The sequence below is a fragment of the Mesobacillus selenatarsenatis SF-1 genome (assembly GCF_000813125.1).
Taxonomy (GTDB): domain Bacteria; phylum Bacillota; class Bacilli; order Bacillales; family Cytobacillaceae; genus Mesobacillus; species Mesobacillus selenatarsenatis.
Map to the genome: position 1 here is coordinate 1 of NZ_BASE01000088.1, position 57,671 is coordinate 57,671.

The 57,671-nt window shown below is 42.3% G+C and carries 58 protein-coding genes; all 58 read right to left on the reverse strand.

All coding sequences use genetic code 11. The features are described from left to right. Positions 1-221: 221 nt before the first annotated feature. Entirely contained in the window at positions 222-1,454 is a 1,233-nt protein-coding gene (locus TY49_RS17510) for a M16 family metallopeptidase (protein ID WP_041967205.1), read from the reverse strand. A gap of 84 nt (positions 1,455-1,538) precedes the next feature. Further along, positions 1,539-2,504 carry a polysaccharide deacetylase family protein gene (locus TY49_RS17515; RefSeq protein WP_041967206.1) on the reverse strand — a complete coding sequence of 322 codons (966 nt, stop codon included), beginning with the start codon at positions 2,502-2,504 and terminating at the stop codon, positions 1,539-1,541. A 256-nt stretch (positions 2,505-2,760) separates the two neighbouring features. Next, positions 2,761-4,878, reverse strand: coding sequence for a polyribonucleotide nucleotidyltransferase (pnp, locus tag TY49_RS17520; RefSeq protein ID WP_041967207.1), 2,118 nt, complete (start codon positions 4,876-4,878; stop codon positions 2,761-2,763). Positions 4,879-5,170: 292 nt separating this feature from the next. Then, on the reverse strand, positions 5,171-5,440 hold the full coding sequence (rpsO, locus tag TY49_RS17525; RefSeq protein WP_023614845.1) for a 30S ribosomal protein S15: 270 nt from the start codon (positions 5,438-5,440) through the stop codon (positions 5,171-5,173). 122 nt (positions 5,441-5,562) lie between these two features. Further along, positions 5,563-6,516 carry a bifunctional riboflavin kinase/FAD synthetase gene (ribF, locus tag TY49_RS17530; protein WP_041967208.1) on the reverse strand — a complete coding sequence of 318 codons (954 nt, stop codon included), beginning with the start codon at positions 6,514-6,516 and terminating at the stop codon, positions 5,563-5,565. A gap of 87 nt (positions 6,517-6,603) precedes the next feature. Next, positions 6,604-7,521 (reverse strand): tRNA pseudouridine(55) synthase TruB, encoded by a 918-nt coding sequence (truB, locus tag TY49_RS17535; RefSeq protein WP_041967209.1) that lies wholly within the window; start codon positions 7,519-7,521, stop codon positions 6,604-6,606. Between the two features lie 319 nt (positions 7,522-7,840). Next, on the reverse strand, positions 7,841-8,221 hold the full coding sequence (rbfA, locus tag TY49_RS17540) for a 30S ribosome-binding factor RbfA (protein ID WP_041967210.1): 381 nt from the start codon (positions 8,219-8,221) through the stop codon (positions 7,841-7,843). Between the two features lie 19 nt (positions 8,222-8,240). Next, the gene (locus tag TY49_RS17545) at positions 8,241-8,522 is read right to left on the reverse strand and encodes a DUF503 domain-containing protein (RefSeq protein WP_041967211.1); all 282 of its coding nucleotides are present in this window, start codon (positions 8,520-8,522) and stop codon (positions 8,241-8,243) included. Next, complete coding sequence (gene infB, locus TY49_RS17550) at positions 8,522-10,819, reverse strand: translation initiation factor IF-2 (RefSeq protein WP_041967212.1); 2,298 nt, start codon at positions 10,817-10,819, stop codon at positions 8,522-8,524. The genes TY49_RS17545 and infB overlap by 1 nt, the downstream gene beginning before the upstream one ends. Positions 10,820-10,838: 19 nt before the next feature. Then, on the reverse strand, positions 10,839-11,141 hold the full coding sequence (locus TY49_RS17555) for a YlxQ family RNA-binding protein (RefSeq protein WP_041967213.1): 303 nt from the start codon (positions 11,139-11,141) through the stop codon (positions 10,839-10,841). After that, a complete protein-coding gene (gene rnpM, locus TY49_RS17560) occupies positions 11,141-11,422 on the reverse strand; it encodes an RNase P modulator RnpM (protein ID WP_041967254.1) in 282 nt (93 codons plus the stop codon). The genes TY49_RS17555 and rnpM overlap by 1 nt, the downstream gene beginning before the upstream one ends. A 16-nt stretch (positions 11,423-11,438) precedes the next feature. Then, positions 11,439-12,548: a transcription termination factor NusA gene (gene nusA, locus TY49_RS17565; protein WP_041967214.1), complete on the reverse strand. Its 1,110-nt coding sequence runs from the start codon at positions 12,546-12,548 to the stop codon at positions 11,439-11,441. A gap of 202 nt (positions 12,549-12,750) precedes the next feature. Continuing rightward, positions 12,751-13,221, reverse strand: a complete 471-nt coding sequence (gene rimP, locus TY49_RS17570) for a ribosome maturation factor RimP (RefSeq protein ID WP_041967215.1) — start codon at positions 13,219-13,221, stop codon at positions 12,751-12,753. A 203-nt stretch (positions 13,222-13,424) separates the two neighbouring features. After that, the gene (locus tag TY49_RS17575) at positions 13,425-17,750 is read right to left on the reverse strand and encodes a PolC-type DNA polymerase III (RefSeq protein WP_041967216.1); all 4,326 of its coding nucleotides are present in this window, start codon (positions 17,748-17,750) and stop codon (positions 13,425-13,427) included. A gap of 348 nt (positions 17,751-18,098) precedes the next feature. After that, complete coding sequence (locus tag TY49_RS17580) at positions 18,099-19,802, reverse strand: proline--tRNA ligase (protein ID WP_041967217.1); 1,704 nt, start codon at positions 19,800-19,802, stop codon at positions 18,099-18,101. A 98-nt stretch (positions 19,803-19,900) separates the two neighbouring features. After that, positions 19,901-21,163, reverse strand: coding sequence for an RIP metalloprotease RseP (rseP, locus tag TY49_RS17585; RefSeq protein ID WP_041967218.1), 1,263 nt, complete (start codon positions 21,161-21,163; stop codon positions 19,901-19,903). 51 nt (positions 21,164-21,214) lie between these two features. Beyond that, positions 21,215-22,357, reverse strand: coding sequence for a 1-deoxy-D-xylulose-5-phosphate reductoisomerase (gene dxr, locus TY49_RS17590; protein ID WP_041967219.1), 1,143 nt, complete (start codon positions 22,355-22,357; stop codon positions 21,215-21,217). Between the two features lie 108 nt (positions 22,358-22,465). After that, complete coding sequence (locus TY49_RS17595) at positions 22,466-23,254, reverse strand: phosphatidate cytidylyltransferase (RefSeq protein ID WP_041967220.1); 789 nt, start codon at positions 23,252-23,254, stop codon at positions 22,466-22,468. Positions 23,255-23,273: 19 nt separating this feature from the next. Further along, a complete protein-coding gene (gene uppS, locus TY49_RS17600) occupies positions 23,274-24,050 on the reverse strand; it encodes an undecaprenyl pyrophosphate synthase (RefSeq protein WP_041967221.1) in 777 nt (258 codons plus the stop codon). 421 nt (positions 24,051-24,471) lie between these two features. Beyond that, entirely contained in the window at positions 24,472-25,029 is a 558-nt protein-coding gene (gene frr, locus TY49_RS17605; protein ID WP_041967222.1) for a ribosome recycling factor, read from the reverse strand. Continuing rightward, positions 25,029-25,754: a UMP kinase gene (gene pyrH, locus TY49_RS17610; protein ID WP_041967223.1), complete on the reverse strand. Its 726-nt coding sequence runs from the start codon at positions 25,752-25,754 to the stop codon at positions 25,029-25,031. The genes frr and pyrH overlap by 1 nt, the downstream gene beginning before the upstream one ends. Before the next feature lie 129 nt (positions 25,755-25,883). Continuing rightward, positions 25,884-26,768, reverse strand: coding sequence for a translation elongation factor Ts (gene tsf, locus TY49_RS17615; RefSeq protein WP_041967224.1), 885 nt, complete (start codon positions 26,766-26,768; stop codon positions 25,884-25,886). Positions 26,769-26,917: 149 nt separating this feature from the next. Continuing rightward, entirely contained in the window at positions 26,918-27,628 is a 711-nt protein-coding gene (gene rpsB / locus TY49_RS17620) for a 30S ribosomal protein S2 (protein WP_041967225.1), read from the reverse strand. Between the two features lie 144 nt (positions 27,629-27,772). After that, positions 27,773-28,357: a hypothetical protein gene (locus TY49_RS17625; RefSeq protein ID WP_041967226.1), complete on the reverse strand. Its 585-nt coding sequence runs from the start codon at positions 28,355-28,357 to the stop codon at positions 27,773-27,775. A 9-nt stretch (positions 28,358-28,366) separates the two neighbouring features. Beyond that, positions 28,367-28,681 (reverse strand): hypothetical protein, encoded by a 315-nt coding sequence (locus TY49_RS17630; protein ID WP_232310479.1) that lies wholly within the window; start codon positions 28,679-28,681, stop codon positions 28,367-28,369. Between the two features lies 1 nt (position 28,682). Beyond that, a complete protein-coding gene (locus TY49_RS17635; RefSeq protein ID WP_041967228.1) occupies positions 28,683-30,065 on the reverse strand; it encodes a flagellar assembly protein A in 1,383 nt (460 codons plus the stop codon). Between the two features lie 19 nt (positions 30,066-30,084). Next, positions 30,085-30,846, reverse strand: a complete 762-nt coding sequence (locus TY49_RS17640) for a FliA/WhiG family RNA polymerase sigma factor (RefSeq protein WP_041967229.1) — start codon at positions 30,844-30,846, stop codon at positions 30,085-30,087. A gap of 61 nt (positions 30,847-30,907) precedes the next feature. After that, positions 30,908-31,405: a chemotaxis protein CheD gene (locus TY49_RS17645; protein WP_041967230.1), complete on the reverse strand. Its 498-nt coding sequence runs from the start codon at positions 31,403-31,405 to the stop codon at positions 30,908-30,910. Continuing rightward, positions 31,398-32,039: a chemotaxis protein CheC gene (locus tag TY49_RS17650; RefSeq protein WP_041967231.1), complete on the reverse strand. Its 642-nt coding sequence runs from the start codon at positions 32,037-32,039 to the stop codon at positions 31,398-31,400. The genes TY49_RS17645 and TY49_RS17650 overlap by 8 nt, the downstream gene beginning before the upstream one ends. Positions 32,040-32,056: 17 nt before the next feature. After that, positions 32,057-32,512, reverse strand: a complete 456-nt coding sequence (locus tag TY49_RS17655) for a chemotaxis protein CheW (protein ID WP_439646183.1) — start codon at positions 32,510-32,512, stop codon at positions 32,057-32,059. Between the two features lie 45 nt (positions 32,513-32,557). Then, the gene (locus tag TY49_RS17660; RefSeq protein ID WP_041967233.1) at positions 32,558-34,615 is read right to left on the reverse strand and encodes a chemotaxis protein CheA; all 2,058 of its coding nucleotides are present in this window, start codon (positions 34,613-34,615) and stop codon (positions 32,558-32,560) included. A gap of 19 nt (positions 34,616-34,634) precedes the next feature. After that, complete coding sequence (locus tag TY49_RS17665) at positions 34,635-35,723, reverse strand: protein-glutamate methylesterase/protein-glutamine glutaminase (RefSeq protein ID WP_084135534.1); 1,089 nt, start codon at positions 35,721-35,723, stop codon at positions 34,635-34,637. A 7-nt stretch (positions 35,724-35,730) separates the two neighbouring features. Further along, positions 35,731-36,597 (reverse strand): MinD/ParA family protein, encoded by an 867-nt coding sequence (locus TY49_RS17670; RefSeq protein WP_041967234.1) that lies wholly within the window; start codon positions 36,595-36,597, stop codon positions 35,731-35,733. Next, positions 36,590-37,765, reverse strand: a complete 1,176-nt coding sequence (gene flhF / locus TY49_RS17675) for a flagellar biosynthesis GTPase FlhF (RefSeq protein ID WP_041967235.1) — start codon at positions 37,763-37,765, stop codon at positions 36,590-36,592. Before flhF ends, TY49_RS17670 begins: the two co-directional genes overlap by 8 nt. Next, positions 37,762-39,798 (reverse strand): flagellar biosynthesis protein FlhA, encoded by a 2,037-nt coding sequence (flhA, locus tag TY49_RS17680; protein ID WP_041967236.1) that lies wholly within the window; start codon positions 39,796-39,798, stop codon positions 37,762-37,764. Before flhA ends, flhF begins: the two co-directional genes overlap by 4 nt. A 34-nt stretch (positions 39,799-39,832) precedes the next feature. After that, positions 39,833-40,918, reverse strand: coding sequence for a flagellar biosynthesis protein FlhB (flhB, locus tag TY49_RS17685; protein WP_041967237.1), 1,086 nt, complete (start codon positions 40,916-40,918; stop codon positions 39,833-39,835). Beyond that, entirely contained in the window at positions 40,919-41,695 is a 777-nt protein-coding gene (fliR, locus tag TY49_RS17690) for a flagellar biosynthetic protein FliR (RefSeq protein WP_041967238.1), read from the reverse strand. It abuts the gene before it with no gap. 4 nt (positions 41,696-41,699) lie between these two features. Then, a complete protein-coding gene (gene fliQ, locus TY49_RS17695; protein ID WP_023614879.1) occupies positions 41,700-41,969 on the reverse strand; it encodes a flagellar biosynthesis protein FliQ in 270 nt (89 codons plus the stop codon). Between the two features lie 14 nt (positions 41,970-41,983). Continuing rightward, a complete protein-coding gene (gene fliP / locus TY49_RS17700) occupies positions 41,984-42,649 on the reverse strand; it encodes a flagellar type III secretion system pore protein FliP (RefSeq protein WP_041967239.1) in 666 nt (221 codons plus the stop codon). Continuing rightward, positions 42,642-43,304: a flagellar biosynthetic protein FliO gene (locus TY49_RS17705; protein ID WP_052442226.1), complete on the reverse strand. Its 663-nt coding sequence runs from the start codon at positions 43,302-43,304 to the stop codon at positions 42,642-42,644. Before TY49_RS17705 ends, fliP begins: the two co-directional genes overlap by 8 nt. Before the next feature lie 21 nt (positions 43,305-43,325). Next, on the reverse strand, positions 43,326-43,688 hold the full coding sequence (locus tag TY49_RS17710; RefSeq protein ID WP_041967240.1) for a response regulator: 363 nt from the start codon (positions 43,686-43,688) through the stop codon (positions 43,326-43,328). A gap of 18 nt (positions 43,689-43,706) precedes the next feature. Continuing rightward, complete coding sequence (gene fliY, locus TY49_RS17715) at positions 43,707-44,969, reverse strand: flagellar motor switch phosphatase FliY (protein ID WP_041967257.1); 1,263 nt, start codon at positions 44,967-44,969, stop codon at positions 43,707-43,709. Continuing rightward, entirely contained in the window at positions 44,956-45,957 is a 1,002-nt protein-coding gene (fliM, locus tag TY49_RS17720; RefSeq protein ID WP_041967241.1) for a flagellar motor switch protein FliM, read from the reverse strand. Before fliM ends, fliY begins: the two co-directional genes overlap by 14 nt. 42 nt (positions 45,958-45,999) lie before the next feature. Next, positions 46,000-46,428: a flagellar basal body-associated protein FliL gene (fliL, locus tag TY49_RS17725; protein WP_041967242.1), complete on the reverse strand. Its 429-nt coding sequence runs from the start codon at positions 46,426-46,428 to the stop codon at positions 46,000-46,002. Further along, a complete protein-coding gene (locus TY49_RS17730; RefSeq protein ID WP_041967243.1) occupies positions 46,418-46,639 on the reverse strand; it encodes a flagellar FlbD family protein in 222 nt (73 codons plus the stop codon). Before TY49_RS17730 ends, fliL begins: the two co-directional genes overlap by 11 nt. Positions 46,640-46,693: 54 nt before the next feature. Further along, positions 46,694-47,917, reverse strand: a complete 1,224-nt coding sequence (locus TY49_RS17735; RefSeq protein WP_041967244.1) for a flagellar hook protein FlgE — start codon at positions 47,915-47,917, stop codon at positions 46,694-46,696. Between the two features lie 80 nt (positions 47,918-47,997). Continuing rightward, positions 47,998-48,387: a TIGR02530 family flagellar biosynthesis protein gene (locus tag TY49_RS17740; RefSeq protein ID WP_041967245.1), complete on the reverse strand. Its 390-nt coding sequence runs from the start codon at positions 48,385-48,387 to the stop codon at positions 47,998-48,000. A gap of 17 nt (positions 48,388-48,404) precedes the next feature. Continuing rightward, positions 48,405-49,034 (reverse strand): flagellar hook assembly protein FlgD, encoded by a 630-nt coding sequence (flgD, locus tag TY49_RS17745; RefSeq protein ID WP_041967246.1) that lies wholly within the window; start codon positions 49,032-49,034, stop codon positions 48,405-48,407. A gap of 10 nt (positions 49,035-49,044) precedes the next feature. Next, positions 49,045-50,271, reverse strand: a complete 1,227-nt coding sequence (locus TY49_RS17750; RefSeq protein ID WP_041967247.1) for a flagellar hook-length control protein FliK — start codon at positions 50,269-50,271, stop codon at positions 49,045-49,047. 29 nt (positions 50,272-50,300) lie between these two features. After that, entirely contained in the window at positions 50,301-50,888 is a 588-nt protein-coding gene (locus tag TY49_RS17755; protein WP_232310481.1) for a MotE family protein, read from the reverse strand. A 5-nt stretch (positions 50,889-50,893) separates the two neighbouring features. Then, positions 50,894-51,340, reverse strand: a complete 447-nt coding sequence (gene fliJ, locus TY49_RS17760; RefSeq protein WP_041967248.1) for a flagellar export protein FliJ — start codon at positions 51,338-51,340, stop codon at positions 50,894-50,896. Between the two features lie 7 nt (positions 51,341-51,347). Continuing rightward, positions 51,348-52,661 (reverse strand): flagellar protein export ATPase FliI, encoded by a 1,314-nt coding sequence (fliI, locus tag TY49_RS17765; RefSeq protein ID WP_041967249.1) that lies wholly within the window; start codon positions 52,659-52,661, stop codon positions 51,348-51,350. Next, positions 52,661-53,431: a flagellar assembly protein FliH gene (gene fliH / locus TY49_RS17770; RefSeq protein WP_052442228.1), complete on the reverse strand. Its 771-nt coding sequence runs from the start codon at positions 53,429-53,431 to the stop codon at positions 52,661-52,663. Before fliH ends, fliI begins: the two co-directional genes overlap by 1 nt. After that, on the reverse strand, positions 53,415-54,431 hold the full coding sequence (gene fliG, locus TY49_RS17775; protein ID WP_023614895.1) for a flagellar motor switch protein FliG: 1,017 nt from the start codon (positions 54,429-54,431) through the stop codon (positions 53,415-53,417). The genes fliH and fliG overlap by 17 nt, the downstream gene beginning before the upstream one ends. Positions 54,432-54,442: 11 nt before the next feature. Further along, entirely contained in the window at positions 54,443-56,038 is a 1,596-nt protein-coding gene (fliF, locus tag TY49_RS17780) for a flagellar basal-body MS-ring/collar protein FliF (RefSeq protein WP_041967251.1), read from the reverse strand. A gap of 77 nt (positions 56,039-56,115) precedes the next feature. Beyond that, a complete protein-coding gene (gene fliE / locus TY49_RS17785) occupies positions 56,116-56,394 on the reverse strand; it encodes a flagellar hook-basal body complex protein FliE (protein ID WP_232310482.1) in 279 nt (92 codons plus the stop codon). A gap of 45 nt (positions 56,395-56,439) precedes the next feature. Beyond that, positions 56,440-56,889 (reverse strand): flagellar basal body rod protein FlgC, encoded by a 450-nt coding sequence (gene flgC / locus TY49_RS17790; protein WP_041967252.1) that lies wholly within the window; start codon positions 56,887-56,889, stop codon positions 56,440-56,442. 2 nt (positions 56,890-56,891) lie between these two features. Beyond that, positions 56,892-57,287 (reverse strand): flagellar basal body rod protein FlgB, encoded by a 396-nt coding sequence (gene flgB / locus TY49_RS17795; protein WP_041967253.1) that lies wholly within the window; start codon positions 57,285-57,287, stop codon positions 56,892-56,894. Between the last annotated feature and the right edge of the window lie 384 nt (positions 57,288-57,671).

Genomic DNA, 57,671 nt, shown 5'->3' on the forward strand with positions numbered 1-57,671 from the left:
AGCAGCAGAGCCCAAAGCTGTCACGATTCCTTCGTTTTCTTGACAACTTTTCTGCAGCAGTGACCAAACCTGTCACGATTCTTTCGTTTTCTTGACAGCTTTTCTGAAGAAGATCATAAAGCTGTCAAGAATCACCCGGTTATTCTACTTTCCACTGAGGCCCGTTACTGAATGGATTAAAAACAGCAGCTTCACATGGAAGCTGCTGCAATGGGACAATTTTATAAGTTTGGCAGTTCGCCATTCGGACTGATCAACGAAACAGAGTATTTGTCTGTGAAGATCTTATTTGCCATGCCGTCGACGCTATCCTTGGTCACCTGGTCGATTTGTTCGACGATTTCATCAAGGGAGCGGTGTCTTCTTAGCAGAAGTTCATTTTTTCCGTTTCTGCTCATACGGCTGTTTGTGCTCTCAAGACTTAGCATCAGACTGCCTTTTAGCTGCTCTTTGCTGTTGTTGAGTTCTTTCTCCGTAATTCCGTCTGCGCGCAGCTTTCCGAGTGTGTCCTGGATTGTTTCATATAAAACGCCAAGCTGATTTGCACCGGTGCCGCCATAAATAGTCACCATTCCGCTGTCGCGATAAGCGGAGTGATAGGAAAATACAGAATAAGCAAGGCCGCGTTGTTCACGTACCTCCTGGAACAATCTGCTGCTCATGCTGCCACCCAGTACATTGTTCAAGACAATTAGGCTATAGACGTCTGAATGGCCAATTTGCAATCCTTCAAACCCAAGGCACAGATGTGCTTGTTCAGTTTCTTTTTTCCGGGAAGCCTGTTTTGCATGGAACGCTGGTTTCTCATACTCCATATTCTCTTTGCTCGCTTCATATGACCCAAAGAATTTTTCAGCATTATTAATGAAAGATTCCGGAACATTCCCAGCAATGGAAATGACCACGTTTTCCGGTCTGTAAGTATCATGCATATATTGCTCCAATTTTTCTCCGGTAAAACTTTGGAGCGTTTCTTCCGTACCAAGGATTGGATACCCCAGTGGATGGTCACCATAAACAGCCTGACTAAGCAAATCATGCACGATATCATCAGGTGTATCTTCATACATCTTGATTTCTTCATTTACAACGTTCTTCTCTTTATTTAGCTCCTCTGAATCAAAGGTAGAATTAAAGAACATATCGGCTAAAACTTCAAGTGCATATTGTGCATGATTATCTAACACCTTAGCGTAATAGCAAGTATATTCCTTGGAAGTGAATGCATTCACCTGGCCGCCAATGCTGTCAAAGGACTCTGCGATTTCTCTGGCAGACCTTGTTTTGGTGCCTTTGAAGAACATATGCTCAAGGAAATGGGAAATCCCATTATTCTCTGGGTTTTCATTACGGGAGCCCGTTCCGATCCATACTCCGATTGCGACAGAACGGACAGTTGGGATTTGTTCTAGTACGATTCTTACACCGTTTTGGCATGTATATTTCTTTATCATTATATTCCTCCTCTGGAACGTGCTGCTAAAACTTCTGCATTTACTTAGTATAGTCCATTTAACTTACTTTTTCCAAATACAATGCTATTCTTTCATTTTTTTTGCAGATACTATCCGATTTTCACTCAACATATTTGATACAGTTCCAATTTGTAGATCTTTACCTTTTATTTGTGTGATTAATTGGTCGAGTGAGGCAGCCGTCGACTCTGTTGGATGCATTAAAATCATTGCGCCATTATGAACCTTACCCATCACCCTGTTGATCAGTTTTTCTGGCGATGGCTTCTGCCAGTCGATTGTATCAACACTCCACATGACAGTTCCTAACTTATGGGCTGCGGCAATTTCAACTACCTCGTCCTTGTAATACCCGCTCGGTGGAGCGAACCATTTGGTTTTCACCCCGGTCACTGCTTCAATAACTTCATTTGTCCTCCTAATCTCTTCATTGATTTTAGGAGCAGAAAGCTGCTTCATATTTGGATGCGTAAATGAATGGTTTCCTATCTCATGACCTGCATCAGCAATCATTTTCGCCATACCTGGATTATTCTTTACCCATCTGCCTTCAAGAAAAAAACTAGCGGTCACATTATGCTTCTTCAATGTCGCCAGCATCCCGGACAAATACTCATTTCCCCATGCTACATTGATAATAAAGCTGACCATTGGCTTTTCAGGATGTCCTTTGTAAATTGCCATGGGCGGCAAATCACTTAGATGGATTTCAGGAGGTACCTGTTTAAAGACTAGCTTTTCCGGGTCAAATTCCCCTTCCTTCTCCATCTTGCTAAATGATTTTTTCACATCTACTTTAAGACCGTTGTACCCGGGGATTACCTTCCAGACCGGATCCTTCCTGGCATCCGAAGGTTCAATTTCATATTCTTTTGCTTTCATTTCGATTTCTGACATCAATGAATTCTTATTCCCTGTCACCGCAAGAGTCCCGGTTTTAAGTCCTGTTACATATGTATGAGAGAATGGATTATTCACCATGGTCCAGCCTGCAATCAACATGACAGAAATTAATATGAACTTTCTCATTTAAAGTGCCTCCTCTTCTGTAAGGTCTCTTCATAGAAATGGCTTTGAGTCTCGGATGTACAAACAAGGCCGTATTTTATTTTATGAAGCAGAAGGACAAGGTAGAACGAAAGACAATAGTGAGCGATCAGAAAAGAGAGGCTAAGGCTCTGGCAATCGCGGGAAGCTGCTGAGGATGGAGCTGAGCTTGGGGTTGTAAAGAAAGAGGCTTTGAGAAAACATTAAAAAGGCCGGGATTGGCCCCGGCCTTCACTAATTAAGATTGTTTTTCAGCTTTTTCACGCTGTTCTTTTAACACTGCCTTGCGTGAAAGATTGACTCTTCCTTGCTTGTCGATTTCAGTGACCTTAACGAGAAGTTCATCTCCCAGCTTAAGGACATCTTCAACTTTTCCTACCCGCTCTTCAGCAAGCTCGGAAATGTGTACCAAACCGTCTTTTCCAGGGAAGATTTCCACAAACGCACCAAACTTTTCGATGCGGCGGACTTTGCCAAGATACATCTCTCCGACTTCGACTTCACGGACGATATCTTCGATGATTTTCTTGGCCCTTTGAATCATTTCTTCGTCTACTGAACCAATAAATACCGTACCATCTTGTTCGATATCGATTTTTACGCCAGTTTCTTCAATGATTTTATTGATCTGTTTTCCGCTTGGCCCAATGACGTCACGAATTTTATCCGGCTTGATCCACATCGTAATGATTTTAGGAGCATATTGTGAAAGCTGCTCACGTGGTTCTTTGATAGTGGCAAGCATAGATTCAAGAATATGCATACGACCTTTTTTCGCCTGTTGTAACGCTTCATCAAGAATCTCACGGGATAACCCATCAATCTTGATATCCATCTGCAATGCCGTAACACCTTTTGCCGTTCCGGCTACTTTGAAGTCCATGTCACCAAGGTGGTCTTCCATACCCTGGATATCAGAGAGAATAGAGTAGTGTTCTCCTGATTTGATTAGACCCATAGCAATACCAGCTACCGGTGATTTAATCGGCACACCAGCATCCATCAAAGCTAATGTACTTGCACAAATACTCGCCTGTGAAGTAGAACCATTTGATTCAAGAACCTCGGATACAAGGCGTACTGTATATGGGAAGTCTTTTTCATTAGGGATAACAGGTTCAAGCGCACGTTCACCAAGTGCACCGTGCCCAATTTCACGTCGGCCTGGTCCGCGAATCGGCCCAGTTTCACCTACAGAGAATAATGGGAAGTTATAATGGTGCATAAAACGTTTTTCTTCTTCGATTCCAAGGCCATCAAGGATTTGGACATCCCCCATAGCTCCAAGTGTACAGATGCTCAAAGCCTGTGTTTGTCCCCTTGTGAACAAGCCCGAACCATGAGTTCGCGGAAGCATGCCTACTTCTGAAGAAAGCGGGCGGATTTCGTCGACTCCACGGCCGTCTGGACGTACTTTTTCTTCCGTAATCAAACGGCGCACTTCACCTTTGACGATTTTATCAAGGATCTGTTTCACCATTTTAAGCTGGTCTGCATCCGCTTCCTGCTCTTCATATCGAGCAACAACGGAATTTTTCACTTCTTTGATTGCGTCTTCGCGTGCATGCTTTTCTTGTACCTGGATTGCAGCAAGCATGTCTTGTTCGCAAATCCCGCGCACTTCCGCTTCTAACTCTTTGTCTATTTCAAAAAGAGTAATTTCGCGCTTCACTTTACCAACCTGTGCCACGATTTCCTGTTGGAAAGCAATGAGACGCTTGATTTCGTCATGTCCAAACATGATTGCTTCAAGCATTACTTCTTCAGGAACCTCATCAGCACCTGCTTCAACCATGTTGATCGCATCCATTGTACCCGCAACAACAAGATGCATATCACTCTTTTCTGTTTCTTCAACAGAAGGATTGATAATGAACTTTCCATCGATTCTTCCAACTGTCACACCAGCGATCGGTCCCTCAAATGGAATATCTGATACACATAGTGCCAGTGAAGAACCAAACATCGCTGCCATTTCTGACGAACAGTTTTGATCCACACTCATGACGATGCTGATTACTTGGACATCATTACGGAAACCATCAGCGAATAACGGACGGATTGGACGGTCAATCAAGCGGCTGGCCAGGATAGCCTTCTCACTTGGACGTCCTTCACGCTTAATAAAACCGCCTGGGATTTTACCAACAGCATATAATCTTTCTTCATAATTTACTGTTAGCGGGAAAAAGTCTAAATTCTTCGGTTCTTTTGAAGCAGTTGCAGTACTTAGTACTGCTGTATCGCCGTAACGGACAAGTACAGCTCCATTTGCCTGCTTAGCAAGCTGCCCAATTTCAACTGTCAGTTTACGGCCTGCCCAGTCAAAGGAAAAACTTTGTTTTTCTTGTTCCATACATTTAAGCCCCTCTCTACCATGAAAATCCATCCAGATTTACTATCTGGGAAAATTATTTAAAAACAGTACCATTGCCTGTCTTATAACAAATATACCTTTATAAAAGAGATTAAAACACATAAGACGAGTCTGGTTAATCAGACATCGTTTTAATTGCCTGTCCTGCTTCAGGAGAAGACTTTTTATGTTATAGTATGCGCCAAAACACAGCGCTTAATATCAATATAATGTTATGTACATTCAAAAATTTTACCTAATAAAAAAGCGGGATAAATCCCGCTTTTAAAGACTATCTACGTAGACCAAGCTTGTTGATTAACTCGCGGTAACGAGCAACATCCTTGTTACGAAGGTAAGTCAAAAGATTACGACGCTTACCTACCATTTTTAAAAGACCGCGACGTGAGTGGTGGTCCTTCTTATGAACGCGCAAGTGGTCGTTCAATGTGTTGATTTCTGCAGTAAGGACAGCGATTTGAACTTCTGGAGATCCAGTATCACTTTCGTGAGTCTTGAATTCGTTGATAAGTTCGTTTTTACGTTCTTTTGTGATTGCCATCCGTTTCACCTCCAATTAGTAATCCCCTGTTACCGAGCAAGCGTCGGTGACTCGACTTGCCAAGCAAAGGTTCTTTTTTGATACGTTAATAAGAATACATCTTTTTACGACAAAAAGCAAGTCTAACCCTTGTTTTTTTCAAAGTAGAGCAATGCTTCTTGCTTGTCTTTTTCGATTTGGGCGACAAGCTGCTGTATTCCCTCGAATTTCCGCTCACTTCTTAGGCGCAGATGCCACTCTATCGCTGCTGACTCCCCGTAGATCTCTTTGTTAAAATTGAAGATGTGGACTTCCACTGATGGTTTGTCCTTTTTCTCCTTGTGGAAGGTTGGTTTGTAGCCGACATTGCATACACCTTCATGCCATGCTCCTTCAATCTGGATCTTTACGGCGTAAACACCTGTAGGAGGAAGAATGTACTGGTCTTCCATCTGAACATTCGCCGTCGGAAAACCGATTGTGCGTCCGCGGCGTTCTCCATTTATAACTGTTCCCTTAGTGGTGTGAAATCTCCCTAGCAATGTGGGCATCTCCTCCACCTTTCCGTCCCTTAGAAGGGTACGGATCAAAGTAGAGCTAACCTTTTCTTCTTCTTGATTGGACAGCTTTGATACTACTGTAAAATCGAATTTACCTCTCGAATGGAACTGGATTGTCTCCATATTCCCTTTCCCCATTTTGCCGTAAGAATAGTCAAATCCTGCTACAACATGGTGTACATTCAACCCGATGATATATTGATCGACAAATTCCTGGGGCAAAAGACTTGAGAATTCGATTGAGAAGTTGACAACAAATAAGTAATCCACCCCTATATCCTCGACTATTCGAGTTTTATCATCCAAGGGTGTTATATATTCCATGTGTTGGACGCTCTTGCCAAGAACTACAGAAGGATGAGGATCAAAGGTCATGACCGCACTCTTCAGGCCTTTGGCTTCAGCCTCTTTTTTTGCTTCTTTGATGACCTGCTGATGCCCTAAATGTACTCCATCAAAATAGCCCAGGGCCATAGCCATCGCTGGAAAATCTTCTCTTCTATATTCATGAGGGTGGTTTAGCTTAATCAATTTCACGATATTACTCACCTTTTCTGACCCAGCTGCTCATTTATTAAGACAATTGCAATAATTGCTTATTAATAAGAAAAAGCAAAAGATAGACTACTGCTCATTTCTTAGTACTTTATCAGGCTTCATCATCCCAATTTTGGTTGGGTGTACCCTGTAGATCGCGAGCGCTTTTTCGTCTTCTGTTTCTACTACGATAGGACCGTCAATCCCCTTAAAATCCTCCGGGATTGTAAGCAGTGCCCCATTTTTCACTTTCCCTGCTACTTTATCATTAATGCGATATTTCGGCAAATAAGAAATACCAGCTTCCAATGGGTGCAGAGCAGTCTCCAGCTCGCTTTCTTCTGCCAATTCTTCAAGCTGTTCAAAAGTATAGCAGTCCTCAATAGTGAAGTCAGCGGATTGTATTCTCACAAGGGAAGACATATGTGCAGGATAGCCTAATTTTTCCCCAATCGTCACTGCCAATGTTCGAATGTACGTGCCCTTGCTGCATGATACTCGGAATTTAAAGCTAACCTGCTGACCTTCAAAAGAATCCCTGTCATCAAGAAGTTCTATGCCATAAATAGTGACCTTCCTGGTTGGCCTTTCGACTTCGATCCCTTGTCTTGCATACTCGTATAATTTTTTTCCGTTTACTTTTACAGCTGAATACATTGGTGGTGTCTGTTCAATTTCACCCTCCAGCGACTGGAGGACCCGTAAGATCTCGTCACTTTTTATTACCCTGTCAACTTGTTTTTCCTCGACCTTCTCACCTGAAGCATCTTCGGTAGTGGTCGTGAATCCAAGGGTGACTTCACCCTCATATGCCTTACCTGCATCTGTAATGTATTCGGCAATTTTTGTCGCCTTGCCAATACAAATTGGCAATACTCCAGTCACATCAGGGTCAAGTGTGCCTGTATGCCCGACCTTCTTTGTTCTTAGCAGTTTCCTGAGTTTAAACACACAATCATGCGAAGTCATTCCCGCTGGTTTAAATAGAGGCAGAATCCCTTCCATTTCTTTTACCTCGATTCTTTTATGTATTAGGCTCTTTTCTCAAACTTTGTTGCTATTGGCTACAAAGTAGAATTGAATGACCTATGTTTCTTCACAAAATTAAAGCATATTATGAGAAAAGAGCTTGCAAACTTAATACCGACCTACAAAATGCTTTTTATCACGTTAAAATCGGCTTTAGGATTTTAACAACAACCTTTATGAAAACAGCCATGTATATTTTCGTTTTTACGACTCTTTTCGAAAAAAATGGATAGACAAAAGTGTCTATCCATTTTTCATATCAAGATCAACGGTTCTGACAATTATGTCTATCCGTTTAATCATTGTCCTTTTCTTGCTCTTCTTCTCCAGGCTGCTCATCCCTATGCAGCTCATGGATTAGCGAATTGATACGATTGCCATAAGCCATCGTTTCATCAAATTCAAAGATCAGTTCAGGAGTCTTTCTCAGGCGGATTCGCTGGCCAATTTCTGTCCTGATGAAGCCCTTGGCCTTCGCTAATCCTTTAAGAGTGTCTTCCCTCTGTTGTTCGTCGCCTAAAACAGAAATATACACCTTTGCCTGCTGAAGATCCCCTGTAACCTCGACATCCGTTACTGTTACGAAACCTACTCGCGGATCCTTGATTTTACGGCTGATGATATCGCCTATTTCTTTCTTCATTTGTTCGCCAACACGATTTACTCTATGACCCATTTTCAATCACCTCGTTCTATCAAAGCCATTCTATTTCGGTGATGGTACGTTCGATCTCCGGAAAAGAATCAATCATTTTCAAGGCATTCTGAAGCTCTCTTTCAGTAGACACCTTCGATGCCGATACGGCGGCAACTGCAATTGTTGTCCGCTGCCAAACATCATGATGATCTACTTCAGAAACCGAAATATTGTACTTCTGCTTCAGCCTTGTAATAATCCGCTGCAAGACAGCTCTCTTTTCTTTTAGAGAATGAGCATCATAGATGATGCACTCACAGGCTGCTAAGCCTACTACCATTAACGTTCCACTTCTTCCATGATATATGCTTCAATGACGTCGCCTTCCTTGACATCTTTGAAGTTTTTAATGGTAATACCACATTCATAGCCCTGAGCTACTTCTTTGGCATCATCCTTGAAACGTTTTAATGCATCGACTTCCCCTTCAAAGATGACGACTCCGTCACGGATCAAACGAACACCGCTGTCACGGGTGATTTTACCGTCAGTAACATATGAACCGGCAATTGTTCCGATTTTCGATACCTTGAACGTCTGGCGGACTTCAGCCTGGCCGATGATCTTTTCGGCATAAACCGGATCAAGCATACCCTTCATCGCTGATTCGATTTCTTCGATCACTTTGTAAATAATGCGGTGAAGTCGGATATCAACGCTCTCTGACTCTGCAGCGCGCTTAGCATTATTGTCCGGACGGACGTTGAAACCGATGACGATACCGTTAGAAGCTGCTGCAAGTGTGATGTCAGACTCATTGATCGCACCAACACCAGTGTGAATGATTCTTACATTTACACCTTCCACATCCAGTTTTTGCAATGCTGCTGCAAGTGCTTCAACTGAACCTTGGACGTCGGCTTTGATAATTAGATTTAGGTCTTTCATTTCCCCTTGTTTCATATGTTCAAACAAAGTATCGAGGCTGACGCGAGCTTTTTCGCTTCTTTGTGCCTGTACAGCCTGCTGTGAACGGATTTCTCCAACCTGGCGGGCAGTCTTTTCATCATCGAATACTACAAAGCGATCGCCTGCTTGCGGAACATCGTTCAAGCCTGTGATTTCTACAGGGGCTGAAGGGCCTGCTTCTTTAACACGGCGGCCTACATCACTTACCATTGCACGAACACGTCCAAAGGTATTACCCACTACTATTGGATCACCAATCTTCAATGTACCGTTTTGGACAAGCAAAGTAGCAACAGATCCGCGGCCTTTATCAAGCTGCGCTTCGATTACAGTACCGATAGCATTTCGATTAGGATTTGCTTTATATTCTTCAACTTCACCAACAAGCAAAATCATTTCCAGCAGGTTATCGAGACCTTCTCCTGTTAAGGCAGAAATCGGAACAAAAACTGTTTCGCCGCCCCATGCCTCTGGAACAAGTCCGTATTCAGTTAGCTCCTGCATAACACGATCCGGATTTGCTGTTGGTTTGTCCATTTTATTAACTGCTACGATAATAGGTACATTGGCAGCTTTAGCATGGTTCAATGCTTCCACAGTCTGTGGCTTTACACCGTCATCTGCAGCTACAACAAGGATTGTGATATCGGTAATCTTTGCACCTCGAGCACGCATTGTTGTAAACGCTGCGTGACCAGGTGTATCAAGGAATGTGATTTTTTTGCCGTTTTCTTCTACCTGGTATGCACCGATGTGCTGAGTGATGCCGCCTGCTTCTCCTGCAGTCACTTTCGTGTTGCGGATTGAATCAAGCAAGGTTGTTTTACCATGGTCAACGTGACCCATAATCGTTACAACTGATGGTCTTTCAATCATAGATGCTTCATCATCTTCTGTGAAATAAACCTCAAGGTCAGTTGTGTCAATCTTGATTTCTTCTTCAACTTCTACTCCATAATCAGTTGCAATCAATTCAATTGCATCCTTATCAAGATCCTGGTTGATCGTAGCCATTACACCAAGCATAAAGAGCTTCTTGATGATCTCAGACGGCTCACGGTTCAGCTTCTTGGCTAATTCAGCTACTGTCAAAGAGTCACTGAAAGTAATCTTTGAAGGAAGCTCTTTAACCTTCTTAGGCTGTTGTGGAGCCTGCTGCTGATTCTGTCTGCCCTTATTCTGGTTTTGCTGGTTTCTATTCTTATTTTGTTTGTTCTTATTGTTTTTATTAAAAGGCTGGGAGTTCCCAGGCTTCTTAGCAACTGCTGAAGTTTTCACTTTCTCAGGAGTTGTTGCACGACGCTCGTCGTCTGAAAAAGCGCTAGCTGTTGTCTTAAGCTGAGCTTTTGGCTGTGCCTGGCTGGTTTTTTGCTGATTTTGGGACTGATTGCGATTCTGTCCCTGGTTAGGCTTTTGGCCTTGATTGCGGTGCTGAGCTTGATTCTGTCCCTGTGAAGCTTTTTGCTGGCTTTGCTGCTGAGGCTTTGCCTGTGCTTGCGGCTTATCTTCTTTTTTATTATAGACAGCATCGAGTTTCTTTATGGTTTCATCTTCCATAGTCGTCATATGATTAGAAACCTCAATGTTCATTTCTTTTAATTTTATAATCACGTCTTTACTCGATAAATTATGCTTCTTTGCATATTCATAAACGCGTGTTTTACTCATATCTTCACCCCCGCTAGAATTAATCGAGCAACGTCAACAGTTTTTTTGCAAAACCCTCGTCCAACAGGGCTACTACAACACGTGCTTCCTTGCCAATCGCCTGGCCAAGCTGGTACCGGTCCGGGACCACTTTGTAAGGCACATTATAAGATTTGCACTTGTCGGTAATCTTTTTTGTAGTATTTGCGGATGCATCCGCAGAAAGCAAAATGAGCTTCGCCTTCCCGCTTCTGATTTCTTTGACGGAAAGCTCTTCCCCTGAAATAATTTTCCGTGCTCGATTGGCTAAGCCAAGCAATGACATCCATTGATTTGAGTTCATCAGGATAGTCTGCTCTCCTTTTCGATGAGGTCATTCAACTCATCATATATTGCATCGTCCACTTGTGTTTCAAGCTGTTTGGACAATATATTTCGTTTCTTTGCTAATTGCACTGCTTCTTTTTCTTTAGAAAGGTAAGCGCCTCGGCCTGATTTTTTGCCTGTCAGGTCGATGGAGACTTCCCCTTCCTTGGAGCGAACGATGCGAACTAGTTCTTTTTTCGGTCTCATTTCACCGGTAGCGACACATTTTCGCATAGGAACCTTTTTACGGCTGTTCACGATCATTCACCTCACCTTAATCGATGTCTTCATCTTCAAAATCGTCACCTGCAGTTAAAAGCGGCTCATTGTCACGAGGATAAATCCCGGACTCCCTTGCCTCAGTTTCTGCTTTGATGTCAATCTTCCAACCAGTCAACTTAGCGGCAAGACGCGCATTTTGCCCGCGCTTTCCGATTGCAAGCGATAGCTGGTAATCAGGAACAATAACCGTAGTCGCTTTTTCTTCTTCGTTGACAATGACATCAAGAACCTTTGATGGGCTCAACGCGTTGGCAACAAATACGACTGGGTCTTCAGACCATTTCACGATATCGATTTTTTCACCCTTAAGCTCATTGACGACAGCCTGGACACGATTTCCACGAGGGCCGACACATGAACCAACTGGATCCACTTCTTGATTGTCTGAGTGAACAGAGATCTTAGAGCGGTCCCCTGCTTCACGCGCAACTGATTTAATTTCAACAGTTCCATCATAAATCTCAGGAACTTCAATCTCGAAAAGTCTCTTTAACAGTCCCGGATGGGTTCTGGAAACGAAGATTTGTGGACCTTTAGTGGTTTTTTCAACCTTGGTGATAAATACTTTGATGCGGTCGTGAGGCTTATAATGTTCGTTCGGCATTTGTTCATTCGCTGGCAGGATCGCCTCGATTTTCCCCAGGCTTACATAGATGAACTTAGGATCCTGACGCTGAACGATACCTGTCATGATATCTTCTTCACGATCGATGAACTCAGAATAGATAATTCCTCTTTCTGCTTCACGGACACGCTGAGTAACTACCTGCTTGGCAGTCTGCGCAGCTATCCTTCCGAAATCCTTAGGCGTGACTTCAAGTTCAACGACATCTTCTACCACGTAATTCGGATTAATTTTCTGTGCCTCTTCTAGAGAGATTTCCAAACGCGGATCGAAAACTTCATCGACTACTTCTTTCCTCGCAAAAACGCGCATGGAACCATTGCCAAGGTTTAAATCAATACGGACGTTTTGCGCCTGATTAAAGTTACGTCGATACGCTGAAATAAGCGCCGCCTCGATTGCATCAATTAAGACGTCCCTGGAAATTCCTTTTTCTTTTTCAAGAATCGTAAGAGCATCCATCAATTCGCTGCTCATGAGATATAAATCCCCCTTTTTTACTACCCTACTTTGTAAGGCTCTTTTCGAAACTCTGCCCTCTGTCCACCAGCTCAAACCTTAAACGTTTTCATCTGCCACCAAGGGGAGGTTAGCGTTTATGCATGCTTGAGCTTTGCCTAAAAACAACAGGTTCGAAACGATCCTTTAATTAATTAACTGAAGATATATTCTGGACAGATTATGAAAAAGTGACAGCGAGTCTCGCGCTGGCAATTTTATCAAATGGGATAACGACTGTTTTCTTGCGAGTTTTAATCTTCACATCAACAGTGACAGTTTCTCCATTATAATCAGTTAAGACCCCCTCAAAAGCCTTTTCCCCATCGATTGGTTCATAGGTCTTAATGAAGACATTCTTGCCAATTGCTTTTTGATAATCTTTCTCCTTTTTCAGCGGACGTTCTGCACCTGGTGAGGAGACTTCCAAAAAGTAGTTATGCGGGATTGGATCCATGGCATCGAGCTTTTCGCTAAGGCGCTCACTGACGATGCCGCATTCTTCGATATCAATTCCGTTGTCCTTATCAATGTATACGCGCAGGAACCAGTTCTTTCCTTCTTTGACATATTCGATGTCTACCAATTCTAGTTCGTTTTCATTTAAGATGGGAGTTACTAGCTCTTCCACAACTTCGGTAACCTTGCTCATAAAATCCCTCCTTTGACACAACCTCATTACTTAATCACTATTTGGTTTTTATCCCCGTAAAAGTGCCTAACAAACAAGAAAGAGCGGGTTGCCCCACTCTCATCTGCCAGAGATATCCTTAGTATTTCCAATAAAAATATAACATAACCAGATATTTATTGCAAACAAACGGCAGTTATAGCTTGCTTTTCCAATAAGCTAAATTAGAACAATGATAACTGGTTCTGGTCTGGCATGCCCTCAAGGCAGCCATGGTTGTCCAGGTATTCAAGAATAGTTTTGGAGATCTTTCCTCGCTGCTGCAGGTCTTCCTTAGACAGGAATTCTCCTTCTCCACGGGCTTTAACGATATTAATCGCCGCGTTTGTTCCGAGTCCAGGTATCGCATTGAACGGCGGGATCAGCTTATCGCCATCGATGATGAATTCTGACGCGCTTGATTTGTATAAATCGACTTTAGCGAATCCAAATCCACGCTCACACATCTCAAGCGCGAGTTCCATAACGGTCATCAAGTTCTTTTCTTTTGTCGAAGCTTCAAGCCCCTTAGCGTTGATTTCCTCAATCACCGCCCGGATGCTCTCTGAACCACGGACCATTGCATCAACATCGAAGTCATCTGCCCTGACTGTGAAGTATGCTGCATAATACATAAGCGGATGGTGCACTTTGAAATACGCAATCCTCACCGCCATTAAAACATAAGCAGCCGCGTGGGCTTTAGGGAACATGTACTTGATCTTTTTACAAGAATCGATATACCATTCCGGAACTTTATTCTTGCGCATTTCTTCTTCCATTTCATCTGTCAGGCCTTTACCCTTACGGACCGATTCCATGATTTTAAAAGCAAATGCCGGCTCAAGTCCCTGGTAAATAAGGTATACCATGATATCATCACGGCAGCCGATTACTTCGCTGAGGTTACAGATATTGTTATGGATCAATTCCTGCGCATTTCCGAGCCAAACATCCGTACCGTGGGAAAGACCCGATATCTGTACGAGTTCCGAGAATGTCGTTGGCTTCGTATCCTCAAGCATCTGGCGAACAAAGCGCGTACCGAATTCCGGAATACCCAATGAGCCAGTCTTCGACATAATTTGTTCTTCAGTCACACCGATAGATTCTGTCCCGCTGAAAATCTTCATGACTTCAGGGTCGTCAGTAGGAATTGTCTTTGGGTCAATCCCGCTTAAATCTTGAAGCATCCTGATCACGGTTGGGTCATCGTGCCCAAGAATATCCAACTTCAACAAATTATCGTGAATTGAATGGAAATCAAAATGGGTTGTTTTCCATTCTGATGTGCTGCTGTCTGCCGGGAACTGGATGGGTGAAAAATCAAAAATATCCATGTAATCCGGAACAACGATGATTCCGCCGGGGTGCTGGCCAGTCGTCCGTTTCACACCGGTGCAGCCGGATGCCAGACGGTCAATTTCCGCACCGCGAAGCTGCAGGTTATTGTCACCCTGGTAGCCTTTTACATAACCATAGGCCGTCTTATCCGCAACGGTACCAATCGTTCCCGCGCGGTAAACATAGTCCTCTCCAAACAATACTTTTGTATAGTTATGGGCACGTGGCTGATATTCGCCCGAGAAGTTCAAATCGATATCGGGAACCTTGTCCCCTTTGAAACCAAGGAAGGTCTCAAAGGGAATATCATGGCCGTCTTTTTTATATTTAATGCCGCAATCCGGACAGTCCTTGTCGGGAAGGTCAAATCCAGAACCTACTGATCCATCATTAAAGAACTCTGATTTTTTGCACTTAGGACATACATAGTGCGGCGGAAGTGGATTGACCTCGGTGATTTCCGTCATGGTAGCTACGAAAGAGGATCCTACCGAACCACGTGAACCTACGAGATAACCATCATCCAGCGACTTTTTAACAAGTTTATGAGAAATCAAATAGATAACAGCAAATCCGTTGTCAATGATACTCTTCAATTCTTTTTCAAGACGGGCCTCAACGATTTCAGGAAGTTCGTCACCATAGATGCTGCGGGCCATTCCGTAGCTCATGCTGCGCATTTCTTCGTCCGCGCCTTCAATTTTCGGCGTGTAAAGATCGTCTTTAATCGGCTTGATGACATCGATCATGTCAGCGATCTTGTTTGTGTTTTCCACAACAATCTCTTTTGCCTTTTCTTCTCCCAAAAACTTAAAGGCATCGAGCATTTCATTCGTTGTCCTGAAATGCACATCTGGAAGCTCGTGGCGGTTGAGCGGGTTGGCGCCGCCCTGGGAATTGACCAGGATTTTGCGGTATATTTTATCAATTTCATTCAAGTAGTGAACATTGCCTGTAGCAACTACTGGTAGGTCCAGCTTCTCCCCAAGCTTGACGATATTGTTAATTATATCCTCAAGTGCCTTCTGGTCCCGGACTAGTTCCAGCTCGAGCAAGTGTGCATAAACAGCCTTGGGATGGACTTCGAGGTAGTCATAAAACTGTGCTGCTTCTTCGACCTCTTCAGGCCCCTTCTGCATCATGCCCTCAAAAACTTCACCTTTATCACAGCCCGACCCTATCAGGATCCCTTCACGGTGTTTATTTAAAACAGACCTCGGGATTCGTGGCACACGGTAAAAATAATCAATATGTGCTATTGATACTAATTTAAAGATATTTTTCATGCCAACTTCATTCTGCGCCAGCAATGTCGCATGGTAAGGACGTGCACGCTGGTAGGCTTTACCCTGGCCCATATTGTCATTCAGTTGGTCATGGTATTCAAGCCCTTTTTCAGCAGCATCCTTCAGCATACGGAGCAATAGATAACCCGTAGCCTCGGCATCATATATCGCACGGTGATGCTGTGTCAATTCAATATCGAATTTCTTGGCTAATGTATTCAATCTATGGTTCTTCATGTCAGGATACAGGAAGCGGCCAAGCTCCAATGTATCGATAACTGGATTTGGCGCTTTGCCCAGACCAATTTTTTTATAGCCGACATTCAGGAAGCCCATATCGAATGAAGCATTGTGGGCAACCAGGACACAGTCTCCTGTCCATTCTTGGAACTTTTGCAGGACTTCACTCACTTCTGGCGCATTGCGGACCATATCATCTGTAATCCCGGTAAGGTTGATCGTCGTTGCAGACAACCGGTGATGTGGATTTGCGAATGACTCGAAACGATCAATGATTTCACCGCCTCGGATTTTAACAGCAGCAAGTTCAATGATTGTATCGTAAACCGCAGACAAACCTGTTGTTTCAACGTCAAATACGACATACGTATCATCTGCAAGCAATCTGTGCGAGCTATTATAGGCAATCGGCACACCATCATCAACCAGGTTAATTTCCACACCGTAGAGAATCTTGATATCATTTTTCTTTCCTGCCCCGAATGCTTCTGGAAAGGATTGTACAACTGCGTGGTCCGTAATTGCCACAGCTTTGTGACCCCACTTTGCTGCCTGGGCAACCAGTGCGCTGACAGATGTCACTGCGTCCATCTGGCTCATTGGTGAGTGGAGGTGAAGTTCGACTCTTTTTTCGCCTTCTGGCGCTGAATCAATTCTTCCCTTAGGCTTGATTTCGTTAACGTCATTTCCAATCATGACAAGATCGCGGACAAATGTGTCGTTCTGGATACTGCCTCGTACCTTGAGCCACATTCCTTTTGAAACACGCTGGTAAAGAGCGGCGTCTTCTTTATCGCGCGAGAACATTTTTACTATGATGGAGCTTGTGTAATCAGTGATCTTAAATGTCAAAAGTGTTCTGCCGCTGCGAAGTTCTTTCGTTTCGGCAAAGAATACAAATCCTTCAACGGCTACCCGGCGCTCTTCATCAACGATGTCTTCAAGTTTGCGGAAGTCAGCATCGTCCTTAATCGTAAGCCCAATATTAACAGGCCCATCCTGCGGCGATCCATCTCCCTTGGCTTGTTCAGCTTCCTTCTTCTGCATCTCGATCATTGCCATCAGACCGCGTTCCTGGTCTTCCTTCTCTTTTGCCTTCATGAATTTTTCATATTCATCTGAAGAACTTTCTTCACTTACGACCGTATCTATCGTCAGTAAAGGAAATCCGAAGCTCTGGTAGATTTCAGCAATAATGCCACCATATTTACGTTTAAGCGCTAGCCCTTCGGCTTCATTTCTTGCTGTTAAAATGAGTTTAGTTCCCTGGATTTGTGGTACTTGTTCATTCAGGAGTTTTAACAACGGCGGAGCGATGCCATCTATTTCTTTAATGCACGACTTCCAGTAATCAAGGATTTTCTCGTCACTGATTGCCTGTTCAAGTACTCTTACCGAGTATGTTATTTTCGCAATATGTGAGAAAGTTTGTTCCAGCTTGCCTATGAATGTGTTATACAGCTGACAAGGAATGATTCTTTCAAACTGGAAAAAGAAATGCCATTTCCTTGCCTGTTTTTCAATCACTACCCTGTCAATTTCAGCATTTTGAAAATGAGTGACAATTGCATCTTCTGTTAGCTGCAGCTGTTGCAGCAGGAGCTGAAACCTTTCTTTTTTCCCTGAAGAAAGATCACCCATGGTTATTTCTCTCCCATCTGAAAAGCTTAAATTCTATCTATCGGGCCAAATTGCCCGTTTGTGTAATTGTATCAAAACGTGTTTAATAGCAAAGGTTATTATAACATAAAATGAATGTCCCGTTACCTGTGTTTGATATTACCATTTCAGTGTTCTATTAGGAATATAATTCTTGTGGTGTCAGACACTTTCAGCTCAGTTTTATCGAGGACCAACTAACCTCCAGGATACACAGGCGACCGCAACATTTTTTCTAGACGACTGCGTGATGATTTTTAATGTGACGATAAATCAGGAGGACTTCTACATCGATAAAAAGCGGACCCTATTAAAGGATCCGCCGATTGTTTATAGTTCTTTCAAAATGTTTTTCAAGGTAACTGCTAATTCATCTTTTTGTACTTCTTTCATTTCGCCGTTTTTACGGATTTTGACTTCGACGATTCCTTCTCCGGCTTTCTTACCTACTGTAACTCTTACAGGCAAACCAATCAGGTCTGAATCCGCGAATTTCACTCCAGGTCTTTCCTGGCGATCATCCATAAGTACTTCCATTCCTGCCGACTGCAGGCTTAAGTATAGGTCATGAGCCAATTCTGCCTGTGCGCTGTCTTTCATGTTCACCGCGATGAGATGGACATCGAATGGTGCAATGTTGGTAGGCCACACAAGGCCATTTTCATCATTGAATTGTTCTGCTACAGCGGCCATTGTCCGGGATACACCAATTCCATAGCAGCCCATGATCATCGGCTTTGTTCTTCCATTCTCGTCAAGGATCTCGGCATTCATTGCTTCACTGTATCTCGTCCCTAGCTTGAAAACATGTCCGACTTCTATGCCTTTAGCGAAGAGTATTGTTCCATGGCCATCTGGAGAAGGATCTCCTTCTTTGATGAAGCGCAGGTCTGTATAAGAATCCACCTTGAAATCACGCTCTGGATTTACATTCTTAAAGTGGTAATCTTCTTCATTCGCTCCGCAAACTCCATTGACCATTGCCTGCACCGCATTGTCTGCGATTACCTCAACGTTTTCGACTCCGACCGGCCCTAGTGAACCAACTGAGCAGCCCAGAACCTCTTTCGTCGTCTTTGTATCTGCAAGTTCAACAACTGAAGCCTCCAAGTGATTCTTCAATTTAATATCGTTCACTTCATGGTCCCCACGCACTAATACAAGTACATAGCGATCATCCACTTTGAAGAACAAGGATTTGATGCAATCTTTTGACTCTATATTAAGGAAGGATGATACTTCTTCAATGGTCTCCTTGTTTTCTGTGTGTACTTTTTCAAGTTCCTTTGCAGGTTCACTGCTCTTCTCATATACAGCAGTTACTGGTGCCATCTCAATATTTGCTGCATATTGAGACGTATCAGAATAGGCAATCGTATCTTCACCGATATCTGAAAGGACCATGAATTCATGAGTATCCTTCCCTCCCATTGCACCCGAGTCAGCGATAACGGCACGGAAGTTCAAGCCACAACGTCTGAACACATTGGAGTAAGCCTGGAACAGACGTTCATAAACCTCATGCAGGCTCTCTTGTGTCGCATGGAAAGAGTATGCGTCCTTCATGATGAACTCACGGCCGCGGAGGAGACCAAATCTTGGACGTTTTTCATCACGGAATTTGGTCTGAATCTGGTAAAGTGTCAACGGAAGACGTTTATAAGATTTTACCTCATCGCGGACAAGGCTAGTGATGACCTCTTCATGGGTCGCACCAAGGGCGAACTCGCGGTCATGTCTGTCTTTTAATCTCATAAGCTCCGGACCATAAGAATACCAGCGCCCCGATTCCTGCCATAGTTCAGCTTGCTGAAGTGCTGGCATGAATAACTCAGCAGCTCCAGCATTGTTCATTTCTTCTCTAATGATTGCCTCGACTTTTTGCAGTACCTTGCGCCCTAAAGGCATATATGTATAAACACCGCTTGCGTTTTGGCGAATGAATCCAGCCCTAAGCAACATCTGATGACTCTTGACTTCTGCATCAGAAGGTACTTCTCTTAATGTAGGAATAAGCGACATACTCTGTTTCATTGATTTGCACCTCATAAGATTATTTCATGTTTATTAAAAAATTTTCCTGCCCGGTGCGGTCCGGGCAGGAAGTTAAATGTGTCAGTGGATATGATAACTTACAGGAAGAATCTTTGAATATCGTTCCAAGTTACCACAAGCATCAGCAGCATTAATAATGCGAAGCCAACAAAGTGGACCATTCCTTCCTTTTGCTTGTCGATTGGTTTTCCTCTTAGCGCTTCAACCGCAAAGAAGGTCAACCTGCCGCCATCAAGTGCCGGGAATGGAAGGAGATTCATGATTCCCAGGTTGATACTTAGGATCGCGGCCCATTTCATAAGATAGAAGATTCCGGATTTAGCAACCGTGTCAGTAGAAACATAAATGCCTACCGGTCCTGATAATGCATCTATCGAAAATTGGCCGGTCAACAATTTCCCTAGCATAGAGAATATTTCTATTGTCCAAAAATATGTTTCCTTCACACCGTAAGAAATCGATTTTAATGGCGACTTCTCAACAGGACTGTATACGCCAATCAATCCGATCTTTTCGCCTTCAACGTCCTTAACTTCAGGTGTAACTGGCAGATCCATACTCTGACCTTCACGTACTATTGAGAAATCAAGCTCATTCCCTGGGTTCTTGCGGATAATTTCAACAACATCCTGCCAACTTGAGACTTCTGATCCCTCAATGCTGTTTACAACGTCACCTTCTTGCAACCCCGCCTTAAGCGCACTTCCATCTGGAGTCAGTTTTCCTAGAACAGGTTCATTGGAAGGAATCCCCTGGAAGATGGCTAGAATAATGAAAATAACCAACGCCAGGATAAAGTTCATCATCGGCCCAGCGAAGATTGCCAATGTTCTTTGCCCAAGCGTCTTGGAACCGAATTGCCTGTCAAATGGAGCAATCTGCGTCTCTACCCCGTTCTCGACAAGAACCGCTGTTTTACTAATTTGGAAGGTTGTCAGCTTGCTGTCGTCCTCCCCTTCTTCATAACCTTTTATAAAAAGATCGTGTTCAATATCGGCTCTTTCCACTTCTACTATTCGTGCATCAGGATACTTTTCCTTATTATTCAGAATGATTTTTTGAACTTCTTCACTCTTGTTAAAAAGCAAACCTATTCTATGCCCTGGCTTGATCTCAATCATTTCAGGATCTTCGCCAGCCATTCTGACAAACCCTCCGATTGGAAGGAGGCGGATGGTATAAGTCGTTTCATTTTTCTTAAAAGAAAAGACCTTTGGACCGAACCCAATTGCAAATTCACGGCAGAGGATACCTGCTCGTTTGGCGAAAATCAAGTGCCCAAGTTCATGAAAGAATACCAGGGCGCCAAAAATGACGATAAAGGCAATAACTGTATTCAAATTTTCTAACCACCTTTTAATAGGATAAGACTCTACTCTTGAGACTAAAATTTATAATAGTGACTTTACATACCTTCTTGTCTCTTTGTCTACCTCTTGAATCGTTTCAAGGTCAGGGTTTTCTATGGTGCTATGGCTTTCCATTGCTCTCTCTATCAAGTCTTCAATTTGGAGGAAAGTGATTCTGTCGTCCAAAAAGGATGCTACCGCTGCTTCATTTGCAGCATTCATGACTGCCGGCATTGTGCCTCCTGCCCGACCAGCTTCATAAGCAAATTTCAGGCAGCGGAACCGGTTGAAATCCATTTCTGTAAAGTGAAGCCGGCCAATTTCCGCCAGATTCAGCCTTTTCCCCGAAACTAGCGGGAGCCTGTCTGGGTATGTAAGAGCGTATTGAATTGGCACTTTCATATCTGGTGTTCCCAACTGGGCCATAATACTCGTGTCATGGAATTCTACCATCGAATGAATGATGCTTTCGCGATGGAGGATGACAGAAATATCGTCATAAGGGAGAGAGAATAGCCAATGCGCCTCAATGACCTCTAACCCTTTATTCATCATTGTTGCGGAATCAATCGTAATTTTTGCCCCCATCGACCAGTTAGGGTGGTTCAATGCATCTGCTTTTGTAACGCCCTGCAGTTCTTCCCTGGTCCGATCTCTGAAGCTTCCTCCCGATGCCGTGAGGATCAGTCTCTCAATATTTTTTTCTTTTTCGCCCTGCAAGGCCTGGAAGATCGCAGAATGCTCACTATCAACTGGAAGGATGGGCACGTTATACCGCTTCGCCTCTTCCATCACGATATGGCCTGCAGTGACCAGTGTTTCCTTATTCGCGATCGCAATCGCCTTACCGGATCTTATCGCTCCCAGTGTCGGTCCGAGTCCAACACTTCCGAGTACTGCATTTACAAGTATATCTGCCTTATGAAAAACTGCAGCCTCCTCGAGACCTTCTAGTCCATACACAATCTTCACCTGTGGAAAATCTGCCTTTAATCGTTCAGCATCGTCTTTCTCTTGCACAGAAACCAGTTCTGGCAAAAATTCAGTTATAATTTTCCTGGTAAGTTCCATGTTCCTGCCAGCAGACATCGATACAAGCTCAAATTCTTCAGGATGCTCCCTGATTACATCAAGCGTTTGGATTCCTATCGATCCTGTCGCTCCCAACAAACTGATTCTTTTCACAAATTTCACTCCTAATATCTCCAACGGGAAACAATACGTACCCGGTATATTCAAAATTCAGTGGTTTTGTCAGATTTCTCCAGACGAATAATAACCTTGGCGGCTCCATTATAATAAATGGAATAAATGAATTAACGGCCAGACAAACAACAGGCTGTCAAAGCGGTCAAGCATGCCTCCATGGCCAGGAAGAATGTTCCCGGAATCCTTAACATTGTAATGACGTTTTAGTGCTGACTCGACAAGATCCCCTACTTGGCCAAACACAGACAAAAATGCAGTCGCTATAAGAAGGATCATAGTCGGTACTTTCATATCTCCAAACACACTGAACAGGACGGCAACTATAAGTGCAGAAACTATTCCGCCAAAAAAGCCTTCTGTTGTCTTGTTCGGACTGATTTCAGGCCAAAGCTTATGTTTGCCAATTGCCCGGCCGATAAAATAGGCTCCTGAATCGGTAGCCCATATAATGAACAGTGAATAAAACACATATGTCAGGTTTGCTTCTCTAGTTTCAATGAAGAAATAAAAACCAAGTCCAACATAAAGTGTAGACATGATGGAAAAAGCAACTTCCTCAAAAGTGAAGCGATTTTTAGTTATGACCGTATACGTCAGAAATAACAGCACTCCAAGAAAGAAAAGCTCCAGTTTTGTATAATCAATTTGATTAAGAAATCCACTATATTGGTCGGGAATCAAGAAAATCCATAATAATAACAAAGAAAGAATCCCTGGAACGGAAAAAAGCTTTATTTGCTTCATCTTGAGTGCTTCATATAAAGCTACGGAAGCTATTAGGTAAACCATTGCAATAAATGGCCAGCCTCCAAAAATAACGATTGGAAGAAAAATAGCCGCTGCTATGACTGCTGTAATGATTCTCTGCTTCATCTATTTATTCACACCTTTTTTATACTCCTCCAAAACGCCGCTGGCGGCCCTGGAATGCTTCAATTGCTTCGACAAAATGTTCTTCATCAAAATCTGGCCACAGTACATCAGTAAACCAGAACTCTGTGTATGCCAGCTGCCAAAGCATAAAATTACTTAAGCGGATTTCACCACTTGTCCTGATTAACAGATCAGGATCATTCAAATCTTTTGTCATGAGATAAGAAGAGAAGACTTCTTCGTTCAGCTCATTTTCGGTAATAATACCATTTTTAACATCATCCATTACCCTTTTAACACCATCAATGATTTCTGCCCGACTGCCATAGTTAAGGGCAAAGTTCAGGACAAGGCCGGTATTATTCTTTGTATCTTCCATCGCTTTTCCGACTGCCCTTTTCGTATGCTCTGGAAGCTTATCCATATATCCAATCATTTCGACACGGACATTTTCTTCTATTAATTCAGGAAGGAAGGTGCCGAGGAATTCTTCGGGCAGTTTCATCAGGAAATCAACTTCCATTTTGGGCCTTTTCCAGTTCTCTGTAGAAAAAGCATAAACAGTAAGTGTCTTAACACCGAGCTCATTGGCCAGCTTGGTTATTTTGCGGACAACCTTCATGCCTTCATGATGGCCAGCAACCCGGGGCAAAGCGCGTTTTTTAGCCCAACGCCCATTACCATCCATGATAATGGCAACATAGGAAGGGACTTCATGATTTTTAATTTGAAGTACGCGATCACGGAAACTGGAAGGATTTTGATCCTTCTTCCACGGATTCATTTTATTTAACATTCGGACAGCTCCCCCAAAAGATTATCTTTAGCTCCAATAATTCATACACCCAGGCACTTACTATGCCTGGAATTCGTTTGGCGCTGAAGCCGGACTGCTCATTAAAAGCGATCCTTTTCTTCTTTCTTTCATTTCCATATGCCACTATCATACCAAAAAAGAAAAAAGATATCTCTATAAACCGTTGGACTACTTCTTAATATTCTACAAATCCAGCCTGCTCCTAAACAAAAGGAGCCTTATATACAGAATATGTTGTTTGGTAGTAAAACAGAATGTAACAGCCAATATTATTATATTCTATCATTCAGGCCGTTTTCATAAACTCTTTGTTTTTCAAAACTTTGATCACCCGGTATATGTATAGAGAAAAAACCCTCTGGAAAACAGAGGGTTTTCGATGTTGACTACAATAGAAGCTTTACACTTCCATGATTTCTTTTTCTTTGTCTTTTGTAATCTGATCGATTTTTGCGATATGTTCATCCGTTAGCTTCTGAATATCGTCAGAGTATCCACGAAGGTCATCTTCTGTGATTTCTCCATTTTTCTCTAGCTTCTTCAAATCTTCGTTGCCATCGCGACGAATATTGCGGATAGCGATCTTTGCTTCTTCAGCTTCCTTTTTAACTTGCTTTGCAAGCTCCTTGCGTCGTTCCTCAGTCAGCTGAGGAATCGCGATCCTGATGATTGACCCATCGTTTGAAGGATTCAATCCAAGATCTGACTTTAAGATTGCTTTTTCTATTTCACCAAGGATTGTCTTATCATATGGCTGGATAACCAAAAGACGCGCTTCAGGTACAGAAATACCAGCAAGTTGATTGACTGGAGTTGGTGCTCCATAGTAATCCACCTGTACTCTGTCTAAAAGAGAGGCGCTTGCTCTCCCTGCACGGATGCTTGCAAGTTCGCGGGTATAAGCTTGGATCGCTTTTGACATTCTTTCTTTCGCATTAGCAATTGCTTGTTTTGGCATTAGTTTTTCCCCCTCACGATTGTTCCGATTGTTTCACCCATTACTGCTCGTTTAATATTACCTTTCTCCATAATAGAGAATACAATTAACGGGATATCATTGTCCATACACAGGGATGAAGCTGTTGAATCCATGACTGCTAGACCTTCCTTCAGCACATCCAGGTATGATAATTCTTCATATTTTGTTGCGTTTTTGTCAACTCGCGGGTCTGCCGAATAAACGCCATCAACGTTATTCTTTGCCATAAGGATAACATCTGCTTCAATCTCAGCAGCACGCAATGCAGCTGTTGTATCCGTTGAGAAGTACGGATTTCCTGTTCCTGCAGCAAAAATGACGACGCGCGTCTTCTCCAGATGCCTGATTGCTCTTCTTCTGATGTAAGGCTCTGCCACCTGGCGCATTTCGATGGAAGTTTGAACCCTTGTCTCGATTCCCGCTTGTTCCAGGCTGTCCTGTAATGACAGTGAATTCATGACGGTAGCAAGCATGCCCATATAGTCTGCCGTCGCTCTGTCCATTCCCATTTCTTCACCGATTTTGCCTCTCCAGATATTTCCTCCGCCTACAACAACAGCGACCTCAACACCCAGTTCTGCAATCTCTTTCACCTGGTCTGCAACATTTTTGATTACCGACGGATTGATGCCAAATCCTTGTTCTCCGGCTAATGCTTCTCCACTTAACTTTAAAACAACTCTTTTGTATTTAGGGCTCGTCATAGGGTACCTCCATATGTAATTTAAGGCCTCTCAAAAGCAAGTGTACGCTTAACTGAAAGCCTAATTAAAGCTATGTCCAAAAACAGGGAACACTCGAGTGTTCCCTGCAATTACATAGGCTAGTTAAAATTATTTCTTGTTTACTTGGTTCATTACTTCTTCAGCAAAGTTATCTTCACGCTTTTCGATGCCTTCGCCTACTTCGTAACGAGTAAACCCGCGAAGTGTACCGCCTTTTGATTCAACAAACTGGCGAACTTTTTGGTCAGGGTTCTTTACGAATGCCTGGTCAAGAACACAAACATCTTCAAAATATTTGCTTAGGCGGCCTTCAACCATTTTAGCAACGATATTTTCTGGCTTGCCTTCGTTAAGAGCTTGTTGAGTAAGGATTTGACGCTCATGCTCAACTTCTTCTTGAGAAACTTCGTCACGTGATACATATTTAGGGTTCAATGCAGCGATGTGCATGGAAACATCTTTAGCAGCTGCCTCATCAGTTGTACCTTCAAGGACAGAAAGTACGCCAATGCGTCCGCCCATGTGAAGGTAAGCACCGAATGCATCGTTATCAGTCTTAGTCTTGATTTCAAAGCGGCGAAGTGAAAGCTTCTCGCCGATTTTAGCGATTGCATTGTTGATGCGAGTTTCAACTGTATCGCCATTTTCCATAGTTTGTGCATTAGCTTCTTCAGCAGATGCAGGCTTGTTCTTAAGAAGGTGCTCAGCGATTTCCTTAACAAGAACCTGGAAGCCTTCGTTCTTTGCTACGAAATCTGTTTCAGAGTTCACTTCAAGGATTACAGCTTCATTGCCTTCTGTAAGGATGTAAGTTGTACCTTCTGCAGCGATGCGATCAGCTTTCTTGGCAGCTTTAGCGATACCTTTTTCACGAAGGAAATCAATCGCTTGTTCCATATCACCATTAGTTTCCTGAAGAGCTTTTTTGCAGTCCATCATACCTGCGCCTGTTTTTTCGCGCAATTCTTTTACCATTTGTGCAGTAATTGCCATAATGAAATTCCTCCTAAAATCTCGGTTATATGTAACTATACTTTATTTTAACTTGATTTCGCCAATATAAACCCCAATGGAATTTATCTGGAATATAAGTCTTAAAAAAAGGTGATAAAGGGTGCTTCCCTATATCACCTTATTTTAAATTAAGCTTCTACAGCTTCTGTAGTTTCTTCGCCTTGCTTAGCTTCGATAATAGCATCAGCCATTTTAGAAGTTAGCAATTTAACAGCACGGATCGCGTCATCGTTCGCAGGGATAACTACGTCGATTTCGTCTGGATCACAGTTTGTATCAACAATTCCTACGATAGGAATGTTCAATTTGCGTGCTTCAGCAACAGCGATGCGCTCTTTGCGTGGGTCAATGATGAAAAGAGCATCTGGAAGGCCCTTCATGTCCTTGATTCCGCCCAAGAACTTTTCTAAACGCTCTTGCTCTTTCTTCAATTGAACTACTTCTTTCTTAGGAAGTACTTCAAAAGTTCCGTCTTCAGACATTCTTTCGATGTTCTTAAGACGAGAGATACGCTTTTGGATTGTTTCGAAGTTAGTTAGAGTACCACCCAACCAGCGTTGGTTAACATAGTACATACCAGAACGAGCTGCTTCTTCTTTAACAGAATCTTGAGCTTGTTTTTTAGTACCTACGAAAAGAACAGTACCGCCGTTACCAGCTAGCTCTTTCACGTAGTTGTATGCTTCTTCAACCTTCTTAACAGTCTTTTGAAGGTCGATGATGTAGATGCCGTTACGCTCAGTGAAGATATATTTCTTCATCTTAGGGTTCCAACGGCGAGTCTGGTGACCGAAGTGTACACCAGCTTCAAGCAGTTGCTTCATAGAAATTACTGACATTGTGTTTCCTCCTAATGGTTTTGATTTCCTCCGTCCAAATCATCTTCAGCCAGGAACTGACATAACAGCACCATCTGGCCGAATCAATGAACGTGTGTATTAACACCATGAGATAATATAGCATAAATAAAAGTGACATTCAAGTTATTCTTGCGTTTTTTGCCGAAATTTAAGCAAAAGTTCTATTTCTGTTTTCCCTTTATCCAGATCTCTGGCAATTTCTTCAATCGTCAAACCCTGTTTTTTCATGTATAGAACCTGGTCAATAAAACTTAATTGTTTTATTTCAACGTTATTTTCCTGTGATTCCACTGCCATTATATCTTCCTCAGGCAAATCCAAGTCGGGCGATACTTGTTCACGGTTTTGCTGGTACGCCTTCCTAGCGGCATGGTAGGCGATGCCTTTGCCAAGTTGACTCGGCTGTTTTTCCTGTGCTATATGGTCGGAGCCTTTTTCCGGCTCCTTATCTGATGCCTCTGGGGCAGCCGTTTCTTTATCACCAGGTTGATTTTGAACTTTTGTTGTTGTCATTAATTCGAGGAATTTATCATTTTCCTCTTTTAATTCAAAGAGGTAAGCTGAAAATACCTCTTCAATCTCATTGATGATTCTTTCCTGCTTTTTCTCTGCTTCTACAAGCCGATTTTGACGTAAATATAATAGGATAATTGCGAAGATTGCTGCACCGTTTAATATGAGGCTTAAAAGTAGTAGAAAAGTGGTCATAACATCCCTCTATCCGCTGTAATCAATCACCTTCCCTTTATAAGGGTGGTGGTGCTGTGCAGGTTGGTCATTCTTGTTCCTTTTATCATCCCTGCCAGTTTGCTCCTGGTGGCCTGATTGGCCGCCCTCCTGATTTAGGCGAGCTTCTTGCTTTTGGTTATTTTTAACCACCGTCTTGCGCTTTAAATCATCTTCCTTTGTCACACTTTGTGCGGCATGCTCCTGAAGATGCTGTCCCCGCTGCTGAAGTTGTTCCTGTATCTTGCCGGCATCATGTGTCCTCGGAAGCGCAATCTGCATTTCGATTGCTTTGAGGCTCATCATGTCACTTCCTAACTAGTGGACTTTCTGTATCAACAATCGGATGAATTGAAATCTCGCTATTTTCCAGATGAAAGCTAACTTTCTTGTAAAACTGATTTGTCAGGATCGCATACTTTCCGAAAAACACCTTTGTATTTGGGAATACTCTATCGTATACATTTAAGGACGAGAATAATCTATCTTGTTTCTCAATTTGTAAAAACTCGAGTTCGGACAGCAATTCAGCTAAACCAGCTTCAACATTCAGCCTTGTATTTCGCTGTTTCGCAATCATCTGTTTTTGTTCAGCAGTAAGTGCACCTGACCGGTTGCCAATTTCAGCAAGCTTCACTTCTATTTCAGTAAGTTTTCTAATATTGGCTTTTGCTGTTTCAATGGATTGGAGAGTTTCGAGCTCAGCTTTTTCCAGCAATGGATCCCAGCCAACGGCTAATTCGGTTTTGGTAAAAAGTTCATTGCCTAATTCCTTGACGGAAATATTTCGGCCAGCAGATATTGTCCCCCCGATGATTGTTCCAGTACGGCATTCTACATTACCGGCAGCAGTAAGTTTACTGTGCAGTATGGAGGACTTCACGATAATATCCTGTCCTGCTTTTACATTGGCCTGGTTCAGGTAATTCGCCAGGACATTTCCCCCCGCTGCAACCTTACCCTTCATCGCTCCGGCTACACCACCCTTGATGATGATATTGCCTTCTGCATGGAGATTGGCTGCCTCAACAAGTCCATCAACTACGATGTCTCCCCCGGCTTTCAATTCATACCCGCTTGGCACATTCCCTCTAATGGCGATATTTCCCACAAAGTCAATATTGCCTGTCCTTAAATCAAGATCACCTTTGACTTCGAATACAGGGTTGACTGAGATTGATTTTTGAGTAATGCTGACCTGCCCATCACATGCTGCAAAGAACTGTTCGGATTCCAAAACCACATTATTCCCCGGCTTGATCCTGAGGGGACGCCCAGGCTTGGCGTGAATGGTCTTCCCGGTGACATCTGTCCCATGTCGTCCATTCATTGGCGGGACTACAGATGCCAACAACTGACCCTTTCTAACTGAGGGAATATGGATGATAGAACGAAAATTAAAGACTTTATGGTCCTCAAGACTATTTTGTTGGAGTTCGTTGCGCAGGTATGAATCTGCACCATCCACTTTGGATTCTCCTACAGCAATAGTGATTGGATACTTGATAGAATTAGGATCTTCTGAGATTTTTGTTACAGCATCCTTCTGAACACCGAACACGATCTTTTCTTCTTTTAAAATATTCATTAATTGGTCTACAGAATAAGCTTTTTCTTCACTTCCGATATCTAGAATCAATTCAGCTGTAAGCCTGTCTTGTGATAACATCACCTTATATTCCGTCGCCAAGTTGATCTCCCGCCTTCTGTTAAGCTGTCTCTAACCATTTTCTCAGTTTAAATATCGCTTTTGAATGAATTTGTGAGATCCTCGATGTAGATAAATTCATGACTTGACCAATCTCTGTTAGTGTTAATTCTTCTTTATAAAACAAACTTAATACGAGTTGTTCTTTATCATTTAATTTTGAAACTTTTCCAGCTATCTCTTCCAGCAATTCGGACTTAATAAGTTTATCTTCAGGAATTTCAGCTTTTTCATCCTTGATCACAAATGATTGGTTATCGCGGTCATCATTTTCACTTGGATGCTCATCTATGGATAGTACATTCGCAAAAAAATGTTCATTTATCGTTGAGTAAATTTCTGTTTCATCCATGTTCAGTTCGCTGGCAATTTCTTCGATCGTCGCATTTCTCATAAATCGCTGTTCAAGTCTCTCAATCGCTGCATCAATCTTTTTGGCTTTTTCCCGGGTACTTCTTGGCAGCCAGTCTTCCTTTCTTAATCCATCTAAAATCGCTCCGCGAATTCGAAATGAAGAATATGTATCAAATTTCAGATCCCTGTTTGGATCGAATTTTTCTAGAGCATCATATAAACCAATCATTCCCAGACTTTTTAGATCATCTCTAGACACACTTTTCGGAAGACTCACTGAAATTCTTTGCACATGGTAGGAAACAAGTGGCATATATTTTTTTATCAGCAAATTACCTGCATCCGGATCACGGAACTGTACCCATTTATCCCATGTTACCTGTTCTTCCGATGTCGATCCTCGTACCATTGTAATCCTCCTCACGCGCATTACGCATTATTCTTTGAAGCTATTAGATAATCTACTTCCATTAAATTTCACTATTCCCTTTATTAACAGTTCTGATTTGCATCAAACCGTTTTTTGGGTCGAACTCAATTGTCCTTCCGCTATTCCCGCCTACATCCCGGGCTATAATCGGAATCCTGAGTTCCTTCAATTCTTGTAAAACTGCTTCCACATTCCTAGGTCCAATTCTCATCATGTCGCTGCTTCCGGAAAATTGGAACATTTGCGCGCCGCCTGCTATCTTCGCTTTTATTCCTGAAGGTCTTGCTCCTATTTTTATTAAGGCATTTAACAGTTCCTTAATGGCAGTATTAGCGAATTTAGCTTTATTCAGCGGCTCCGCTCGAGATAATGATGAATCTGGCAGCATAATATGTGCCATACCAGCGATTTCCCTTGCCTGATCATACAAAACCACGCCAACACAGGAACCAAGACCCGTAGTCCTTATTAAATCCGGAACCTTAACGATATTCATATCAGCAATGCCAACTTTGATGATTTCTGCTGTTTTATGCATCAATCCTTACTCCTAGTGCAGAAAAAATGATATGGAACGAATCCGGATCTGGCAATAGAAAGAAATGGCCATTCACACTGTCAGGCAGCTGTGCTTCTTCTTCATCCAAAGCCGTATCGATCACGATTGCATAATCACTCACCTGAGACAGTTCTAGCAGTCCGAAACTGATGACTGCTCCTACCATATCTATACTTAAAGCCGGTACTGAAGGGTACAAGCTTAGTTTCGTAAAATCCGAAAGAGAAGATAAATATGACCCTGATAAAATATTGCCTAATTCCTGGAGAGCGGACAATGCCAGTTCATTATCATGTTCTTCGGAAAACGAGAATGATTGGTTTTTTGTAAGTTGGCCGATATATTTCTCCGCCTGTGGAAGCGGAAGGATAAAGAACATGCTCCCTGGAGCATCGCCCTCTATCCGAAGAAAAACACTTGCTACCACATTGTCGGGTCCACCGGCGAGATCCATCACTTCGTCAAAGGATACGACCCTGACACTGGGAACTTTCATATCAATTTTTTTATTCAATAAAGTTGATAAAGCCGTTGCAGCATGTCCTGCCCCAATATTTCCTACCTCTTTTAATATATCAAGGTGAATGTCCGAAATGCTTTTTAGAAAAGTCATAGTTATATTCCCTTCACTTACAAAGCTTTAACTTCATCGGACTCAAGGATTTTGTTCAAGTCTATTAAAATCAACAACCTCTTATCCAGATTGGCTACTCCATCAATAAAACCTTCAGCTGTTATACCCACGACTTCAGGCGGTGGTTCAATCAAGCTTGTTGGGATATCAATGACATCATTTGCGCCGTCTACAATCAGGCCTACTTCTTTATCTTCTACAGTAACAATGATTACACGAGTAGCTTCGTTGTATGCTTGTTCCCCCATGCCGAACCTGACACGCAAATCCAAAAGCGGAGTCACTACTCCCCGAAGATTCATTACCCCTTTTACAAAAGGATTTGTATGAGGGACCCTTGTGATATGCATGATTTTTTCAATAGATTTCACCTGGCTTACTGGAACACCATACTCTTTATCATTCAGCTGGAACACGATTACTTTCAAGTCTGAAACCAGATTTTCAGCCATTTTCATCACTCCTAAAATATCATCGTCATTGAGTTAAGCAGGAATCTATTTTATTAAGGCGTTGCAATCCACTATCAAAGCTACTTGCCCATCTCCAAGGATCGTAGCTCCGGAAATCGCAAATACATTCGTTAAATAATTTCCTAGTGATTTAAGGACTACTTCTTGTTGGCCGATGAATGAATCTACAATCAAACCAGCCATTTTATCTCCTTTTCGAACGATAATGACAGAGTGGTATTGATCATCAACTTGCTCTGACGGTACCTCGAAGATATCCTTTAAGAACAGCAGCGGCACGACCTTGCCTCTAAAATCAATCACCTTTTGATTATGCGCATTCATGATGTCAGTGTCTTTGATTATGGCTGTCTCAATGATCGATGACAAAGGAATAGCGAATTTTTCTTTCTGGATTTCAACTAACATCACAGAAATGATCGATAAAGTCAGCGGAAGTTGAATAGAGAAAATTGTTCCCTCATTTTCCTTTGAATCGATAGAGATTGATCCTCCCAATGACTCGATCGTATTCTTTACAACATCCAATCCTACCCCGCGTCCGGAAATATCGGATATTGTTTCAGCGGTAGAAAAGCCAGATGAAAGAATTAATTCATACGCCTGTTTATCAGTAAAGCCAGCAGCGGATTGTTCGGTAATGATTCCCTTGCTGATAGCCTTCTTTAATACCTTATCCCTGCTGATTCCAGCACCATCATCTTCAATTTCAATGAACACATGATTTCCGCTGTGGAACGCACGAAGTACGACAGTACCCTCTTCGTTCTTGCCCTTGGATTTCCGCACTTCAGGTGATTCAATACCATGGTCAACTGAGTTTCTCAATAAATGTACAAGCGGATCTCCAATTTCATCAATTACGGTGCGATCCAATTCTGTTTCAGCACCTACGATTTCAAGGTTGATCTTTTTATTTAAGTCTCTAGCTAATTGACGAATCATTCTCGGGAACCGGTTGAATACCGTTTCTACCTGGACCATCCGCATATTCAAAATGATATTTTGCAGGTCACCCGAGATCCGGGACATCCTTTCGACCGTTTCAGTAAGCTCACCATTTTCAAGGTCTTTGGAAATTTGCTCTAGTCTGCCCCGGTCGATTACAAGCTCTTCGAATAAATTCATTAAAATATCAAGACGTTCAATGTTTACCCTTATCGTCTTACTGCTATTAGTTTGCTGTTTGACACTGCCTTTTTTATCTATAACCGGAGAAACTTCAGATGCAATGGATTGTGATTGATCAAGGGTAGGAGAATTGGATTCACCTGGAGCTTTTGAAGTATCCAAAGCTTCAATAGTTTCTTCATTAATTTTGTTATCAAATTCTAAGGATCTTAAGTCAGTTTTGACTACTTCAGACACCTTCATGATCATGCCTTTAATATCCTCTGGATCATCTTTTGAGACAATTGTTACAGTAAATTCATGGTCAAATTGTTCTTCCTCCAGCTGCTCTACTGATGGGTTTGTTTTGATTACTTCTCCGATCTTTTCCAGTACCTCAAAAACCATATAGACCCGAGCAGCTTTCAGTAAGCAATCTTCGCGCAGAGCGATGGCAATTTCATAAACACCGAATCCTTGTTCTTTGGACTGCTTTAATACGGTCAATTCAAATTCATCATAGTGGGATTCTTGATTGACTTCTAAAACTGCTGAAGCAGCTACCTCATTCTTAGCAGAACCTGAGAGCGGTTCCCCTTTTTCAATCAATTTCAACTTTTCGACTGTTTCAGTAACGTCCTTTTTGCCATCGCCCCCGGACGCGATCGACTGAACCATATCCTCAAGATGATCAACAGCCATGAAAATAACATCAAGGATCTCAGGAGTGGTTGTTAGCCTGTTATTCCGTATCGCATCAAGTACATTTTCCATTTGATGAGTAAGGCTTGCCAGATCCTCATAACCCATTGTCGCTGACATTCCTTTAAGAGTATGGGCTGACCTGAAGATTTCATTTATGATCGTTAAATCCTGTGGGTTCTTCTCTAATTCCAACAACTGTTCATTGCAGGCCTGTAAATGTTCTTTACTTTCTTCAATAAAGACTTCAAGATATTGATTCAATTCCATGTGCAAAGCACCTCCGGCCTCAAATATAATTCATGATTGTTTGAGCGATGTTTTCTACATTCGCTACCTCATCAACCATGTTCGTTGCAATCGCTGCTTTCGGCATCCCGAAAACAATCGATGTATCCTGCGATTCGGCAATCGCTTTAACTGTGCCGCTTTTTTTCATCTCAATCAGTCCTCTGGAGCCATCTGACCCCATTCCTGTCATAATGACAGCAATTTTAGAGTAGTTCTTGATGCTACTGATGGACTCGAACATCACATCAACGGAAGGTCGATGACCATTTCGTGGCGGCGATAGGCTAAGGCTGACTGCCAGCGTTGATCCTAAATTCTTAACCTCCATATGAAATCCACCTGGAGCTATATAAGCCGTCCCTTTTTGTAAAAGCTCCCCATCTTCCGCTTCCTTTACTTTAATCTGGCTTAGGGAATCCAGTCGATTGGCAAGGGACTTTGTAAAACCAGGCGGCATATGCTGGACGACAAGTACAGGTACATCAATATCTTTTGGCAATGAAGTTATAACCTGCTGCAATGCCCGTGGGCCCCCGGTAGATGTTCCTATGCAGACAATCTTTTTGGATTCACGGGTAAATCCCCTGGTTGTTACATGCCCAGCTACCTTGATCTCTGAATCTATTGAACTGTTCTGTTTCTTTCCAACAGATTTGGAGTCTTCAAGAAAGTTTATTTTGGTTAAGTTTGCTTTACTGGCTGATAAGACTTTCTGGATTAACTCCGTTTTGATTTTATGTAAATCAATAGAAATGGAGCCTGATGGCTTTGCCACAAAATCCACAGCTCCGGCTTGAATCGCCTGCAGAGTGGTGTCTGCGCCTTCTTTCGTAGTGCTTGAAAGCATAACAACCGGAAGCGGCTGTTCTTTCATAATCGTCTTCAAAACTTCTAACCCGTTTAATTTAGGCATTTCGACATCAAGTGTAATAACGTCAGGATGTAATTCCCGCCATTTTTTAATGGCATCCTCTCCGTTACGAGCCGTGCCAATAACATCAATTTCTGGATGTTCTGATAGAAAGTCGTTGATCAGCTTACGCATGAAAGCCGAATCATCTACGATGAGAACTCTAATTTTTGCCACTCGACCACTACCTTTCGAAAAGGAATTGCTTCAATCTAGCTGTAAAACTCCTGTTATCTCTCTTTTCGGCATTGTAGCTCTCTTTATTGATATATTTTTCGATAATCGCTGCCATTCCTTTAGAAGCTTGTGACCTTTCATTGAACATTGTAAAAGGTATTTGGCGTTTCACGGCTTCCTGAACTGTTTTATCATCTGGCAGTATCCCAAGCTTGGTAGGCGTCCTGCCCAAAAATTTAACAAGAACATCCTCGAGCCTTGCCATCGTGTCATTGCCCTCTTTGGCAGAACCCGCCCTGTTGACCACTAAATAGAAAGGCAATTCTGAATCTGCAAGATGGATGTATTTCATAGTGGCGTATGCATCCATCAATGAAGTTGGTTCAGTAGTAGTAATTACGAATATTTCGTTGACAGACAGCAGGATTGATAATGTTTCTTCGTTCAATCCGGCTCCCATATCAAAAATAAGATAATCATACTTTCTTAGTACTTCACTTAGGCTGGAAGTAAAATATTCGACGCTATCACGGTCCATCCTGACCAACTGGCTTAAACCTGTACCTCCTGAAATATATTCAACGCCATGTGGCCCTTGAAAAATAACTTCCTCCATCGATGATTTGCCTGAAAGAAAATCGGCAATGGAGAGCGAAGAATTTTTACCCATTAAAATCTCGATATTCCCCATTCCGATATCAAGGTCAAACAGCAATACCTTAAAGCCCTTTTTGGCCAGAGAAATTGAGAAGTTAAGTGAAAAATTCGATTTGCCGACTCCACCCTTACCGCTGACCACTGCAAGTGTTTTCGCTTCCTTGGCTGGAGTGTCCATCTTAAGACGGTTTCTTAATTTTTCTGCCTGGTCATTCATAGGTGCTTGCTCCAAGAATAGTATTTGCAATCATTTCAGGATTTGCCTCGATCAGGTCATCTGGAACATCTTGTCCATTGGTCAGATAGGCAATTCCAGTCGAGAACTTTATTGCCATATTAAGCATCGACCCGTAAACCGCCGTTTCATCCAATTTAGTAAAAATGAATTGATCAATATGAATCAGCGAAAATTGCTTACGTATTTCTTCCATATCTTTTTGTTTCGCCGTCAAAGCGAGGACAAGGTAGGTTTCTATGTCCTTACCAAAATCAATCACATTTTTCAAATCGTTTACATATTTTTGATTTCTGAAATTCCGTCCAGCTGTATCAATAAAGACAAGGTCATACTCAGCGAATTTATCTGTCGCAGCCTTGAAATCATCCAGGTTGTAGCAAACTTCGATTGGGACATCGAGGATTTTTGCATATGTTTTCAACTGCTCAATTGCCGCAATTCGATAGGTGTCTGTCGTAATAAAAGCCACCTTCTTCTGGTGCTTCAATACACATTCAGCAGCAACCTTTGCCAGCGTTGTCGTTTTCCCTACTCCAGTCGGTCCAATGACATTGACGAACTTCTTTTTAAAAGAAACACCTTCAAATGAAAGTGGAGAAAGCCTGTGTCCAATAGCTGTGCCAATCCATTCAGTGATTTCCTCCTCACTTGCTTTCGCTCCGCCGAGGTACCACTTTTCAAGAAGGACTGCAGCCAATTCATCAATGATTTCATGGTCTACTTCCTGATCTCTCAAGTATTGAATTTGCCTGCTCACTGGTTCTGGCAAAGAGACACCTTCGGATTTACCCGTTCCCTTTAACATTTCCTTAAGCTGTGAAATTTCTTTTAAAAGATCCTTGTCGGCTTTTGGAGGTGTTTCCGTTTTAGGATTCATCCTTACAGTTTGTGAGTCCTTTTTAGATTCGTCATCTTTTACGGACGGCTTATATTTATATGGCTTATCCATACTGGCAGGCTTTTGACTTGCTTCAGTGTCTGGGTCAATGGCGGCAATTACCTCAATGCTATTTTTCTTGAAAAATCCCATGAACCCTCCTGTCTGGACGACACGAGAATTCAAGATTACTGCATCACTTCCCAATTCCCCTCTGACTAGTTTCATTGCTTCCGGCATGGATGAAGCTGTATATTTTTTCACTTTCATTCTACATTCACCACTCCGACACTTTGGACTTCAACATTTGCTTCAAGTTCGTTATAAGACAATACAGGAATCTGTGCAAAATACCTTTCAGTCAACTGGCGCACATACATCCTGACTGCAGGGGAGCATAATATGATTGGTGTTTGTTCCATTATGCTCAATTGCTCCACCTGGTTTGCCACAGATTCCAAGATGCCTTGAGAAACGGCGGGGTCAAGAGATAAGTAGTTACCGTGCTCTGTTTGCTGGACACCATCTGCAATTACCTTTTCTACTCGTCCTGATAGTGTAATCACCTTTAAGGTTTCTCCATTTCGCGAATACTGGTTCGTAATTTGCCTTGCAAGTGCCTGACGAACGTATTCAGCAAGGATGTCTGTATCTGTTGTTACTTTTCCGTAATCTGCAAGTGTTTCGAAGATTATCGGCAAATTCCTGATTGATACATTCTCCTTAAGCAGCTTGCCAAGTACTTTTTGAATTTCACCAACTGATAATGGATTAGGTGTTGCTTCCTCGACAAGGATTGGATAGCTTTCACGAAGATGGTCGATCAGCTGCTTCGTTTCCTGTCTTCCCAGCAATTCATGTGCATTAGCCTTGATCACTTCTGTAATATGTGTCGACACCACTGAAGGAGGATCGACAACGGTGTAGCCGAAGATTTCAGCCTGTTCCTTCATTTCTTCGGTGATCCATTTAGCAGGCAATCCAAAACTTGGTTCGATTGTATCGATCCCTTCAATAGAATCATCATCTATGCCAGGACTCATTGCCAGATAATGATCGAGAAGCAACTCTCCCCTCGCCATTTCGTTTCCTTTGATTTTCAGTCTGTATTCATTAGGCTGGAGCTGGATATTGTCCCGGATCCTGACCACCGGAATGACCAGTCCCAGCTCAATGGCCAGCTGCCTTCTGATCATGACAATCCGGTCAAGAAGGTCTCCTCCCTGGTTAGCGTCTGCAAGTGGTATCAACCCATAGCCGAATTCAAACTCAATCGGATCAACATTTAATAGATTGACAACACTTTCAGGACTCTTCATCTCGTCCATCTGAATGTCTTCTTCCATTTCCTGCAGCTGCTGCTTATCAGGCTCTGGAACACGGGAGAAGGAATAGCCGCCAAAAGCCATCAATGCCGCGATTGGAATCGTAAGCATATCGTGGATCGGCGTAAACAACCCTAAAAGGAAAATCGTTGCTGCTCCGACATACAGCATTTTAGGATATGCAAGTAACTGTGAGGTAATATTAATTCCAAGATTCCCGTCAGACGCTGCACGAGTAACCACTATACCCGTCGCTGTCGAAATCAGCAGTGCCGGAATTTGACTGACAATTCCATCCCCTACTGTCAATAGTGAGAATTTTTCAGCTGATTCTCCAATGCTTAACCCCAATTGAGTCATGCCGATGACAATCCCGAAGATCAAGTTGATCAGAACGATGATGATTCCTGCTATCGCATCTCCTTTTACGAATTTACTCGCACCGTCCATCGCGCCGTAAAAATCGGCTTCACGGCTTACTTTTTCGCGTCGTTCACGCGCCTGATGTTCAGAAATCATCCCGGCATTCAAATCAGCATCGATACTCATTTGCTTACCAGGCATCGCATCAAGCGTAAACCTTGCTGCAACCTCTGACACACGCTCTGAACCTTTCGTGATGACGATGAATTGGATAATGATCAAGATCAGGAACACAACCATACCGACAACCACATTCCCTCCGACAACGAAGGTACCGAAGGTCTCAACCACCCCGCCGGCTTCACCTTTTGACAGAATTGAACGTGTTGTCGATACATTCAGGCCAAGCCTGAATAAAGTTAACAACAGCAGCAGTGAAGGAAAAACAGAAAACTGGAGCGGCTCGGTCATATTCATTGTGTTCAATAGCACCAGGAGTGCAATTGAGATGTTTACCATGATTAGTACACTTAATAGCCATGGCGGAAAAGGAATGATCAACATGGCTACGATTAATATGACACTAAGCAGGACGGACAGATCTCTTGCTGACATAGTACTTCTCTCCTAAACACTGCATACCTAAGAATTACAGCACTTTATTTTTTGTTTGATACACATAGGCCAGGATTTCTGCCACCGCTTTGAAAAATTCTTCAGGAATGGCATCCCCGATTTCCGCCTGGCTGTATAAAGCCCTTGCCAGAGGACGGTTCTCGACAGAAATAATATCATTTTCCTTGGCAATCAATTTAATCTTCTGTGCGACAAAATCGACACCCTTCGCTACAACAATCGGGGCATCGGACTTCTGTTCGTCATACTTTAACGCAATCGCAAAATGGGTCGGGTTTGTTATGACCACATCCGCTTTTGGGACTTCTTGCATCATCCGCCGCATTGCCATCTCTCTTTGCTTCTGCTTGATTTTCGACTTGATCAGAGGGTCACCTTCGATATTTTTATACTCATCCTTCAAGTCTTGCTTTGACATACGGATACTTTTCTCATAATCGTATTTTTGATAAAGATAGTCCAATAATGATAAAAATAGCAATGCTCCGGAAGCAAAAAGGCCCATTTGGAGCGTCAGCCCGGCAATGGTCGCCAATGCAGCACCAACACTCTTATTAGCGAGCAGCAGGACTTCGTCCAATCTCAGCCACAGAACTGAGAAAGCAATCACTCCTACAAAAGTGATTTTGAGGATTGATTTTAGCAATTCAACGATAGCCCTCATGGAAAAAATTCTCTTGAAGCCGCTGATCGGATTAATTTTTTCAAGTTTCATTTGTATTGCTTCAGTAGAAAACATATAGCCGACTTGGATGTAGTTGGCAGCCACCCCTGCAATCAACGCAACGATCATGACCGGGCCAAGAAAAACGACCAGTTCACCCAAAATTTCAAATACAATCGATTCAATGTTGTTCGCTGTCAAATCCATCAGCATATAGTTTTGCAAGGAATGGCGGAGAATTCCGATAAGTCTCTCCATCATCACACTGCCAAAAAACATCAAAAACAAAAACACAGCAAGGAGGACAATAGCTGTATTGACATCCTGGCTTTTGGCAACCTGTCCTTTTTTCCTTGCGTCCTGTCGCTTTTTAGGAGTCGCTTTTTCTGTCTTCTCGCCCGCAAAGAGTTGCAGGTCTAACCTTAAAAATTCCATTTAAGCTCCTCCGATCAATTCCATCAATCCTCTCATTGTCGCAAGAGTGGTGGAAAATAGATCCGTTATAACCATTATCAGCACGCCCATTACCGCAATAAGTACGAGAAAGCTGACAGCAATTTTAACCGGCAGTCCGACAACGAATATATTCAATTGCGGGACGGTCCTCGCTACAATCCCCAGCGCAACATCAACCAGGAACAAGCTGCCGACAACCGGCAAGGACATTTGGAAGGCAATAATGAACATTTTGTTAAAAGCCAGGATGATGAATTCTGCAATATTTTCATTCCCAAAAGGAATCATCACCTGATCAATCGGGATAAAATCATAACTGTAAAATATTCCGTCCATCAACAAATGATGGCCATTGACTGTCAGCAGAAACAACAGAGCAATCGTATATAAATACTGTCCCATCAGTGGGCTTTGTGCCCCTGTTTGTGGATCGATGACATTCGCAATCGCAAACCCCATCTGAAAATCGATGAATCCCCCGGCAATCTGGATGGCAGCCATCATTAACGCCGCAATGAAGCCTATGAATAACCCAACCATTGCTTCCTTGATGACCAGCATGAAATATGTGCTATCTACTGCAATTTCTGGAGCTCCTATTGCGGTAAACATGATGATAGAAAGCATGAATCCCAATCCTACTTTATGTGATCCAGGTATCGTCCGATATGAAAATAAAGGCATCATCAAGAAGAAGGACGTCACCCTTACAAAAATCAGCAGGAATGCCGGAAACGATGGAATAAAATCTAGCATCTCATCAGCCTACAAACCTTGTAAGATTTGAAAATATTTCACTCGCATAGCTCAGCATATAACTTAACATCCACGGACCAAAGAAAACGACTCCGACCAGGACGGCCACAATCTTTGGGACAAAAGCCAGTGTCTGTTCCTGGATTTGCGTAGTTGCCTGAAAAATACTGACGATCAAACCAACTACCAGTGCAAGTATCAGTAAAGGCCCTGAAATCATTAAAACTGTATAAATTCCTCGTTCAGCTATCGAAATAACCGCTTCTGATGTCATTTTCATTCACCTGCTTAAAAACTTTGTAATAATGATTTCACGACTAAATACCATCCATCTACCATGACAAAAAGCAAAATTTTAAATGGGAGTGAAATCATGACTGGCGGAAGCATCATCATCCCCATCGACATCAGGACACTTGCCACAACCATATCGATCACCAGAAAAGGAATAAATATCATGAATCCAATTTGGAATGCTGTTTTGATTTCACTGATGGCAAATGCCGGGACAAGGGCTGTCAGAGGGATATCCTGAACGGATTCAGGCGTCTCAGCCTTTGAATACTCAAGAAATAACGCTAAATCCTTCTGCCTCGTATGAGCGCTCATGAATTCCTTGAAAGGGATAGATGCCCTCTCATACGCTTGCTCCAAATTGATTTCTTCATTAAATAAAGGCGTCAGAGCTTGTTCATTCACTTCATGGAAAGTAGGGGCCATGATGAAGAATGACAGGAACATCGCAAGTCCGACCAACACTTGGTTGGGCGGCATTTGCTGTGTTGCAAGCGCCGTTCTGACAAAGGAAAGAACGATGATGATCCTTGTAAAACTTGTCATTAAAATCAAGATGCCTGGCGCAATAGAAAGTACAGTCAGCAGGAGCATCAGCTTTACGGATGTCGATACACTCTCAGGAGTACTGCTGTTGAAAAACTCCATAAACTCATTCATCTTTTTCTGACCCTTTCTTTTGTATCTCCTCAAGCATTTTCTTTCTTCCGCTCGCCATATCACTCAGTTGATTCTTCAGTAACGCGGAAAATTCTGAACGCTGATTGCCGCCATCTTTCTTCGCTCTTTTAAGCAACTTTGTCACAATATCGCTTGGCTGTACAAGCTGCTCCATTTTATTGTTATATTCCTGAATGACTTGGCTGTACTCTTCCGGGTCGTCTATTTCTTTTAAAAGCTGTATATTTTCTCCCACACCAACGATGAGCAGCTTATTGCCCGCTTTAACGATCTGGACTGACCTGTTAGCGCCAAGGCTTGTGCCTCCTAGATTCTCAACAAGCTGGGAGCTTTTATACATGATGCTCTTCTTATTGATGAATTTGAGGAGAAAGTAAATTAATGCTGCCACAAAGGCGGTAGCAAGGATCATCCTGAGAAAATCGAGGAAACCGACCCCTACTTGGGATTTCTTATCGTCTGATTGCTTTGTTGTCTTATCTGCCTGTCCATCATCACACGACTGATCTTTCAAACAATCCTTCACGCTGTTATTTAGCTGCTCTGCGCCCGCCAAATCAATGGGACTGAACAGAGCAGCTAATAAGAAAAGAATTGTCGAGGCAGTTCGGATTAATCTTAACAATTGCCGCACCCTCTAAATGATAAAAGTTCACTAACTCAGTGTTTTAGAAATCGCTTCAATAACGCGGTCTGCCTGGAATGGTTTTACAATGAAATCTTTGGCTCCTGCCTGGATTGCATCAATGACCATCGCTTGCTGGCCCATTGCTGAACACATGATGACCTTTGCGTTCGGATTGATCTTCTTGATTTCCTTTAAAGAAGTGATGCCGTCCATTTCCGGCATTGTGATATCCATTGTGACAAGGTCAGGCTGGAATTCTTTATATTTTTCAAGTGCCTGTGCACCGTCTGCTGCTTCTGCGACAACTTCAAAGCCGTTCTTTGTCAAAATGTCCTTAATCATCATTCTCATGAAAGCCGCATCGTCTACGACTAAAATCTTGTTTGCCATTGGAATTCCTCCTGTAGGTTATTTCAATTTTTTAATGCGATCGCTCTGGCTGATTATATCCGTAACACGAACTCCAAAATTCTCATCAATCACAACTACTTCACCCTGTGCAATCAGGCGATTGTTAACAAGAATATCGACTGGTTCTCCAGCTAGTTTGTCTAGTTCGATAATTGAACCCGACCCCAGCTCGAGGATGTCCCTGACCGAACGTTTCGTTCTGCCAAGTTCAACTGTGACCTGCAGCGGGATATCAAGCAGCATATCCAGGTTCTTTGTCTCCGCCTGCTGTGTCTGTACTGTCTCAAAACTAGAGAATACTGCAGGTTGAACAGTTGGCTGCGCACCCGGCATCACATGTCCAATATGCTGTGGTCCTGATTGCATTGGCTGTGAATAGCCGTATCCTTGTTGAACGCCCTGATTGGTTTGTGGCTGATAAAAAGCCGGCTCCTGCTGCACCTGATATTCTGGCTGCTGCATCGGCTGAGTTTGGGCGTAGTTGGGCTGTTCTTGTGATGTAATTGAATGATTAAGTTCAACCTGATTGCTAGGTGGCGCTTGAGTTTCAGGTGCAGTTTCAGGTGTATGTGCTCCACCGGGATTCAATAATTCATCAACCAGACTTTTAGCGAAACTGACGGGCAAAAGCTGCATAATATTTGAATCTATCAAATTGCCAATCTTTAACGAGAATGATACCTTCACCAAAATATCGTCTTCAGGAATTGAATCAGTACCTTCACCTTCAACGACATTCAACAGATTGATATTCGGAGGTGAAATATCGACTCTTTTACTGAATACTGTCGACATCGAGGTTGCCGCAGATCCCATCATCTGGTTCATAGCCTCTTGTACGGCACTCAGCTGAATCTCATCAAGTAAATCCCTTGGGTTCAATCCATCGCCACCTAGCATTAAATCGGCGATAATCGCAGCGTCATTTTGCTGGATAACAAGCATATTGCTGCCGGTAAATCCTTCGGTATAATATACCTGCACTGCTACATAAGGATCTGGAAAAGCTTCTTCAAGTTTTGACCTATGCACAGCTGTAACCGTAGGGGTATTAATTTCCACCTTCTGGTTCAATAAAGTTGATAGTGCGGTAGCTGAACTACCGAATGATATATTGCCTATTTCTCCTAACGCATCTCTTTCCATAAAAGAAAAATAGTCATCTACATTAATGGTACTTTCTGTTTCTTCTGCTTCATCAGAGGTTCCTCTTAGAAGCGCATCAATTTCATCTTGAGATAACATGTCATCGCTCACCATCATCGTCTCCCCCCTTAAATGTATCAAACACTTGAATGGCTAACTTTTTGTTGATTTTCCCTGGCTGTCCTACAAATTTAGGGATATCTCCGACTTTTATCAGTAATGGTTTATCAATCTGCTGATTCAATTCAATCACGTCGCCGATCTCAAGCATTAAGAAGTCCTGGATCGATATTTCAGATGAACCAATTTCAGCTGTAATTGAAACATCAGCTTTCTGGATTTCACTTTGCAATACTGAATTTTCGATTGGCAAGCTTTGTTTCTTATCGGACTGCATCCAATATTTCACTGACAACTTAGGAATGATCGGTTCAAGGACCACGTGAGGAATACAGATATTGATCATTCCGCTTGCTTCTCCGATCGTGGTATTCAGTGAAATGACCACGACGGTTTCATTTGGCGAAACCATCTGCAAGAACTGCGGATTGATTTCGAATTCTGAAAGCTGCGGATCGATATCAGAAATCGAGCTCCATGCCTCCCGGAAATTTTCAAAAGCTTTCTCGAACATATTTGACATGATCCTGGTTTCGATTTCAGTCAAGCTATCGACTTTATTATGGCTTGTCCCTTTTCCTCCAAGCAGCCTGTCCATCATTGCGTATGCAATATTCGGATTAACCTCCATCAGGATTCTGCCTTCCAGAGGTTCTACATCGAATACATTCAAGATTGTCATCTTGGGAATGGACCGGATGAATTCCTCATAAGGAATCTGATCAGCTGACGCGACACTAATATTGACATAGGTCCTTAACTGAGCTGAGAAAAAGGTCGTCAATAGCCGGGCAAAGTTTTCATGAATACGGGTAAGGCTGCGGATCTGGTCTTTCGAGAAACGCAAAGCTCTTCTAAAATCATATACTTTAACCCTTTTTTCTACTTGTTCTTTCTTTAATTCATCCGCATCCATTTCTCCTGTTGATAAAGCGGATAACAAAGCATCTATTTCGCTTTGCGATAGTACCTCTCCCGACATTCTCTTCACCTCCATGTGGTTACGGTAATTTAATTCATTCTGTTATTGGAGGAGAGAACCCGTTATATAGACCTTATTGATTTTCCCATCCTGCATCAGGTCATTCAACTTCGCTTTAAGGGTTTCTTCAAGGTTCATCTTGCCTTCCTTGCCTTGCAGCTCTTCCGCTTTTTTCTCGGATAGTTCATAAATAATCAGGTTTTTCACCTGAAAATCTCTCTTTTGCAACTCTTCTTTTGCTTTTTTGCCGTCTGTTTCAATTTTAAAAGAAATTTTAATAAAATCATTCGATGCCAAATTCGTTGTTACCTCAGGGATGTCCACCGAAGCTTCCAGCACCTCATCGATGCTTGGTTTTTTTTCGCCATCCTCAGCACTAAGCTTCATAACCGCTACAACTGCAATAGTCCCTACGAGCAATATGGCTACCAGCATGACCGACATAATCATTACTAGCTTATTATTCTTCATGATTCTGTTCCTCCAACACTCGCCCTCCAAGAAGGCCGACACTCTGATAAAATTCCTGAATTAATTTGCTCACTTCATCTTCACTTTCCCTTACAACATACTTTCGCCCATTGGTTAATGTAATCGTTGTGTCTGGAAAAGCTTCAACCACTTCAATAAATAATGAATTAATTCTAAATGACTTACCGTTTAATTTAGTTACTTTGATCACAATAATTCACAGGGGCTAAAAGGATTACCCTTTCAGCCCTGCTCCTCTCCTAGTCTATCGTTTTAAGTTTACGAGCTCCTGGAGGATTTCATCAGATGTTGTAATAATTCTGGTATTCGCCTGGAAACCACGCTGAGCCGTAATCATTTCAGTAAACTCTTCCGAAAGGTCTACATTGGACATTTCAAGTGCTCCTGCCGCGATGGAACCCCTGCCTTCACCAGGAACATTGATATTAGCTGTACCAGAGTTGACTGACTCCTGGAATGTGTTGTTACCTATCTTGGAAAGCCCTGATGGATTACTGAATTTAGCAAGTGCAAGCTGTCCAAGCGTCAATACTAATCCATTCGAGAATACACCATTTATCTCACCAGTTGAGCCGATGTTGAAGCTCTCAAGTGATCCCTGGGTATTGCCGTCAGGATAAGCGTTCGCGTCCATGCTGCCGCCTTCCTTGGTTAAGTCTTTGATTGGCATTAGCACAGTTAGGTCCCTGGCACCATTACTACCATCATTAACCTTTAGAGTTAGAGATAAGTCTGCTGGCGGATTTGTAGGATCAAAATCAGGTATTGTAATTGTACGCTCAACAACATTTGCGTTTGGATTGTTAGGATCAACTGTGATTGATTTATCAGTAAAGGCGAACTTCCAAGATCCTGAAGAAGCATCAACCGGCGAGATTTTCAAATCAATCACATGCTCGATCCCTTCATCATCCACTACCTTGATTTGCTGAAGTAATTCTGAATTGCCCTTCGCGTCCTTTGGAAGGTTACCCTTCATTACTAATTCAGTCGTCTGTTTAGCTGGCAAAAGCGCATTAACGTTAACAGTTATATCTTCTAACTGACCGATTTGATTATAAGATTGCACTTTCAAACCTTCACCTGTAACAAGTGTCCCATTATCATCCAAGTAGAAGTTTCCTGCACGGGTATACATCTGTGATTGACCTTGTTTTACAACAAAATACCCATCGCCTGAAATCGCAAGGTCAAGGGCGCGTCCTGTTGTTTGCAAGCTTGATTGAGTGTCGATCATATCGATGGTCGCAATCGTGGAGCCCAGTCCAACCTGCATTGGGTTCTTTCCGCCCTTGTTCTCTGTAGCAGCACTTGCGCCCGAAATTGTTTGATTCATAGTGTCCTTAAAAGTAACACGGCCCTTTTTGAAGCCGTATGTATTTACATTGGCAATATTGTTTCCAATCACATCAAGTTTTGTTTGGAAGTTTTTCATCCCACTGATTCCTGAGTACATTGAACGAAGCATTATTTAAAACTCCTTTCGATTTGGGGGCTGCTTCAATCGGTCCACAGCCCAGGCCTCCGTAAAGGTCCAGCCTTTTCATTTTAATTTTCCATGACAATTGTTCCATTTATATTGGTAAATATTTGTTCCTCTGCCTCCTGCCTTCCCATTGCGGTAATGACTGTGTTGTTTTTCGCACTGACAATCAACGCCGCGTCTTTCAGCAGGACAAGCGAATCACTCACGCCCTTGGCCTTAGCCTGACTAACTTTTTCCTCAATCCTGTTCCAGCGCTCCTGCGATATATTGATTCCCCGCTGCTCCAGCCGTTCAGTTGCATGCTTGCTTATGGTCAGTTGATTCTTTGATTGAATTGCACTTTGCAATTGTAAGGAAAAAGGTGTTTGTGTTAATTTGTCGGCTTTTACAGGTTTATGGTGTGTCCTGTTAACAGGCAGTGAATGAATTGGATGAAAGCTTGTTTTATCCATTACATCACTTCCTTACGTTATTGAATTTTGGTGATCTGTGAAGAAATGATGCTTGTTTTATTCTCATCATCTAGCAAATAGGATGTTTTGCCATTCTTAAATGAAACAGACAGGACATTAGCTGATTTTTCTTGTTTATTTTCATCAAGATAAGTAATTGTTTTCCCAATCAGCATACTCGCCTGCAACATATGATTTTCACTGGATAACTCATTGATTTGAGAAATGTTCGCCGGTTCAAGGGTCGTGCCATCTTCAAGCACAAATGAAACGGTGTCTTCTTTGAATTGTACAGATGCTACCTTCCCATTTCCCTGTTGAACGGTTTCCGCGCCATTTGCTGTTTCAATCTTATGCCATGTGACATCTTTGCCCACAAACTGGCTATAGGAAATCATTTTATTTTGCTGTTCAGCCTGTACAAATCGATCGATTGATTTCCCCATATTCGTGATTTGCTCAAGTGTCGAAAATGTTGCCATTTGAGCTATGAAATCTTTATCCTGCATCGGATTCATAGGATCCTGATTCTGAAGCTGTGTCATCAGAATTTTTAAGAAATCATCTTTCCCAAGAATATCTGAACCAGCTTTCCTGTCCTTTTGAAGATTCGACAGCAGATAAGAAGAATTAATACTATTCACCATGATCTGTCTCCTATACTTCAGTATTTAGCAGTGCTTCTTCGAAGGAAAGGTTAAAATCGCCTTTTTCTTCTTTCTTTTCCTGCTTCCCTCTGTCAGGCTGCCTCTCCTGTTGCTGAGAATCTCTATTCATGAATCGTTCTTGCTGGGCCTGCTGCTGAGTCACTTCAATTCTTTCTACTGAAAGGTTTTGTGCCGCAAAGGCCTGCTTGAGACCATTAATCTGGGATTCCAGCGTTTCTTTTGCCGTGCCAGATGTAGTTATGATTCTGGCCATCATCGTTTGATCCTTTTGGAAGAGCTCTATACGGATACTGCCAAGGTGCTCAGGGAATAGTTTAATGAATAGTTTTTGTGTTCCCCCACTGTTCATGAAATGCGATTTTGAAAGAATCGATTCAAATTGCTTCATTAATTGTTCAGATGAAACCGGTCTTTCAGGGCTATTCATCGTTAACATCAATTGTTCAGCCTTTGTCATCTGTGGGAGATAAGCAACAGTTCCTGCTGGACCGTCCGTCTTTAATCCTGAGCTACTCTCTGTAGAAGTAATTTTTTTTGAGTTTGCAAGGTTTAGATCACTCGCTAACTGGGTAAATCTTTTTTGTAAATAATCTGTATGAGAATTTGGTTTACCCGTATCTAAGAGGTTCTTTAATTCTTCACCAAGATTTTTCAGTGATTCCTTAACAGAATCAGAGCTTTTATATGCGTTCCCATCAGCATATCTCGTCATTAACTCCAGAAGCTTTAATGCCTTTAATGTCTGCAAATCATTTTGTTCTAACTTCACCAGTAATTGATTTCCATTTTGATTGGCGATTCCCGTTATTATTGCCGCTAAGGATGACAATAGCTCATCTTCAGAGGCACTCTCGATATCACCTTCACTGTTACCGGTCCATTTTTGGATAAAAAGTTTCAAATCTTCTTTGTTGATTCCAAAATGGGCCAGCGCCTTAGTCAATAGATTTTCAGAGTCTGAATTCAACCCATCCAGCAACTTCATTCCATCTTCCAAGTCTAAAAGGTCTTTTATGTTGATCATTTCCGCCAAGGCACCCAAGCTTTCAAGGTTTTTTTCACCCTGCGCAGATTCGGTTGATGGTATTGAATCTGCTTTTCCGGATAAGACTGTTGACATTAATCCGGCAAAGCTTCCACCATTTACTGCCTTTTCGGAGACTTTCTGATTTCCCGTAACAATGGTATTAAAAAATCCAAGACCTCCTATTTCCATTTTTTCACCTCCTCTCAGATTTCGTCAGACTAATTTCCGTTCGTTTCGTTTGTCAATAATTCTGTATACTTTGCCGCTTCTTCGGCAGGGAGCTTTTCCATTATGGCAGCAAGTGACTCTGGTTTAATGTTTGTCAGAATCTTCACTGCTTCCTCCGTACCCATTTTAGAAATAATCGGAGCGGCACTCTTTGCTGACATCGTTTCATAGGTTTTGACGATTTCCCGGAAGGCTCGCTTGTTTTCCTCCTGGATCGCGGTTAATTCCTCTATTTGTGCTTGGAGCTGTGCTTTTTCAAGTTCCATTCTTTTTAGCTGTGTATCTTTGCTGTCGATTTTAGACTGAAGCTGATCCATTTTTGCTTCGCGGTCTTTAATTTCTGCTTCAAGGCTGATGATATCTTTTTCGAATTCTTCAATCGATAGCGGCTTTTCTTCCTTTACAAACTGAGATATGAAGGGTACTTTACCACCGATGTCCTTCGCTGTATCGAAAATATTGATTCCTAGAATCGAAAGTGCAACCAAAGCAATAACAACTGCAAACAAGGTTGGAATTGCTATCACATATAAAAACCATTGAAACTTGTTACCGTCCTGATTTTCTTTTTCCTCCACGCTGATCACCTAATTTCCCGGTTCATATATTGCTGAATCGAGACTTCGTCCATCATCCTGCTTTCTGCATACTTTTCATCTGCCAGAAATTGTAGATGGTCTTTCTCTTTGATTTTTTCATACTTTTTTACTTCCTGATTTTTCTCCATCAATTGCACCTGTTGATAATTCATGATGTTTCTCGCATTCATCACGACTTTCTGATAGTGGGCAATCGATTTTTCAAGATTGCCGATAAACTGTTGATGGTGTCGTATTTCCTGGACCGGCAAACCATCTAGCAGCCGGTCTGATTGAAAGCCCTCAAGATCTTCTTTTTTCTTCAGAAGATGGTAGAGTCTGTCAGCCGCCTCTTCGAACTTTTTTACTGAATCCTGGTATACGACTTGTGCTTCGTCCACTTCTCTCGACTTGAGTGAAAGGATCTTATCAAACTTGAATTGATACCGCATTGATCCATCAACCTTTCCTTACTAACTGCAATAAAGCCTGGACACTCTCATTTATTGAAACTTTTTCATTGGTGCCTTGCTTCAAGAAATTAAGGATTTGAGGGTATCTCAGAATCGCTTCATCGATCTCCGGAGAAGCACCTTTTTTATATGCCCCGATATTAATCAAATCCTCAGCATTGATATAGGTACTTAGTAATTCCCTCAATCTTTCAGCCGCTTTGACATGTTCATCGGCGACAATATTGTTCATGATCCGGCTTATGCTTTTTAACACGTTCACTGCAGGGTACTGGCCTTTATTGGCTAAGTCCCTGTCTAATACAAAGTGGCCATCCAGGATTCCCCTTACTGTGTCAGCAATAGGTTCATTCATGTCGTCACCATCTACAAGGACGGTATAAAAGCCTGTTATTGATCCAAATTCATTCGTCCCTGTCCTTTCAAGAAGCCTTGAAAGGATGGCGAACACTGAAGGAGTATAGCCTTTTGTGGTAGGAGGTTCTCCAACTGCGAGCCCTACTTCACGCTGCGCCATAGCCACTCGAGTAACTGAATCCATCATCAGCATGACATTCAATCCTTTATCACGGAAATACTCTGCGATGGCTGTTGCTGTATAGGCTCCTTTGATTCGCATTAATGCAGGCTGGTCTGAAGTGGCAACAACTACTATCGAACGCTTTAGTCCTTCAGGCCCTAAATCACGTTCGATAAACTCTCTGACTTCTCGACCCCGTTCACCAATCAACCCAATAACATTCAGATCTGCTGTAGTATTTCTCGCGATCATTCCCAGCAAAGTACTTTTCCCTACACCACTACCGGCAAATATCCCAACACGCTGGCCGCTGCCAACTGTCAGCAGGCTGTCAATCATCCTGACTCCGACTTCTATCGGTTCCGAGATTGGCGGTCTGCTCAAAGGGTTGGGAGGGTCTTGTTCTGTAGGAACTGACGCCAATCCTTTTGGCAGGCTGGATTGATCCAATGGAACACCTAGCGAATCAACGACTTTACCAATCAATCCAGGGCCTGCTTTAATTTCAAGTGGTTTCATTGTCGTTTCAACGAGACTTCCTGGTGATATATCATGAAGAGATGTATACGGCATCAAAATGACGTTTTCATCTTTAAAACCGACAACCTCCGCCTGGATTTTCCGCTTTTTCTTTGTACCCACATGAATAAAGCAGACATCGCCTATTGAACTTTCAGGTCCTTGTGACTCAATCATCAAGCCAACAACCCTTTTTACACGCCCATATCGTTTAAAACTATCCAGAAAGTCGACATGTTCCAATAAATCTTTGGCCTTCACTATTGTTCACTCTCCAGCATTTCAAACAGCTTATTTTTGATTTCTTCCAATTGGCTGTCTACACTTGCGTCGACCCTGCCATTTTCAGATTCGATGATGCACGATGTCTCCTCAAGGTCGTCATCCGGGTAAATATAGAAATCAATATCCTTTGGAAAGATGGCAATCAGTTCATCCTTTTGATTAAGCAGATCTTGATAGTATTTCGGATGTACATGCAGCTGAATATCCTTATAATCCCTCGAGTTTTTTAACGCCCTCTTTACCAGGGGAAAAAACGCTTCATCTGAGGCTAGTTTTTCCCCGATGATCTTCCCAGCTATTTTCACTCCGAGATCAAGAATCACCTTTTCTGATGAGTCAATATGATTCTCGTAATCTCTTTTCGACGCATCTACTGTTTCCTGGGCAAACATGATTGTTTGACGGTACTCTTCATACCCCTGGGTTCTACCTTCTTGATAGCCTTGTTCAAAGCCCAGCTGCCTGGATTCTTCAGCCAATAAAGCTTTTTGCTGATCCCATTCTTGCTGTTCCCGTTGGGCTTGCTGCCGGATCTGCTCTGCTTCCTCAATGGCCTTTGACACAATGTTATCCGCCTCTGCTACAGCACCCTCGAGGATCCTCCTTCTTTCATCTTCAGTATGAGTGAAGACCTGTTGGACTTCTTGTTGTTCCGATGATTCTAACACCCGTATAGAGATGACCTTCTTTTCTGCAGGCATATTACTGGTGTATTGGGATTTGATAAGCCTAGACAATAATATCATCTCCTCCGCCACGTGCAATGACGATTTCACCAGCTTCTTCCAGGCGACGGATAATTGCTACAATCCTGGATTGTGCTTCTTCAACATCGCGAAGCCTTACAGGGCCCATGAATTCCATTTCATCCTGGAAGGTTTCGACCATACGCTTAGACATATTTTTAAAGACAATTTCTTTCACTTCATCACTTGAAACTTTAAGAGCAAGCATGAGATCTTCATTTTCACAGTCTCTGATAACACGCTGGATTGCACGGTTATCAAGTGTAACAATATCTTCGAACACGAACATCCGCTTTTTGATTTCCTCGGCGAGTTCAGGATCCTGGATTTCCAGTGCATCGAGAATCGTGCGCTCGGTTGCACGGTCCACTCCGTTCAATACATCCACTACAGCCTCAATACCCCCAGTTTGCGTATAATCCTGAGTAACAGTAGCTGAAAGCTTTCTTTCCAAGATTTGCTCGACCTCATTGATAATTTCTGGTGATGTGCTGTCCATCACTGCAATACGGCGTGCAATGTCAGCCTGGACGTCTTGCGGCAGTTCAGATAAAATCTGGCCTGCTTGTGCCGAATCTAAATAAGAAAGTATAAGTGCAATGGTTTGTGGATGCTCGTTTTGAATGAAATTAAGAATTTGCCCAGCATCCGCTTTTCGAGCGAAATCAAATGGTCTTACTTGCAGTGATGAAGTCAATCTATTGATAATCACAGCGGCCTGGTCGGTCCCTAATGCTTTTTCTAAAACCGTCTTCGCGTAACCGATTCCACCTTGCGTGATATAATCCTGTGCTAGGGCAATGCTGTGGAACTCTTCCAGAATTTCTTCCTTTGCCAGCGAGTCAACCTTCTTCACACCTGATATTTCAAGTGTAAGCTTCTCGATTTCTTCTTCACTTAAATGCTTATAAACCGAAGCAGAAACATCTGGGCCAAGAGAGATCAGGAGGATTGCTGCCTTCTGTTTTCCTGTTAATTCCTTTTGGTCTTTCCTCACCATTGGTCCTCCTCCTAATCCTCAGAAATCCAAGTTCGCAATAGCTTAGCGAAATCCTCTGGCTTTTCTTTCGCCATTTTTTCCAGCTGCTTTTTCTTCATTGTGCCTTCTGTCTCAAATTCCTTGTTCACATCAGGAACACGAATTTGCTCATATTTTTCTTCCATTACATATTCTTCTTCTACTTCTTTCTTTCTCGATCTCATAAATAGAAGTAATAAGACTACAATACCTGCTAGCAATAATCCGCCAACAAGGTATACCCACCAAGGCAGCTTCTCTACAGTATTATTATTATCGAAGGTGACTTTACCGTTAAACGGCTGCACTGATACAACGACCTTGTCTTCAATCACTTCATCTGTCAGCTCTTCGCCTAACGAATCCTTATCAATGGTCGTTCTGACGATGGTACCAAGAATTTTTGTAATATCCTCTACACGTTCCTGCGGCAATGAATTACGGTCATCTGGAGTTGGCGGTTCGACCATCACCTGAATCCCAAGATCTCTCACCTTGTATGGACTCTCGGTGATTTCCTTGCGAATTCTGCTGACCTCATTATTAATTGTTTCTTCGACTCTCTCATAATCTCCGTTACCGTTGGCGCCTTCGAGGTACTGAGACCCAGTGGTTTCACCAGGGTTTCCTCCCTCTGGAATTCCACCTGCCTGATCTGCATTCCCAGTGAAGGTTTCAGTAATTCGCTGGGCACTGATTGCGATTCCTTCCATATTTTCTTTATCAACAGGCTCAACGATGTTTTCTTCTCTGTTTTCCTGGGTAAAGTCTACATCGGCGGTAACGGAAACAACTACTTTATCATGCCCCATGAGAGTGCCAAGCAAATTTTGGACCTGTCTTTGCACATCTCTCTCAATTTGCTGTTTGATCTGATGCTGAGAAGCAAAAGATGCTCCACTGGAATTATTTTCATTTTTTAGATCAAAGTACTCAAAATATTGATTCATGATGACGATATTATCTGTAGGAAGGTTGGGAACACTTTTAGCCACTAAGTGATAGAGTGCATTTATTTGATCTTCCTTGAATTGATAACCTGGACTTGTATTTAGCACGATGGATGCCGATGCAGGCTGCTCATTATCGCTAACAAAAATCCCTTTTTCAGGCAGGTTAATCATTACCTTCGCATCATTGACGCCATCGATTCCTTTCATCAAATCAGCAAGCTCTGTTTGCATAGCATCCAGTTTTAAAACAAAGAATTCATTATCTGTCATACCGAGACCGGCATTCTGACTAAAAAATGAATAATCAATACTTCCTGATTTAGGAACTCCTTCAGCTGCCAGCTCAACTTTCAAGCTATCAACCGATTCTTTCGGAACAAGGATGGTATTGCCTCCATCTGCAATTTCAGATTTTATGCCCCTTGCATCAAGGCTTTCTTTGATACTTCCAGTCTCGGCTGGAGAAAGATTGCTATAAAGCGGCTCAAGGGATGTCCTCGAGGTAAAAAAGGCTGTAAGGACGGCTACTGTCAAAACAAAGAAAACAGACGCACCAAGACTGATTTTTTGTTTTCTGGTGCGCCCTTGCCAGAAATCCTTCATTGTATGTATATACTTTTGAACGGTTTCTTTCATTTCAATCCCCCGGTTATTAAGTCTCTTCTTTTTGTATAGCTAATAACCGATATAATCTTAGTTTTTAGCTCATATTATTAAACTTGCATTCTCATTATTTCCTGATATGCTTCAACCACTTTGTTTCTGACTTCCATAGTAGCCTGCAGTGTAATGCTCGCCTTTTGGCTCGCTATCATTACCTGATGGAGGTCAACGTTCTCCCCACGAGCCAGTTTTTCCGTCATTGCATCTGATTGAAGCTGTGTTTTATTTAAATTATCAATAGATTGCTTAAGTACGGACGAAAAACTCTTTTGTGCTTCGAATGGTGTAGGTGTGGGAGTAGACACTTTTGTATCAAATGGCCTGACCATTTGGCTAACAGAATTAATCCCAGCTGAGTTCATTTATTTCTCTCCTTATTTTCCTATTTCAAGGGCTTTCATCATCATGCCCTTGGAAGCGTTGAAAACTGTGACATTTGCTTCATAAGATCGTGTCGCGCTTATCAAATCCACCATTTCCCTTAATGGATCGACATTGGGATACGCAACATACCCCTCTTGATTTGCATCTGGGTGTTCAGGATCATATACCATCTTAAGAGGATTTTCCCTGTCCTCTATTATTCTCGATACCTTAACTCCATTTCCCGCCCCTGATCCGTCTGTTTTCCCCATTGCTTTATTTAGGAATGAAGAAAAGTTTCCTTCCTTAGGTTGCAGGACGACCATTTTCCTGCGGTACGGCTCTCCATTTACGCCTCTTGTAGAATCTACATTCGCCATGTTGGAAGAAATGACATCCATTCTGAGGCGCTGGGCAGTTAAAGCAGATGCTGTCGTGTTCATGCTATGAAACATGCTCATGCTTATTTACCTCCCCTAATGACTGTTTGGAGAGAGTTGAACTTTCCATTAATCCTCTCGGTCAGCGCATTATAGTAAATTTGGTTTGTAGCCAGATCGGCCATTTCTTTATCCAAATCAACACTATTCCCATTCTCGTTATAATTCACGTTCGGATTAGTAACGACCCCAGGCAAACGACTCGCTTTGCTGCTGAATTCATAATGGCGGGCATCTGATCTATTCGCTTGAAAGGATTTGCCCATCACATCCTGAAATACAGCCTTGAAGGACACGTCCTTTGCTTTATAGTTCGGTGTATCAACATTCGCGATATTCTGCGAAATGACTTTTTGCTTCGCAGAAGAATAGTTCAACGCATGTTCTAGGGTTGATACAGTGTTTGAAAACAACTTCAATTTTTGCACCTCGCAATTGCCACACTAGATTATTTTGCTGAATTTTGTAATTCCTTGCTGAATTTCGTCATTATATTCCTAATTGTAAAGAATCTGAAATAATCTGTCTATGTACTTTCGGTTAATTTTTATCATGCATAATGCTCATTTTTCAAAATAGGATAAAAGACCTATAAGTTTACTTATTTTTATATTTTTAATAATTGTCCCCTATTTTTTTGTAAAGTTTTTAAAAAAAGATAGGAATAACGAATTATAATCTGCGGAATTTTTTAGTGGATGAAAGGTTAAATTACCTACATTAAATTAAACTTTTCCATTATTTTCTTTTAAAAATTCATTGTTTGTGATTTCATAATTTGAGGAGTGTAAAAAAATCGCAAT

Bases quoted from the DNA above. Each gene is read 5' to 3' on its own strand.
- TY49_RS17645 (WP_041967230.1), bottom strand. From the start codon at position 31,405: ATGCATAAAACAGCAGAAATCATCAAAGTTGGCATTGCTGATATGAAT.
- uppS (WP_041967221.1), bottom strand. From the start codon at position 24,050: ATGTTAAATAAAATGAATCCGTGGAAGAAGGATCAAAATCCTTCCAGT.
- fliJ (WP_041967248.1), bottom strand. From the start codon at position 51,340: ATGCGGTATCAATTCAAGTTTGATAAGATCCTTTCACTCAAGTCGAGA.
- frr (WP_041967222.1), bottom strand. From the start codon at position 25,029: ATGCCAAAACAAGCAATTGCTAATGCGAAAGAAAGAATGTCAAAAGCG.
- flgC (WP_041967252.1), bottom strand. From the start codon at position 56,889: ATGAGCATGTTTCATAGCATGAACACGACAGCATCTGCTTTAACTGCC.
- pyrH (WP_041967223.1), bottom strand. From the start codon at position 25,754: ATGACGAGCCCTAAATACAAAAGAGTTGTTTTAAAGTTAAGTGGAGAA.
- TY49_RS17510 (WP_041967205.1), bottom strand. From the start codon at position 1,454: ATGATAAAGAAATATACATGCCAAAACGGTGTAAGAATCGTACTAGAA.
- fliH (WP_052442228.1), bottom strand. From the start codon at position 53,431: ATGATATTATTGTCTAGGCTTATCAAATCCCAATACACCAGTAATATG.
- TY49_RS17515 (WP_041967206.1), bottom strand. From the start codon at position 2,504: ATGAGAAAGTTCATATTAATTTCTGTCATGTTGATTGCAGGCTGGACC.
- TY49_RS17660 (WP_041967233.1), bottom strand. From the start codon at position 34,615: ATGGAATTGAATCAATATCTTGAAGTCTTTATTGAAGAAAGTAAAGAA.
- TY49_RS17655 (WP_439646183.1), bottom strand. From the start codon at position 32,512: ATGGCTGAAAATCTGGTTTCAGACTTGAAAGTAATCGTGTTCCAGCTG.
- flhB (WP_041967237.1), bottom strand. From the start codon at position 40,918: ATGGAATTTTTAAGGTTAGACCTGCAACTCTTTGCGGGCGAGAAGACA.
- fliE (WP_232310482.1), bottom strand. From the start codon at position 56,394: ATGGTCAGGCCATTTGATACAAAAGTGTCTACTCCCACACCTACACCA.
- TY49_RS17710 (WP_041967240.1), bottom strand. From the start codon at position 43,688: ATGGCAAACAAGATTTTAGTCGTAGACGATGCGGCTTTCATGAGAATG.
- TY49_RS17575 (WP_041967216.1), bottom strand. From the start codon at position 17,750: ATGGGTGATCTTTCTTCAGGGAAAAAAGAAAGGTTTCAGCTCCTGCTG.
- pnp (WP_041967207.1), bottom strand. From the start codon at position 4,878: ATGGAACAAGAAAAACAAAGTTTTTCCTTTGACTGGGCAGGCCGTAAA.
- TY49_RS17740 (WP_041967245.1), bottom strand. From the start codon at position 48,387: ATGGATAAAACAAGCTTTCATCCAATTCATTCACTGCCTGTTAACAGG.
- fliG (WP_023614895.1), bottom strand. From the start codon at position 54,431: ATGGTGAGGAAAGACCAAAAGGAATTAACAGGAAAACAGAAGGCAGCA.
- TY49_RS17670 (WP_041967234.1), bottom strand. From the start codon at position 36,597: ATGAATGACCAGGCAGAAAAATTAAGAAACCGTCTTAAGATGGACACT.
- truB (WP_041967209.1), bottom strand. From the start codon at position 7,521: ATGGAAGGGATTCTGCCTCTATTTAAACCAGCGGGAATGACTTCGCAT.
- nusA (WP_041967214.1), bottom strand. From the start codon at position 12,548: ATGAGCAGCGAATTGATGGATGCTCTTACGATTCTTGAAAAAGAAAAA.
- TY49_RS17545 (WP_041967211.1), bottom strand. From the start codon at position 8,522: ATGGTAGTAGGCTTAGCAGCCTGTGAGTGCATCATCTATGATGCTCAT.
- fliM (WP_041967241.1), bottom strand. From the start codon at position 45,957: ATGTCGGGAGAGGTACTATCGCAAAGCGAAATAGATGCTTTGTTATCC.
- flhF (WP_041967235.1), bottom strand. From the start codon at position 37,765: ATGAAAGTGAAAAAATATACAGCTTCATCCATGCCGGAAGCAATGAAA.
- TY49_RS17595 (WP_041967220.1), bottom strand. From the start codon at position 23,254: ATGAAGCAGAGAATCATTACAGCAGTCATAGCAGCGGCTATTTTTCTT.
- TY49_RS17625 (WP_041967226.1), bottom strand. From the start codon at position 28,357: ATGACCACTTTTCTACTACTTTTAAGCCTCATATTAAACGGTGCAGCA.
- tsf (WP_041967224.1), bottom strand. From the start codon at position 26,768: ATGGCAATTACTGCACAAATGGTAAAAGAATTGCGCGAAAAAACAGGC.
- TY49_RS17750 (WP_041967247.1), bottom strand. From the start codon at position 50,271: ATGGAAATAGGAGGTCTTGGATTTTTTAATACCATTGTTACGGGAAAT.
- rpsB (WP_041967225.1), bottom strand. From the start codon at position 27,628: ATGTCAGTAATTTCTATGAAGCAACTGCTTGAAGCTGGTGTACACTTC.
- TY49_RS17630 (WP_232310479.1), bottom strand. From the start codon at position 28,681: ATGATGAGCCTCAAAGCAATCGAAATGCAGATTGCGCTTCCGAGGACA.
- flgD (WP_041967246.1), bottom strand. From the start codon at position 49,034: ATGGTGAATAGTATTAATTCTTCTTATCTGCTGTCGAATCTTCAAAAG.
- TY49_RS17555 (WP_041967213.1), bottom strand. From the start codon at position 11,141: ATGAACTCAAATCAATGGATGTCATTGCTTGGCTTAGCCAATCGAGCA.
- rbfA (WP_041967210.1), bottom strand. From the start codon at position 8,221: ATGGGTCATAGAGTAAATCGTGTTGGCGAACAAATGAAGAAAGAAATA.
- fliF (WP_041967251.1), bottom strand. From the start codon at position 56,038: ATGAAAGAAACCGTTCAAAAGTATATACATACAATGAAGGATTTCTGG.
- fliP (WP_041967239.1), bottom strand. From the start codon at position 42,649: ATGAATGAGTTTATGGAGTTTTTCAACAGCAGTACTCCTGAGAGTGTA.
- TY49_RS17650 (WP_041967231.1), bottom strand. From the start codon at position 32,039: ATGACTTTTCTAAAAAGCATTTCGGACATTCACCTTGATATATTAAAA.
- fliL (WP_041967242.1), bottom strand. From the start codon at position 46,428: ATGAAGAATAATAAGCTAGTAATGATTATGTCGGTCATGCTGGTAGCC.
- rimP (WP_041967215.1), bottom strand. From the start codon at position 13,221: ATGAGCAAGGTTACCGAAGTTGTGGAAGAGCTAGTAACTCCCATCTTA.
- fliR (WP_041967238.1), bottom strand. From the start codon at position 41,695: ATGCTAGATTTTATTCCATCGTTTCCGGCATTCCTGCTGATTTTTGTA.
- TY49_RS17640 (WP_041967229.1), bottom strand. From the start codon at position 30,846: ATGGTACGAGGATCGACATCGGAAGAACAGGTAACATGGGATAAATGG.
- TY49_RS17580 (WP_041967217.1), bottom strand. From the start codon at position 19,802: ATGAAACAGAGTATGTCGCTTATTCCTACATTAAGAGAAGTACCTTCT.
- rpsO (WP_023614845.1), bottom strand. From the start codon at position 5,440: ATGGCAATCACAAAAGAACGTAAAAACGAACTTATCAACGAATTCAAG.
- fliY (WP_041967257.1), bottom strand. From the start codon at position 44,969: ATGGTGAGCGATGACATGTTATCTCAAGATGAAATTGATGCGCTTCTA.
- fliQ (WP_023614879.1), bottom strand. From the start codon at position 41,969: ATGACATCAGAAGCGGTTATTTCGATAGCTGAACGAGGAATTTATACA.
- infB (WP_041967212.1), bottom strand. From the start codon at position 10,819: ATGAGTAAAACACGCGTTTATGAATATGCAAAGAAGCATAATTTATCG.
- TY49_RS17735 (WP_041967244.1), bottom strand. From the start codon at position 47,917: ATGCTTCGTTCAATGTACTCAGGAATCAGTGGGATGAAAAACTTCCAA.
- flhA (WP_041967236.1), bottom strand. From the start codon at position 39,798: ATGTCAGCAAGAGATCTGTCCGTCCTGCTTAGTGTCATATTAATCGTA.